This is a genomic window from Streptomyces sp. NPDC002467 (genome assembly GCF_042889825.1).
Taxonomy (GTDB): domain Bacteria; phylum Actinomycetota; class Actinomycetes; order Streptomycetales; family Streptomycetaceae; genus Streptomyces.
On sequence record NZ_JBIARJ010000024.1, the window covers coordinates 83,318 to 132,754 of the forward strand.

Annotated in this window: 46 protein-coding genes; 28 read left to right on the top strand and 18 right to left on the bottom strand. The window is 72.5% G+C overall.

The window, feature by feature from the left end; translation table 11 throughout:
* Both ACFYYJ_RS35770 and ACFYYJ_RS35775 read right to left on the bottom strand, forming a co-directional pair.
* Nucleotides 1–309 (bottom strand): DUF397 domain-containing protein (locus ACFYYJ_RS35770; RefSeq protein ID WP_389138497.1); only part of this gene is annotated, 309 nt, incomplete at its 3' end.
* Entirely contained in the window at nucleotides 306–1,190 is an 885-nt protein-coding gene (locus ACFYYJ_RS35775) for a helix-turn-helix domain-containing protein (RefSeq protein ID WP_389138395.1), read from the bottom strand. The genes ACFYYJ_RS35770 and ACFYYJ_RS35775, both read right to left, overlap by 4 nt.
* Before the next feature lie 81 nt (nucleotides 1,191–1,271).
* Between ACFYYJ_RS35775 and ACFYYJ_RS35780 the strand changes: the two genes are divergently transcribed.
* Complete coding sequence (locus ACFYYJ_RS35780; RefSeq protein ID WP_389138398.1) at nucleotides 1,272–1,742, top strand: ATP-binding protein; 471 nt, start codon at nucleotides 1,272–1,274, stop codon at nucleotides 1,740–1,742.
* Nucleotides 1,743–1,936: 194 nt separating this feature from the next.
* On the top strand, nucleotides 1,937–2,821 hold the full coding sequence (locus ACFYYJ_RS35785; RefSeq protein WP_389138401.1) for a helix-turn-helix domain-containing protein: 885 nt from the start codon (nucleotides 1,937–1,939) through the stop codon (nucleotides 2,819–2,821).
* Here the strand turns inward: ACFYYJ_RS35785 and ACFYYJ_RS35790 are convergent.
* Nucleotides 2,720–3,523 carry a hypothetical protein gene (locus tag ACFYYJ_RS35790; RefSeq protein WP_389138404.1) on the bottom strand — a complete coding sequence of 268 codons (804 nt, stop codon included), beginning with the start codon at nucleotides 3,521–3,523 and terminating at the stop codon, nucleotides 2,720–2,722. The two genes, ACFYYJ_RS35785 and ACFYYJ_RS35790, sit on opposite strands and share 102 nt — an antisense overlap.
* A 219-nt stretch (nucleotides 3,524–3,742) precedes the next feature.
* Between ACFYYJ_RS35790 and ACFYYJ_RS35795 the strand changes: the two genes are divergently transcribed.
* Both ACFYYJ_RS35795 and ACFYYJ_RS35800 read left to right on the top strand, forming a co-directional pair.
* Nucleotides 3,743–4,408, top strand: a complete 666-nt coding sequence (locus tag ACFYYJ_RS35795; RefSeq protein ID WP_389138407.1) for a DUF998 domain-containing protein — start codon at nucleotides 3,743–3,745, stop codon at nucleotides 4,406–4,408.
* A 68-nt stretch (nucleotides 4,409–4,476) separates the two neighbouring features.
* On the top strand, nucleotides 4,477–4,686 hold the full coding sequence (locus tag ACFYYJ_RS35800) for a DUF4287 domain-containing protein (RefSeq protein WP_384581146.1): 210 nt from the start codon (nucleotides 4,477–4,479) through the stop codon (nucleotides 4,684–4,686).
* A gap of 28 nt (nucleotides 4,687–4,714) precedes the next feature.
* Here the strand turns inward: ACFYYJ_RS35800 and ACFYYJ_RS35805 are convergent, their stop codons facing one another.
* Nucleotides 4,715–5,458 carry a MarR family transcriptional regulator gene (locus ACFYYJ_RS35805; protein WP_389138410.1) on the bottom strand — a complete coding sequence of 248 codons (744 nt, stop codon included), beginning with the start codon at nucleotides 5,456–5,458 and terminating at the stop codon, nucleotides 4,715–4,717.
* 239 nt (nucleotides 5,459–5,697) lie between these two features.
* Between ACFYYJ_RS35805 and ACFYYJ_RS35810 the strand changes: the two genes are divergently transcribed.
* From ACFYYJ_RS35810 to ACFYYJ_RS35820, 3 genes are all read left to right on the top strand, one after another.
* On the top strand, nucleotides 5,698–6,294 hold the full coding sequence (locus ACFYYJ_RS35810; RefSeq protein WP_389138413.1) for a dihydrofolate reductase family protein: 597 nt from the start codon (nucleotides 5,698–5,700) through the stop codon (nucleotides 6,292–6,294).
* Between the two features lie 82 nt (nucleotides 6,295–6,376).
* Nucleotides 6,377–6,967: a SigE family RNA polymerase sigma factor gene (locus ACFYYJ_RS35815; protein ID WP_389138416.1), complete on the top strand. Its 591-nt coding sequence runs from the start codon at nucleotides 6,377–6,379 to the stop codon at nucleotides 6,965–6,967.
* The gene (locus ACFYYJ_RS35820) at nucleotides 6,940–7,854 is read left to right on the top strand and encodes a hypothetical protein (RefSeq protein ID WP_389138419.1); all 915 of its coding nucleotides are present in this window, start codon (nucleotides 6,940–6,942) and stop codon (nucleotides 7,852–7,854) included. The genes ACFYYJ_RS35815 and ACFYYJ_RS35820 overlap by 28 nt, the downstream gene beginning before the upstream one ends.
* A gap of 101 nt (nucleotides 7,855–7,955) precedes the next feature.
* Here ACFYYJ_RS35820 and ACFYYJ_RS35825 read toward each other — a convergent pair whose 3' ends face one another.
* A complete protein-coding gene (locus ACFYYJ_RS35825; protein ID WP_389138422.1) occupies nucleotides 7,956–9,356 on the bottom strand; it encodes an acyltransferase family protein in 1,401 nt (466 codons plus the stop codon).
* A 57-nt stretch (nucleotides 9,357–9,413) separates the two neighbouring features.
* Nucleotides 9,414–12,401, bottom strand: coding sequence for a bifunctional [glutamine synthetase] adenylyltransferase/[glutamine synthetase]-adenylyl-L-tyrosine phosphorylase (locus ACFYYJ_RS35830; RefSeq protein ID WP_385357926.1), 2,988 nt, complete (start codon nucleotides 12,399–12,401; stop codon nucleotides 9,414–9,416).
* A 171-nt stretch (nucleotides 12,402–12,572) separates the two neighbouring features.
* Between ACFYYJ_RS35830 and ACFYYJ_RS35835 the strand changes: the two genes are divergently transcribed.
* Nucleotides 12,573–15,011, top strand: coding sequence for a PIG-L family deacetylase (locus ACFYYJ_RS35835; protein WP_389138426.1), 2,439 nt, complete (start codon nucleotides 12,573–12,575; stop codon nucleotides 15,009–15,011).
* 248 nt (nucleotides 15,012–15,259) lie between these two features.
* Nucleotides 15,260–17,314, top strand: a complete 2,055-nt coding sequence (locus ACFYYJ_RS35840) for a PIG-L family deacetylase (protein WP_385357920.1) — start codon at nucleotides 15,260–15,262, stop codon at nucleotides 17,312–17,314.
* Between the two features lie 69 nt (nucleotides 17,315–17,383).
* On the opposite strand, the gene ACFYYJ_RS35845 is transcribed toward ACFYYJ_RS35840, so the two are convergent.
* A complete protein-coding gene (locus ACFYYJ_RS35845) occupies nucleotides 17,384–18,745 on the bottom strand; it encodes a glutamine synthetase family protein (protein ID WP_365167959.1) in 1,362 nt (453 codons plus the stop codon).
* Nucleotides 18,746–19,013: 268 nt separating this feature from the next.
* Between ACFYYJ_RS35845 and ACFYYJ_RS35850 the strand changes: the two genes are divergently transcribed.
* The 4 genes from ACFYYJ_RS35850 to ACFYYJ_RS35865 all read left to right on the top strand — a co-directional run bounded on the left by ACFYYJ_RS35850 (nucleotide 19,014) and on the right by ACFYYJ_RS35865 (nucleotide 21,385).
* A complete protein-coding gene (locus ACFYYJ_RS35850) occupies nucleotides 19,014–19,343 on the top strand; it encodes a hypothetical protein (RefSeq protein ID WP_385357909.1) in 330 nt (109 codons plus the stop codon).
* A gap of 54 nt (nucleotides 19,344–19,397) precedes the next feature.
* Nucleotides 19,398–20,087 (top strand): DUF3105 domain-containing protein, encoded by a 690-nt coding sequence (locus ACFYYJ_RS35855; protein ID WP_389138431.1) that lies wholly within the window; start codon nucleotides 19,398–19,400, stop codon nucleotides 20,085–20,087.
* On the top strand, nucleotides 20,084–20,839 hold the full coding sequence (locus ACFYYJ_RS35860; RefSeq protein ID WP_389138434.1) for a DUF305 domain-containing protein: 756 nt from the start codon (nucleotides 20,084–20,086) through the stop codon (nucleotides 20,837–20,839). The genes ACFYYJ_RS35855 and ACFYYJ_RS35860 overlap by 4 nt, the downstream gene beginning before the upstream one ends.
* A gap of 126 nt (nucleotides 20,840–20,965) precedes the next feature.
* Nucleotides 20,966–21,385, top strand: a complete 420-nt coding sequence (locus ACFYYJ_RS35865) for a CBS domain-containing protein (RefSeq protein WP_385128109.1) — start codon at nucleotides 20,966–20,968, stop codon at nucleotides 21,383–21,385.
* On the opposite strand, the gene ACFYYJ_RS35870 is transcribed toward ACFYYJ_RS35865, so the two are convergent.
* Nucleotides 21,306–22,256 (bottom strand): alpha/beta fold hydrolase, encoded by a 951-nt coding sequence (locus ACFYYJ_RS35870; RefSeq protein WP_389138438.1) that lies wholly within the window; start codon nucleotides 22,254–22,256, stop codon nucleotides 21,306–21,308. The two genes, ACFYYJ_RS35865 and ACFYYJ_RS35870, sit on opposite strands and share 80 nt — an antisense overlap.
* Nucleotides 22,253–22,906 carry a DUF998 domain-containing protein gene (locus ACFYYJ_RS35875; RefSeq protein WP_385128132.1) on the bottom strand — a complete coding sequence of 218 codons (654 nt, stop codon included), beginning with the start codon at nucleotides 22,904–22,906 and terminating at the stop codon, nucleotides 22,253–22,255. Before ACFYYJ_RS35875 ends, ACFYYJ_RS35870 begins: the two co-directional genes overlap by 4 nt.
* Before the next feature lie 253 nt (nucleotides 22,907–23,159).
* Between ACFYYJ_RS35875 and ACFYYJ_RS35880 the strand changes: the two genes are divergently transcribed.
* From ACFYYJ_RS35880 to ACFYYJ_RS35895, 4 genes are all read left to right on the top strand, one after another.
* Nucleotides 23,160–23,657 (top strand): hypothetical protein, encoded by a 498-nt coding sequence (locus ACFYYJ_RS35880; RefSeq protein ID WP_389138441.1) that lies wholly within the window; start codon nucleotides 23,160–23,162, stop codon nucleotides 23,655–23,657.
* Between the two features lie 36 nt (nucleotides 23,658–23,693).
* A complete protein-coding gene (locus ACFYYJ_RS35885) occupies nucleotides 23,694–25,373 on the top strand; it encodes a multicopper oxidase family protein (RefSeq protein WP_389138444.1) in 1,680 nt (559 codons plus the stop codon).
* Nucleotides 25,374–25,454: 81 nt separating this feature from the next.
* Entirely contained in the window at nucleotides 25,455–26,696 is a 1,242-nt protein-coding gene (locus ACFYYJ_RS35890; RefSeq protein WP_389138447.1) for a hypothetical protein, read from the top strand.
* Nucleotides 26,697–26,755: 59 nt separating this feature from the next.
* Nucleotides 26,756–28,510: an NAD+ synthase gene (locus ACFYYJ_RS35895; protein WP_389138450.1), complete on the top strand. Its 1,755-nt coding sequence runs from the start codon at nucleotides 26,756–26,758 to the stop codon at nucleotides 28,508–28,510.
* An 86-nt stretch (nucleotides 28,511–28,596) separates the two neighbouring features.
* Here the strand turns inward: ACFYYJ_RS35895 and ACFYYJ_RS35900 are convergent, their stop codons facing one another.
* Nucleotides 28,597–29,622, bottom strand: a complete 1,026-nt coding sequence (locus tag ACFYYJ_RS35900; protein WP_389138454.1) for an endonuclease/exonuclease/phosphatase family protein — start codon at nucleotides 29,620–29,622, stop codon at nucleotides 28,597–28,599.
* A 298-nt stretch (nucleotides 29,623–29,920) separates the two neighbouring features.
* Between ACFYYJ_RS35900 and panB the strand changes: the two genes are divergently transcribed.
* The 3 genes from panB to ACFYYJ_RS35915 all read left to right on the top strand — a co-directional run bounded on the left by panB (nucleotide 29,921) and on the right by ACFYYJ_RS35915 (nucleotide 32,787).
* Nucleotides 29,921–30,790 carry a 3-methyl-2-oxobutanoate hydroxymethyltransferase gene (gene panB, locus ACFYYJ_RS35905; protein ID WP_385128103.1) on the top strand — a complete coding sequence of 290 codons (870 nt, stop codon included), beginning with the start codon at nucleotides 29,921–29,923 and terminating at the stop codon, nucleotides 30,788–30,790.
* A 144-nt stretch (nucleotides 30,791–30,934) separates the two neighbouring features.
* Complete coding sequence (locus ACFYYJ_RS35910; protein ID WP_385128102.1) at nucleotides 30,935–31,936, top strand: ATP-binding cassette domain-containing protein; 1,002 nt, start codon at nucleotides 30,935–30,937, stop codon at nucleotides 31,934–31,936.
* Nucleotides 31,933–32,787, top strand: a complete 855-nt coding sequence (locus tag ACFYYJ_RS35915) for an ABC transporter permease (protein WP_389138459.1) — start codon at nucleotides 31,933–31,935, stop codon at nucleotides 32,785–32,787. The genes ACFYYJ_RS35910 and ACFYYJ_RS35915 overlap by 4 nt, the downstream gene beginning before the upstream one ends.
* Nucleotides 32,788–32,846: 59 nt before the next feature.
* Here the strand turns inward: ACFYYJ_RS35915 and ACFYYJ_RS35920 are convergent, their stop codons facing one another.
* Nucleotides 32,847–36,431, bottom strand: a complete 3,585-nt coding sequence (locus tag ACFYYJ_RS35920; protein ID WP_389138462.1) for a BTAD domain-containing putative transcriptional regulator — start codon at nucleotides 36,429–36,431, stop codon at nucleotides 32,847–32,849.
* 73 nt (nucleotides 36,432–36,504) lie between these two features.
* Here ACFYYJ_RS35920 and ACFYYJ_RS35925 point away from each other — a divergent pair, with 73 nt between their 5' ends.
* Nucleotides 36,505–37,302 carry a site-2 protease family protein gene (locus ACFYYJ_RS35925; protein ID WP_385128099.1) on the top strand — a complete coding sequence of 266 codons (798 nt, stop codon included), beginning with the start codon at nucleotides 36,505–36,507 and terminating at the stop codon, nucleotides 37,300–37,302.
* A 3-nt stretch (nucleotides 37,303–37,305) separates the two neighbouring features.
* On the opposite strand, the gene ACFYYJ_RS35930 is transcribed toward ACFYYJ_RS35925, so the two are convergent.
* Entirely contained in the window at nucleotides 37,306–37,488 is a 183-nt protein-coding gene (locus ACFYYJ_RS35930) for a hypothetical protein (protein ID WP_384581195.1), read from the bottom strand.
* A 100-nt stretch (nucleotides 37,489–37,588) separates the two neighbouring features.
* Nucleotides 37,589–38,311: an NADPH-dependent F420 reductase gene (gene npdG / locus ACFYYJ_RS35935; protein ID WP_389138467.1), complete on the bottom strand. Its 723-nt coding sequence runs from the start codon at nucleotides 38,309–38,311 to the stop codon at nucleotides 37,589–37,591.
* 106 nt (nucleotides 38,312–38,417) lie between these two features.
* On the opposite strand from npdG, the gene ACFYYJ_RS35940 reads away from it, so the two are divergent.
* Nucleotides 38,418–39,023 carry a hypothetical protein gene (locus ACFYYJ_RS35940; RefSeq protein ID WP_385357871.1) on the top strand — a complete coding sequence of 202 codons (606 nt, stop codon included), beginning with the start codon at nucleotides 38,418–38,420 and terminating at the stop codon, nucleotides 39,021–39,023.
* Between the two features lie 7 nt (nucleotides 39,024–39,030).
* Here the strand turns inward: ACFYYJ_RS35940 and ACFYYJ_RS35945 are convergent, their stop codons facing one another.
* Nucleotides 39,031–39,267, bottom strand: a complete 237-nt coding sequence (locus ACFYYJ_RS35945) for a hypothetical protein (RefSeq protein WP_384758321.1) — start codon at nucleotides 39,265–39,267, stop codon at nucleotides 39,031–39,033.
* A gap of 94 nt (nucleotides 39,268–39,361) precedes the next feature.
* Here ACFYYJ_RS35945 and map point away from each other — a divergent pair, with 94 nt between their 5' ends.
* Together map and ACFYYJ_RS35955 are read left to right on the top strand one after the other, a co-directional pair.
* Nucleotides 39,362–40,219: a type I methionyl aminopeptidase gene (map, locus tag ACFYYJ_RS35950; protein ID WP_385128096.1), complete on the top strand. Its 858-nt coding sequence runs from the start codon at nucleotides 39,362–39,364 to the stop codon at nucleotides 40,217–40,219.
* A gap of 131 nt (nucleotides 40,220–40,350) precedes the next feature.
* Complete coding sequence (locus ACFYYJ_RS35955; protein WP_385128095.1) at nucleotides 40,351–40,998, top strand: heme oxygenase (biliverdin-producing); 648 nt, start codon at nucleotides 40,351–40,353, stop codon at nucleotides 40,996–40,998.
* A 21-nt stretch (nucleotides 40,999–41,019) separates the two neighbouring features.
* Here the strand turns inward: ACFYYJ_RS35955 and ACFYYJ_RS35960 are convergent, their stop codons facing one another.
* Nucleotides 41,020–41,697, bottom strand: a complete 678-nt coding sequence (locus ACFYYJ_RS35960; protein ID WP_385128094.1) for a PhzF family phenazine biosynthesis protein — start codon at nucleotides 41,695–41,697, stop codon at nucleotides 41,020–41,022.
* Between the two features lie 345 nt (nucleotides 41,698–42,042).
* Between ACFYYJ_RS35960 and efeO the strand changes: the two genes are divergently transcribed.
* Genes efeO through efeU form a run of 3 tightly spaced genes read left to right on the top strand, consistent with a single transcriptional unit; the run spans nucleotide 42,043 to nucleotide 45,452 of the window.
* Nucleotides 42,043–43,197 (top strand): iron uptake system protein EfeO, encoded by a 1,155-nt coding sequence (efeO, locus tag ACFYYJ_RS35965; protein WP_385357867.1) that lies wholly within the window; start codon nucleotides 42,043–42,045, stop codon nucleotides 43,195–43,197.
* 34 nt (nucleotides 43,198–43,231) lie between these two features.
* Nucleotides 43,232–44,539, top strand: a complete 1,308-nt coding sequence (efeB, locus tag ACFYYJ_RS35970; protein ID WP_389138474.1) for an iron uptake transporter deferrochelatase/peroxidase subunit — start codon at nucleotides 43,232–43,234, stop codon at nucleotides 44,537–44,539.
* Between the two features lie 55 nt (nucleotides 44,540–44,594).
* Complete coding sequence (gene efeU / locus ACFYYJ_RS35975; protein ID WP_385128091.1) at nucleotides 44,595–45,452, top strand: iron uptake transporter permease EfeU; 858 nt, start codon at nucleotides 44,595–44,597, stop codon at nucleotides 45,450–45,452.
* Between the two features lie 73 nt (nucleotides 45,453–45,525).
* Here the strand turns inward: efeU and ACFYYJ_RS35980 are convergent, their stop codons facing one another.
* Genes ACFYYJ_RS35980 through ACFYYJ_RS35990 form a run of 3 tightly spaced genes read right to left on the bottom strand, consistent with a single transcriptional unit; the run spans nucleotide 45,526 to nucleotide 47,759 of the window.
* Nucleotides 45,526–46,089 carry a GNAT family N-acetyltransferase gene (locus ACFYYJ_RS35980; protein ID WP_385128090.1) on the bottom strand — a complete coding sequence of 188 codons (564 nt, stop codon included), beginning with the start codon at nucleotides 46,087–46,089 and terminating at the stop codon, nucleotides 45,526–45,528.
* On the bottom strand, nucleotides 46,086–46,952 hold the full coding sequence (locus ACFYYJ_RS35985; RefSeq protein ID WP_389138479.1) for a PhzF family phenazine biosynthesis protein: 867 nt from the start codon (nucleotides 46,950–46,952) through the stop codon (nucleotides 46,086–46,088). Before ACFYYJ_RS35985 ends, ACFYYJ_RS35980 begins: the two co-directional genes overlap by 4 nt.
* Nucleotides 46,953–46,997: 45 nt before the next feature.
* Complete coding sequence (locus tag ACFYYJ_RS35990) at nucleotides 46,998–47,759, bottom strand: SDR family oxidoreductase (RefSeq protein WP_385357857.1); 762 nt, start codon at nucleotides 47,757–47,759, stop codon at nucleotides 46,998–47,000.
* A 109-nt stretch (nucleotides 47,760–47,868) separates the two neighbouring features.
* On the opposite strand from ACFYYJ_RS35990, the gene ACFYYJ_RS35995 reads away from it, so the two are divergent.
* The gene (locus ACFYYJ_RS35995) at nucleotides 47,869–49,143 is read left to right on the top strand and encodes a Bcr/CflA family multidrug efflux MFS transporter (protein WP_385357854.1); all 1,275 of its coding nucleotides are present in this window, start codon (nucleotides 47,869–47,871) and stop codon (nucleotides 49,141–49,143) included.
* The last annotated feature ends 294 nt before the right edge of the window (nucleotides 49,144–49,437 follow it).

Sequence of the window (49,437 nt, forward strand, 5' to 3'; positions counted from 1 at the left end):
GCGCGCCCCCCCCCGGCGCCGGGCGGGCCCGCACCCCACCGGCCCGTCCCCCCCCCCCGCGCCGCCCCCCCCGAGGCCGGGCCGGGGGGGGGGGCCCCCCCCCCGGGCCCCCCCGTCCACGTCCTTGGAGTCCCGGATGAGGACTGCTTCCGGCACCACCGCGACCTCGACGCAGTCGTTGCTGTTGCTGGCGCTGTAACTGCTCTTCGTCCAGGCGACTTCGACGCACTCATTGCTGTCGCTGGCGCTGTAACTGCTCTTCACCCACTCCAGTGCGGAAAGGTCGCCGACCGAGGGCTTGATGCTCATGTCTCTCCCAGCACTTTCTCGATGAAGGCCCTCGACTGCCGTGGGTTGAGTGCCTGTGAACGGATGATCCCATACCGGAGTTCGAGGAGTTGGGTGTCCTTGGCGTCGGTGATCAGGCGGGTCGGCAGCTGCGCCTCGACGTATCCGACCGTGGAACCATCCCTCAACTTGAGCACTTGGAGATGGCCACCCATCCCGGCATGGTCCTCGGAGTCTGTCGGCATCACCTGGATCTCGACGTTGCGCAGCTGACTGATGTCGAGCAGATGCTCCAACTGCCTGCGGAGTATGTCCCGCCCACCGATGGTCCGCTCCAGCGTGACCTGCTCCAGCACGAAGGTCAGCACCGGCGACGGCCTCCGATGGAACACCTCCTGCCGCGCCACGCGGGCGGCGACGTACCGCTCCACTTCGTCGGACGAGAACGCCGGCCTCCGCATCTCGTACAGTGCCCGCGCGTACTCCTCGGTCTGGAGCAGACCGTGCAGGTTGTGGTTCCCGTACGCGCCCAGCTCCACCGCGTCGGACTCCAGCTTGGCCAGGTCCCGGACCTTCTTGGGGTACCGAGCCCTTTCCACATCGGCCTTCATCGCGGCAAGCTTTCCGCCCCCGCCCAGAATCTCATCCGCCTTCTCCAGGTATTCCGGGCGAGGAATTCTCGCTCCCCGCTCGATTTTATAGATGAGGTTCGGCCCGTATCCCATTCGCGCACCGAACTGCGCACGGTCAAGCCCGGCCGCCTCGCGCCACATCTTCAACTGTCGTCCCACGGTGGCGATGACCGCCCCCGATTCCTCCTCGGGATCAAGTTCCCAGCTCGATTCGGCAGACTCGTCATTGGCGTCTGTGTTCACTCCACCCCCAAGGGACAGGCGGGACATGGCTGGACAGCCCGGGACAGCCGCCGTACACAGCGACCTCTTCCCTATTCAGGTTACGCACGCCTCGACACGCTGAGTCACGTGAACCAGGCAATCGCCTTCGTCGCCACCCTCCCCGCCGGCCCGCACGGCGCCCGCGCCGCCCGGCAGCTCGCCGCCGCCCAACTGGCGGAGTGGGGAATCCCCTTCGACGACGCGGCCCAGGTCGTCGCCGAGCTCGCGAGCAACGCCGTCACGCACGGCCGCGTCCCGGGGCGGAGGTTCCGGCTGCGGCTCACCGCCGCCGGCGCCACGCTCCGTATCGAGGTGAGCGACACCCGCAGTGAATGCGAACCCCCATCCACCAGCGAACTCCCGCCCCCCGACGCCGAATCCGGACGGGGCCTCGTCATCGTCGCGGCACTCGCCGACAAGTGGGGCACAACCCCCGGCCCCGTACCACTGAAAACGGTCTGGGCGGAAATCGCTCTACCGGAACCCGAATCACCGGGTCTGGGTTTCCACGATCCGGTTGCCCGCGCGACGGTAAGGCGCGACGTAAACCACTTCTAAGACCCAGGGAAATGACCCTTCCAAACCAAACCCCACCTGCTCACTCGGTCGGGTGAATACGGCCAACCCGGCTGGCGCATTGGGCATTTCGCAGGGCAGGCTCGGCCTCGACAACCCCCAAACATGCGAACGGCCCCCGACGGGACTGCCATCCCGGCCGAGGGCCTCACCGCTCAGGAAGAAGAGACCTTCCCATGGCTGAACAGCAGCCTAGCGCGCCCTCACGCCCTCCGTACGACATTCGCAGGCCGGGTGTCGGACACGAGAACCAACGTGAGCGCGAGCGCTACGTGAAGCTCGGCAACCACCTCGTCCAGCACCGCGAGTTGAGCCTGACGGCGATCGGCCTGTCCGCGCACATCCAGTCCCTGCCCACCGGTGCCGACGTGTCGATCAAGGCCCTGGCCCAGCGGTTCACCGAGGGCGAGACCCGCATCGCCTCGGCCCTGCGGGAACTGGAAGCCCACGGCTACCTGTCCCGCACACGGGAGCGACTCCCGTCGGGGCAGGTCGTCACCCGTACGGTGTCGTACAACGTCCCGCTCGCCATGCGCCCGGACGCAACGGCTCCAGCCGACCGGGCCCCAGCTCCTGCACCGCGCCCGGTTCCGGCAGCCCCGGCCCCGGAGCCGACGTACGAACCGGCTCCCGCACCGACCACCTACGCCAAGGCTGCTCCGCCGCCGCCCGCCCCCACCAGCCCTGGGCAACACCAGGAGGCCGCCGACCTGCTGGCCCGCCTCCGCCTGCGCGACCCCCGCCTGCTGCTCTCGGAGCGAGACGTCGCCCGCCTCGCGCCCGGCGTCACGACCTGGCTGGAGCGCGGCATCACCCCCGCCGCCGTGAGCGGCAGTCTGGCCGGGTGCCTCCCGCTGGAGCCGATCCGGTCCCCCGCCGCCCTCCTGGCCCACCGCCTCAAGGTGCTGCGCCCGCCCGTCCTCCGGGCTCAACCGGTCGGCGGCCCCAGGACGGCGGACCTACAGGTCCATCCCCTCCAGACCTGCGACGGCTGCGACCTCGCCTTCCGATCCCCCACTCCCGGCAACTGCGCCAACTGCCGTACTGCGAAAGCCGCGTGAGCCACCTTCCGCGAGGAGGGCCCGCAGGGTCGGATCCGCGTCGTCGTCGAGGGTCGTGGCGATGTGGGCCAGTTCCTCGCCGCGTTGCGCGTCGGCCCGCGCGATCAGGTGCCCGGCCCAGAGTCTCCGCTGCTCGTCACCGACCCCGGCCGTCTCGTTGAACAGCGCGTACGCGGCGTACCAGCGCACATCCTCGTTCTCGTCCTCGGCCAGCCTCAGGAGGGTCTCCACGACCCGACGCTCCGTGTGGTCGGGATCGGCGAGGGCGGGCAGGGCGGCGGCGACCGCGAAACGTACCGGCTGGGCCGGGTGGCCCCGGTGGTCGAGTACCAGGTCGAGGGCCTGGTGGGCGCAGTGGTAGCCGAGTACGGAGATCATCCAACCGAGGACCCACGGGTCGGGCTCGTCCCCCATCTCGGCGATGACGACGGCGATGGTCTCCGTGGTGAACGGCCGGCGCCCTTCGTCGTCGTACGGGCCCAGCTCGCGCAGCACCCGCGCGCCCAACTCCCGCTCCACCGGGTCCTCGCGGGCCAGCAGCCGCGCCGCGCGGTCGAAGACCTCCCGGGTCGGACGGCCGTGCAGGGCGACGAGCAAGGGGACGGCGCCCTCGTCGTCGTCCGTGGCGACCTCGACCAGCGCCCCGGCGAACAGTTCGTCCGTCGTCGCGCCGTCTCCGCTCGACTCCTCAAGACCCTTCACAGGGACATCGTGCCGAGTTCGCGGGCGATGCGCACGAAGGACCGGACCATCGGGCCGTTGGTGCAGACAGGTGGTGTCCGAACCTCCCCCGGAGATGTGACCCGGGTCACTCCCCGGACGCCGATGAGTTCGGCGGGGACCCCCGGTCATACATGCGACGAGATTCCAACGCCGCCGGCCCGGCCCCCGGGTGGGAGCGGCGAACGAGGAAGGCATGCCATGACCCACACAATCAGCCCCTCCGCCGCCCCGGCCACGGCCGCCACCACCGCTTCCGCGGCCTCGGCTCACGGGCTGCTGAAGTGCGCGGTCGTGGCGGGTCCGCTGTTCCTGGCCGTGGGGATCGCCCAGGGCCTCACCCGTGAGGGCTTCGACTTCACCCGCAACGCCATCAGCCAGCTGAGCCTCGGCGACCCGGGCTGGATCCAGAGGGCCAACTTCCTCGTCGCGGGCGCCCTGTTGATCGCCGGCGCGGTCGGCATGCGCCGCGCGCTGACCCAGGGCCCCGGCCATCGCGCCGCGCCCTGGCTGGTCGGGGTGTTCGGCGCGTCGTTCCTGGTCAGCGCGGTCTTCTCGGCCGACCCCGGGGCCGGTTTCCCGGTCGGCACCCCCGACTCCGCGGCCCCTGTGCTGAGCGCGCACGGCACGGTCCACATGCTCGGCGGCATGATCGGCTACCTTGCGCTGTGCGCCGCCTTCCTCGTCCTGGCCCGTCGCTTCGGCGCCGAGGGGCGGCGGGGTTGGGCGATCGCCTGTCGCGTGCTTCCGGTGGCCGTCCTCGCCGGCTTCGCCGGATCGGCCGTCTCCGTACTGTCCTTCACGGCAGGGGCCTCGCTCGGTCTCATCGGACTGGCCGCCGTGACGGCGCGGCGAGTCCGCCGCTAGCGGCCCCGCCGCCCACGTACTCCCGCACTCATTCCCGAAACCCGAACCGCACGAAAGGCACGGACGACATGTCGGACTCACTGCAGGGCGCCGCGTACTTCCCCTCGATCGAGAAGAAGTACGGCCGTCCGATCTCGGAATGGAAGGAGCTCATCCGCTCCTCCCCCCTGACCAAGCACATGGAGCTGGTCAACTGGCTCAAGTCCGAGCACGGCCTGGGCCACGGCCACGCCAACGCCCTGGTCGCCCACACCCGGGCCGAGGACAACGCCAAGTAGGGCGCCGGGCGGGGGGCGGTCCACGGACTCACGCCGGGTCCGTGGACGTGGCCCGTCGTGCGGCGAACACCTGCCGCCAGTGCCGCGCCGCCCGCGTCAGGTCCTCCCCGACATGGCCGAGGAACCGGCCCATGCAGTCGAGCCGGCCGCCGGCCGGAGTGTCGGCTCCGAGGAGGCCCGCGCCCTCCCGGGCCACGTCGGCGAGCGCGGAGTTCAGGCGGGAACTCTCCTCCAGCGAGTGGAACCAGATGTCCTCGTCGATGGCGTACCGGTCGCGGCGCCGTCCGGCATCGCGTTCGCGCCGGATCAGACCCTGGGTCGTGAGGTAGCCGACGGCCTTGGAGACGGACGCCGGGCTCACGCGCAGCCGCTCGGCGAGCTCGCCGGCCGTGAGGCTGCCACTGTCGGTGGTGTAGAGGCAGCCGAGGACGCCGGCCACCATGCGCGGGAGCCCGGTGTCGACCAGCACTTCCGTGAACCGCTGCTCGAAGCCGCGCAGGGTTTGCGGGTCGCGCCCGTACGGGTCGGGCGGCGCGACGGGCCTCGTCGCCGGCGAGCCCGTGATCCGCTTGCGCCGGCGGGCCCGCCGCGCGGTCGCGTGCTGCGCCCGGTCTGCCTGGTAGTCGTTGGGGCCGCCGTTGCGCATCACCTCGCGGGTGACCGTCGACGCCGGCCGGTCCAGCCGCTTGGCGATCTCGTTGTACGAGAGGTCGTCCGCCAGTCCGGCGGCGATCCGCCGCCGGTCCTCCTGGGTCAGCCTGCCTCCGGGCACGGGGGTGCACCTCCTGCGACGCTCTGGGCTCCGGCTGACAGCATGCGTTCACATCGAGGTCATTGCAATGCCCCAGGTCCCGACTTTGCATTCAGCGGCAAGCTCATTGCAACAATCCCAATCAACCTACCTGCATTGATGCCAGTGTTGGCTGGCGCTGCAATTGCCTCGAATCTGAACGCAACATAGCTTTTCCCGTGTCGCGAACGAACTCGACAGGTCAGGAAGCGAGACGTCCCATGCGTATGGCGATCGGTCAATTCATCAGCCTGGACGGTGTGGTCCAGGCCCCCGGCCACCCGGACGAGGACCGTGACGGCGGGTTCGCCCACGGTGGCTGGTCCCACCCGTTCTTCGACCCGGAGGTGATGGGCGGCACCCTGGCCGAGTGGTCGGCCGAGACCGACGCCCTGCTGTTCGGCCGCCGCACCTGGCAGACCATGGCGGCGGCGTGGCCGGACCGGGCCGGCGACCCGTTCGCCGACCACATGAACGGCGTCGCCAAGTACGTCGTGTCCGGCACCCTCGGCGAGGACGAGCTGACGTGGAACAACACCACGCTCATCCCCGGCGACCAGGCCCTCGACCGGATCGGGAAGCTCCGCGCGTCCGACGGCCGCGACCTGGTGGTCATGGGAAGCGCGTCCCTCACCCGGGCGCTCCTGGCGGAGGGGCTCGTCGACGAGCTCCGGCTGATGATCCTGCCGGTGCTCCTCGGCGGCGGCAAGACGATCTACCCGGCCGACGGGGTGCTCCGTACGTTCGATCTCGTCTCGACCGTCGTCAGCGGAACGGGAGTGCACGTGTGCACGTACCGCCCGAAGTCCGGGGCGTAGTCGTCACCGGTTCCACAAGACTCCCCGCCCCCGGGCAACCGAATCCGAACAGGAGGTGGTCAAGAGGGCGAAGGGGGTGGCGATGCACGCCGAGCAAGAAGCTCATTTCCAAACATTCGTGGCAGCGCGCTGGACTCACCTGGTGCGCACCGCGTACCTGCTGACGGGCGATCCGCACGACGCGGAGGACGTGACCCAGAGCGCGCTCGCGAAGGCGTACCGCTCGTGGCGGCGGGTGTCGCGCATGGACAGTCCGGAGGCGTACGTGCGCCGGATGCTGGTGACCTGCAACAGCGACCGGTTCCGCAAGCGCCGGGTGAGGGAGCGGCTGACGGACGCCGTCCCGGACACGTCGGTGCGCGACAACGCCGTGGCATGGGCCGACGAGCGCAGCGTCCTGATGGACGCGCTGGCGGGGCTCCCCGCCCGGCAGCGGGCGGTGGTGGTGATGCGGTACTGGGAGGACCTCTCGGAGGCCGAGACCGCCGACGTCCTCGGCTGCTCCCCCGGAACCGTCAAGAGCCAGGCCTCCAAGGCCCTGGCGAAACTGCGCGCGTGGCCCGGCATGGACCAGTTCGCCACGACCACGGCGCGCACCACGACGACACGTACGACACGTACGACAACAGAAGAGAGGGCGGCCCTGTGGACGGCAACGGCGACTTCGAAGTGAACCTGCGGGACCGGCTGACCCTCGGCGCGGCGACCGTGCGCCCCTCTTCCGCGCCCCTCCCGGAGATCCTCCGGCAGGGACGTGCGGAGCAGCGGCGGCGCAGGCTGACCGTCGCCGGCGCGGCGCTGGCCGTCCTCGCACTCGTACCGGCGACGGCCATCGCCCTCAACGGCGGCGGGCCGTCGTCCCGCGTCTCCGCGGCGGGCGGCACCACGCCCCCCACCACCGCACCGCAGACCCCGCCCCCGTCCACCGGACCGGCCGCCCCCGCGACCCCCGGCCAGCTCGCCGACGGCATCGACCTCCAGGCGGCGGCCGCGGGGCTGGAGCAGTGCCTCGCCATGGACGCGGAGCACGCCGCCGTGGCGGGGGCCCCGCCGCGGCAGGACCTGGGCAAGGCCGCCGACTACCGGATCCTGCTGGCGCAGCGCAGCACCGGCAACGACAACAGCCCCGGCGCCGGCCGCTTCATCGTCGCGGTCAAGGACACTCCGCTGCCCATCCGCCTCATCTGCAACGTCAAGAGCGACAAGGCGAGCAACCTGAACACCTCCGTCGGCAAGGACGACGCCCCCGGCGACCGGGCCGTCGTCCCGGACATGAACGGCGGCAAGCTCTACCTCCAGCGCCTGAGCACGGAGGGCCCCTGGAAGCTCCCCTACCGCTGGGGCAGCATCGGCACGGTGGACACCTCCCGCGTAGCCCGCGTCACGGTGACGTACGGCAGCGTCACCGCGGAGGCCGCCCTGGACCACGGCTGGTTCGCCGCCACGGGAACCCTGGAACAGCGCGTCACGCAGGCTCCCCGCATCAAGGGCTACGACGCCCAGGGCAAGGAGATCTACGACTCGAACGCCGACAAGTTCTACGACAAGCCCATCCCGTAGCCCGACCGGACCTCCGGGACTCGGGCCCTCGCCGCCGCACAGGGGTCGGCGGCGGGGGCCCGGGGCGGCTTCCGCCCGCTCAGGGCATCACCCGGAGCGGGTCACCGACGGTGGGACAGGACCGGTTCGTGCTCCGTCGCCGACGGCGCGGGGGCGGTCGTCTCGGCCGGCGCCGTCACGGTCCGGTCCTGGGCCGGCGCGGGTGACTCCAGGGGGATCCGTCGCGCCACGGACTTCAGCACTCGCCGGCCCAGGTTCTGGAAGGGCAGCTCCACCAGGCGGTAGCTGAGCCAGCTCACGACCGTCAGTGCGGCCATGAAGCCGGTGAACAGCAGGGCCCGGCCCGTCCAGCTGTGGATGGGGGCACGGCCCTCCAGCATCCAGTTCATCCCGTGGATCAGCGGGTTGTGCAGGAGGTAGAGGGAGTAGCTGATCGCGCCGAGCCAGCTGAGCCAGCGCGGGAATCGGCGCTTGCGGAGCAGCATGCCCGCGGCGAAGACCGCCCACGCGGCGAGGTAGGCGAACGACCACGCCATCCATGAGCCGCTGTAGGTCTGCGAGAGGGCCTGCCCGTGGTTGTACAGGTACCCGGTGAGGAAACCGCAGACGACGACGAAGCCGCAGGTCAGAAGGGCCTGGGCACGTTCGATCTGGCCGTGCTCCAGCCGGTACAGCACGGTGCCGGAGAACATCGTCGCGAAGATCATCATGGTCTCGAACGCCGCGGCGCGGCTGTTGAGGGCGATCAGCACCAGTCCGAGGGCGCCGAGGAGCAGCCCGCCGCCCCTGATCAGGGCCTGCTTGCCGGTCATGATGCAGGCCATCGCCATCACCACGACGGTGGCGCAGGCGAGGACCAGGTGCCGGGTGCTCGACGGGTTGACGGAGAGCGTGCCGAGGGCGATCCAGCCGCCCAGCACCAGCGCCACGGCCGCGAAACCGGCTGCTATGGGCGCGCTCTTGCGGTGCCACCCGAGCGCGAACAGCGCCGTGACGAAGTAGTAGAAGACCATCTCGTAGGTGAGGGTCCACATCACGCCGATGACGTTGGGGACTCCCGTCACGTCCTGGAGCATGAGCCCGTTGCCGGCGAACGCGAGCAGCGGGTGGTCGAACGCTCCGTCCGCCACCACCGTGTGCTTGCGGGGCAGGAGCAGCAGCGCCGCGACCACGGTGACGATGACGACCGGATAGATCCGGAAGGCCCGGCCCACCCAGAACGCCCGCACGTCACCGCGCCGCTCCAGCGAGGCGGGGATGATGTAGCCGCTGACCAGGAAGAACAGCAGGACGCCGAAGATCCCGGGGTCCAGGTAGTACGGCACCCTGGTCCCGTGGGGCACCCAGTAGAACGGCAGCGCCAGGTGGTACACCGCGACCGACAGGGCCGCGATGCCGCGCAGGGCGTCCAGCCAGCCGAGCCGCGACGCGGCCGTGGCGGGGCCGCTCTTCGCAGCGGCCGACGCACGACGCCGTTCTGCTATTCGTTCGATCGAATTCACCCGTGGAGGCTACACGCGGCGGCACGCACCCCGAGGCTCACCGGTGCGTGACCTCGGCTACGCCCCGTAGAACAGCTCGTCCACCACCGCGCGGGCCCGGCGGGTGATGCGGCGGTAGTCGTCCAGCATCTCGCCGACCGTGCCCTCCGCGTAGCCGAGGTAGCGGCCGACCGCCGACAGTTCGCGGGCTTCCGAGGGGAAGGTGTCGCCGGCGCGGCCGCGGACCAGCATGACCGCGTTGCGGACCCGGGTGGCGAGGACCCAGGCCTCGTCGAGGATCTGGGCCTCCTCGGTCGGGATCAGGTCGGCCGCGTGGGCGGCGGCCAGGGCCTGGCGGGTGCGGGTGGTGCGCAGGCCCGGTTCGGACCAGGCGTGCCGCATCTGGATGAGCTGGACGGTCCACTCGACGTCGCTGAGGCCGCCGCGGCCGAGTTTGGTGTGGAGGGTGGGGTCGGCTCCGCGGGGCAGGCGTTCGGATTCCATGCGGGCCTTGAGGCGGCGGATCTCGCGGACCGCGTCCTCGCCCAGGCCTTCCATGGGATAGCGCAGGGGGTCGATGAGGTCGATGAAGCGGGCGCCGAGGTCGGCGTCGCCCGCGACCGGTTCGGCCCGGAGCAGGGCCTGGCTCTCCCAGGTCAGGGACCAGCGGCGGTAGTAGGCGGCGTACGAGGACAGGGTGCGGACCAGGGGGCCGGAGCGGCCCTCCGGGCGCAGGTCGGCGTCGATGAGCAGCGGCGGGTCGGCGGTGGGGAGCTGGAGCAGGCGGCGCATTTCGGCGATGACGGTCTGGGCGGCCTTGGCCGCTTCCTGCTCGTCGACGCCTTCGCGCGGTTCGTGGACGAAGAGGACGTCGGCGTCGGAGCCGTAGCCCAGTTCGTGCCCGCCGAAGCGGCCGACGCCGATGACGGCGAAGCGGGTGGGCAGGGTGTCGCCCCATTCGGACTGGACGGCGGCGCGCAGGGCTCCGGCGATGGTGGCGGCGGTGAGGTCGGAGACGGCTCCGCCGACCCGGTCGACGAGGGCTCCGTGGTCCTCCTCGGCCGGGCTGTCCTCCGTACCGTACGAGCCGATGATGTCGGCGGCGGCGGTCCGGAAGAGCTCGCGGCGGCGGACCCCGCGCACGGCGGTGACGGCGGCCTCGGCGCTGTCGGCGCGGCCGACGGCGGCCATGACCTCCTGCTCCAGGGCCTCGCCGGTACGGGGCTGCAGCCCTTCGGGGTCGCCGAGCAGGGCGACGGCCTCGGGGGCGCGCATCAGCAGGTCGGGGGCGAGGCGTCCGGCGGACAGGACGCGGGCGAGGTTCTCGGCGGCGGCGCCCTCGTCGCGCAGGAGGCGCAGGTACCAGGGGGTCTTGCCGAGGGCGTCGGAGACCTTGCGGAAGCCGAGCAGGCCGGCGTCCGGGTCGGCGGAGTCGGCGAACCAGCCCAGCAGCACCGGCAGGAGGGTGCGCTGGATGGCGGCCTTGCGGGTGACGCCGGAGGCGAGGGCTTCGAGGTGGCGCAGGGCGGCGGCCGGATCCGCGTACCCGAGGGCTTCGAGGCGCTGGCCGGCGGCGAGCGGGGAGAGCCTGGTCTCGCCGGGGGTGAGCTGGGCGACGGCGTCGAGCAGCGGCCGGTAGAAGAGCTTCTCGTGCAGGCGGCGGACCACGGAGGCGTGCCGGCGCCAGGCCTTGTTGAGTTCGGCGACGGGTTCGGTGCGCAGGCCGAGCGAGCGGCCGAGGCGGCGCAGGTCGTTCTCGTCCTCGGGGACGAGGTGGGTGCGGCGCAGCCGGTAGAGCTGGATGCGGTGTTCCATGGCGCGCAGGAAGCGGTACGCGTCGTGGAGTTGGGCGGCGTCGGCGCGGCCGACGTAGCCGCCGGCGGCGAGGGCGTGGAGGGCGTCGAGGGTGGTGCCGGAGTGGAGGGTGGCGTCGTGGCGGCCGTGGACGAGCTGGAGGAGCTGGACGGCGAACTCGACGTCGCGCAGGCCGCCGGGGCCGAGTTTGAGTTCGCGGTCGACCTGGGCGGCGGGGATGTTGTCGACGACGCGGCGGCGCATCTTCTGGACGTCGGCGACGAAGTTCTCGCGTTCGGCGGCCTGCCAGACCAGGGGGCTTATGGCGTCGACGTACTCGGCGCCGAGGTCGGGGTCGCCGGCGACGGCGCGGGCCTTGAGGAGGGCCTGGAACTCCCATGTCTTGGCCCAGCGTTGGTAGTAGGCCAGGTGGGAGGAGAGGGTGCGGACGAGGGGGCCGTTGCGGCCCTCGGGGCGGAGGTTGGCGTCGACGGGCCAGATGGTGCCCTCGACGGTGGTCTCGGAGCAGATCCGCATGAGGTGGGAGGCGAGGCGGGTGGCGGCCTGGAGGGCCTTGTGCTCCTCGGTGCCGTTGGCGGCCTCGCCGACGAAGATCACGTCGACGTCGGAGACGTAGTTGAGTTCGTTGCCGCCGCACTTGCCCATCGCGATGACGGCCAGGCGGCACTGGGCGGCGTCCTCGGGGGCGGCGGCGCTCGCGATGCGCAGGGCCGCGCGGAGGGTGGCGGTGGCGAGGTCGGCGAGTTCGGCGGCGGTCTCGGCGACGTCGATGGTGCCGCAGACGTCGCGGGCGGCGATGGAGAGCAGGCAGCGGCGGTAGGCCACGCGCAGGCCGACCGGGTCGTGGGCGTCGGCCAGTCCGCGCTCGAAGTCGGCGAGGCCGGGGTGCAGGTCGGCGGCCTCGTAGGTGACCAGGGCCTGCCAGTCCCGGGGGTGGCGGGTGAGGTGGTCGCCGAGCGCCTCGGAGGCGCCGAGCACGCCGAGGAGCCGGTCGCGCAGGGGTTTGGCGGCGACGAGGGTGTCGAGGAGGAGGGGCCGCTCTTCCGAGGTCTGGGCCTCGGCGAGCCGTACGAGCCCGAGGAGCGCGAGGTCGGGGTCGGCGGTCGCGCCCAGGGCGTCGAGGAGTACCGGATCGGTGCGTACGGATGCCAGCGCTTCGTTCTCCAGCAGCCGGGCGGCGGTCTGCGGGTCGGTGAATCCGCTGCGGAGCAGCTGGATGAAGGTGCTGTTCCTGCGTCCCGGGACTGTCATCCCGCCGCCTCCTGGGTCGTCGCTGCCGCCGTCTGCCTGGGGCGAGCCTAGCCGGAGCGGCGTTCGAGGCACGGGATGATCAGCGACGTATCATGAGGCGACTTATCTGACTATCTGAATGTTTAGTTCAACTTGGGGCCCGCTCCCCGCCACCAGGCCAGGAGGAGCCCCGTGCAAGAGCGTTCGGCCGCCGGCCCCCACCCCGAATACGACACCGGGGCGGTGAACGGTTCCCGATCCCGGGAGGACGCGCCCGGCCGCGGGGCCCGCCGCCGGTCCCGCCGCGCGGGAGCGGAGGCCGACCGGGGCCGCGGGCGCCGGGCCCGGCGCAGGGACACCACACCGACCGAACCGGCCCCCCTCCGGGCCCGCCGGGGCCAGGACGAGCCCCCGTACGACAGCGACCGGGCGCACGCCGAAGTCCGCGGTGGCGGGCGGGCGACCGGCGGCGGGGCCGGGCACGTCCCCGAGGGCCGGCGCCGCGGCCGCGGCGGACCCGGACCCGGACCCTCCGCGGCGCGGGACCGGCACCACCGGGCCGCCCTCGTCAAGGTCGTCGCGTTCGTCGCCGCGACCCTCGCCGGCAGCATGCTCGTGCTCCGCGGCGCCGACGCCCTCGACCGGCTCGACCACCCGGCCCCGTCCGACGGCAGGGCCGTCGCCCCCGCCGCGGTCGCCGACGCGCCCGATCCCGGGCGGGTGCTCCAGATCGTCGCGCACCCCGACGACGACCTCTACTTCATGAACCCGGACCTGCGTTACTCCATAACCGCCGGCCACCCCGTGACCTCGGTCTACCTCACCTCCGGCGAAGCCGACGGCATAAACGCCGGCGCCGCCAAGGAGAAGAGCACCCGCCCCGACAAGCCCGCCTACGCCGAGGCCCGCCAGAACGGAATCCGCGCAGCCTACGCCCAGATGGCCACCGGCGACCGCACCAGTGCCTGGAAGCGCACCGTCGTCCCGACCAAGGGCGGCGCCCAGGCCGAGGTGGACGTCCTCGTCGCCAAACCCCACGTCAACCTCGTCTGGTTGCAGCTGCACGAGGCGGGCAACGTCTACGAGCCCGTCACCGACAGCCTCCACGGCCTGTGGGACGGCAAGATCCCCCGCCTGGAGTCGATGCTCGCCTCCGGCACCCCCGTCAAGCAGCGGTTCTCGTACACGAAGGAGCAGGTCGTCCAGACCCTCGTCGGCGTACTGGAGCAGTACAAGCCGACGACCATCCGCGCCCAGGACCCCACCCCCGGCCGGTTCCCCGACACCAAGCGGTACACCGACCACCAGGACCACTTCTACGGCGCCCGCTTCGTGCAGCTGGCCACCGCCGCGTACGCGAAGGACGTCAAGGACCGCCCGCACTTCGCGCTCCAGAACTACATCGGCTACTTCAACGGCTCCCTCCCCAGCACCCTGGACCCGGGCGAGGCCAAGGAGAAACTGGACAGCCTGGACACGTACTCCTGGCTCGACCGGCAGAACCACTGCGGCAGCGCCGCCGGTTGCGGCGACCTCAAGGTCGCCGACCACCCGGCGGGCAACCGGTGGACCGACACCGTCAACTACGCCCGGGGCAACAGCACTTCCTGGCTGACCTCCGACGCGGACCACGGTCTGTGGGCCTTCAAGGTGCTCGACGGACAGGTCGCCGTCTGGCACCGCGCCGGCCTCGTCGGCCCCTGGACCGGCCCCACCCTGCTGCCCGGCACCGGCATGGACCCGGGCATGTCCACCCTCACCTTCAAGGACGGCCGGACAGCCGCCTTCGGCACCCGCACCTCCTTCGGCGCGAAGCCCGCCGACTACAGGCGCGAGGTCGTGTACGCCGTCCAGCAGGCACCCGGTTCGAAGGAGTTCGGGGAATGGCGGTCGCTGGGCACGCCCGAGGTCGCCGACGAGGCGTGGACCTCCGACATCAGCGCCCCCGCCGTCTCCCTCGACGGCACCGGGCAACCGGCGGCGTACGTCCGCGACGGCGCGGGCACCCTGCGCGGCACGGTGCAGCGAGCGGACGGCAGTTGGGGCCCGTGGGAGCGCTACGGCGGCGCCGACCTGCACGGCACCCCGGCCACCGCGACCGACGGCGCCGGGCGGCGCATGGTCTTCTCCACGACCTCCAAGACGGTGCTGGGCTGGGTACAGTCCAAGCCGGGCGCCCCGCTGGGCCCGGCCACGGCCACCGGCCTGCCCGACACCACGCTCCCGCTGACGGCGGCGGGCCGCGAGGGCGGGGTGCGACTGTGGTTCCGCAAGCCCGGATCGGGCAATGTCCGCACCGCACTCGTCACCGGGGACGGCGGACTGAAGGTGAACAACCTGACCGACCTCGGCGGGCTCCAGGGCTTCGGCGCGGTGACGGCGAGCGGGCACGTACTGGCGGGCCGCACGGCGGGCGGGCAGTTGGGCTCGGAACTCGGGCGGGACCGGCCGTGGGAGCGGTCGCCGCTGATGTTCGTGGGCGCGCCCTCCTCCACGACGACCGGCAGGAACATGGTGAGCCTGGCCGTGGTCGGGCTCGACGCGCGGCTGTACGTGACCTCGTCGGCGGACGCCCCGGACGCGCGGCTGGCGCCCTGGCAACCGGTGGGCCCGCGCAACACGGCCCCGTAGGAAGCGGCCGCCAGGATCGCGCACCACCGCTCACGCGGCACGAGGTCGACCCCAGGAGCGGAGCAACAGCCTCCACATTCCGGCCACATATCGGGACCAAAACCTCCACGGGGCACCATCACGTCCGGTCGATTTCGAAATGCGGCGGTCATCGACGAAATCGGTGAACCAAGTCCGCCGATTTCGCCTCTCTCTGACTGATCAGCGGTTTTTCCCGCCCCGGACCTGACCCCCCAAGGCGTGACCCAATGCCACTCACCCGTCGCCGTTTCGCGGCCCTGCTCACGGTGCTCACCGCGGGCACCACAGGCGTGTTCGCCGTGGCCGCAGCCCAGCAGACGTCGGCCGAGGCCACCCAGGACAAGGGTCCTGCCGCCGCGCTGCCCGCCAGCGTGACCGCCGGATCGGTCGTGCAGGTCGTCGCCCACCCCGACGACGACCTGTTCTTCATGAACCCCGACCTCGTCCGCTCCCTGCTCGCCGGCACCCCGGTCACCACCGCCTACCTGACCTCCGGCGAGGCCGACGGCGTCAACCGGGCCAACGGAGGCGCCGCCAAGGACCCGGACCAGCCCGCCGACCGCGCCCACTACGCGGAGGCCCGGCAGAACGGCATACGCTCCGCCTACGCGCAGATGGCCACCGGGGACCGCACCAGCGCGTGGCGCCGTACGGTCATACCCACGGCCGGAGGCGGACAGGCTGAGCTCGACGTGCTCATAGCGAAGCCGCAGGTCAACCTGGTGTGGCTGCAGCTGCGCGAGGCCCGCAGCACCGGCGGCGACAACCCGGACAGCCTGCGCGGCCTGTGGAACGGGCGGATACCGGCACTGGCGTCCCAGCTGACCTCCGGCACCCCGGTCAAGCAGCAGTTCACGTACGGCAAGGCCCAGCTCATACGGACGATATCCGGGGTCCTGGAGCGGTACCGGCCGACGACGATACGGATGCAGGACCCGACGCCGGGACGGTACGGGGATCCCGGCAAGTACACCGACCACCAGGACCACATGTACGGCGCCCGCTTCGTGCAGGCCGCCGCGGCGGACTACGCCGAGCGGGTCCAGGACCGTCCGCGCTTCTCCGTGCAGAACTACCTCGGCTACCACAACGGCACCCTGCCGCACGCGCTGGACCCGCAGACCGCAGACGTGAAGACCGGCTTCCTGAAGACCTACGCCTGGCAGGACGGCGAGAACTACTGCGGCAGCCCCTCCGGCTGCGGCGACCGCAAGGTCGCGGGCAATCCGACCGGCAAGAACTGGGCGCAGTCGCTGCGCTACAGCCGCGGCGACCTCACCTCCTGGATGACGGAGGGCACGCCCGGCCGGCTCTGGGCCTTCGCCACCCTCGACGGGCAGACCGCGTACTGGACCCGGACCCCGGCCGGGGCCTGGACGGGCCCCGCGCTCCTCCCCGGCACGGGCATCGACCCGGGCGCCGGCGCCGTCCGACTCCCCGACGGCCGCGTCGGGGTACTGGCCACCCGCACGACGCTGGGATCCGTACCGGTCGAGTACCGGCGCGAGGTCGTGTACTCCGTCCAGTCCGCGCCCGACGGCCCGTTCGGGCCGTGGCAGTCGCTGGGCACCCCCGAGCGGACCGACGAGGAGGGCACCTCCGCGATCAGCTCCCCCTCGGCCGCCGTCGACGCGAACGGCCGCGTCACGGTCTACCTGCGCGACTCCCGCCGCACCCTGCGCGCCTCGACCCAGCAGGCGGACGGCGGCTTCTCCGAGTGGCACCGCGTGGGCGGCGAGGACCTGCAGAGCGATCCGGTGACGGCGGTCGACTCCGCCGGGCGGCGCCACGTGTACGCCACCACCACGAAGTCGGTCCTGGCCTGGATCCAGCCCACCCCGACCGCCCCCCTGGTCGGCCCCTTCGAGACGGGCCTGCCCGCCACGACGGTCCCGCTGACGGCGGTCCCGGACGGCGCGGGCGTCCGCCTGTACTTCCGCCGCCCGGACTCGGGGGTCGTCCGCACGGCCCTGGTCACGGCCACCTCCGGCAAGCCCCAGGTCTCCAGCGTCGCGGAGGCCGGCGGCCGGGCCGGCTACGGCGCGGTCGGCGTCGCGGGCCGCCTCGTCTCGGGCCGCGCGGACACCGGGACGATCAGCACGACGGGCCTCGGCGGCCCCCCGGCGTGGACGGAGTCCGCGATGCTCTACGCGGGCGCCCCGGGCGCGGTCCTGGAACTCTCCGGCACGACGACGGCGGTCCTGGGCCTGGACGCGAACCTCCACATCACCACCACCCCCAGGACTCCGACGACCCCCACCTGGCACCGCGCGGTCCGCTGAGGCCCGCACGACGCACGACGGGGCCGACGGTCGAGATGACCGTCGGCCCCGTCGCACCGCGCACGCGGGCTACAACACCGGCAGGTTCTTGCGCAGCTCGAAGGCCGTGACCTCGCTGCGGTACTCCTCCCACTCCTGCTTCTTGTTGCGCAGGAAGAAGTCGAAGACGTGCTCGCCGAGGGTTTCGGCGACCAGTTCGCTGCGCTCCATCAGGGCGATGGCCTCGCCGAGGTTCTGCGGGAGGGGCTCGATGCCCATCGCGCGGCGTTCCGCGTCGGAGAGGGCCCAGACGTCGTCGTCGGCGCCCGCCGGGAGTTCGTAGCCCTCCTCGATGCCCTTGAGGCCCGCCGCGAGGAGCACTGCGTAGGTGAGGTACGGGTTGGCGCCCGAGTCGATCGAGCGGACCTCGACGCGCGAGGAGCCCGTCTTGCCCGGCTTGTACATCGGGACGCGGATCAGGGCCGAGCGGTTGTTGTGGCCCCAGCAGATGTACGAAGGGGCCTCGCCGCCGGAGCCGGCGGTGCGCGAGGAGCCGCCCCAGATGCGCTTGTAGGAGTTGACCCACTGGTTGGTGACGGCGGCCGTCTCGGCGGCGTGCTTCAGCAGACCCGCGATGAAGGAGCGGCCGACCTTCGAGAGCTGGTACTCGGCGCCCGACTCGTAGAAGGCGTTACGGTCGCCCTCGAAGAGGGACAGGTGGGTGTGCATGCCCGAGCCCGGGTACTCCGAGAACGGCTTCGGCATGAAGGTGGCCTGGACGCCCTGTTCGAGGGCGACCTGCTTCATGACCAGGCGGAAGGTCATGATGTTGTCGGCCGTCGAGAGCGCGTCGGCGTAGCGGAGGTCGATCTCCTGCTGGCCGGGGGCGCCCTCGTGGTGGCTGAACTCCACCGAGATGCCCATGGATTCGAGCATCGTGATCGCCTGGCGGCGGAAGTCCATGCCGACGTTCTGCGGAGTGTGGTCGAAATAGCCGGAGTTGTCCGCCGGCACCGGGCGGGTGCCGTCCAGGGGCTTGTCCTTCAGCAGGAAGAACTCGATCTCCGGGTGGGTGTAGAAGGTGAAGCCCAGGTCGGAGGTCTTCGCCAGGATGCGCTTGAGCACGAAGCGCGGGTCCGCGAAGGACGGGGAGCCGTCCGGCATCAGGATGTCGCAGAACATCCGGGCGGTCCCGGGGGCCTCGGCGCGCCACGGCAGTATCTGGAACGTGCTCGGGTCCGGCTTGGCGATCATGTCGGACTCGTAGACCCGCGCGAAGCCCTCGATGGCGGAGCCGTCGAAGCCGATTCCCTCGTCGAAGGCCTGCTCCAGCTCGGCCGGGGCGACCGCGACGGACTTGAGGAAGCCCAGTACGTCGGTGAACCACAGGCGCACGAAGCGGATGTCGCGCTCCTCAAGCGTCCGGAGGACGAATTCCTGCTGCTTGTCCATGCCTTCATCCTCGCAGTTCAGACGGCCTGTGCACCACCTCCCCGAGGAGCGGGCCACAGTCGGGCCGGCCCAGTATCGCCGGCGGTGGTTTCCGCCACATTACGCACCCCCGAAAGGTCGTGACACCCCCGCACTGACCTCCGGCCCGACATGAGCATTACCATCTGCGCCCATGGGGGGCCGGCAGTACACGCGGCGCGGGCGTCGTGGACGTCCGCCGCTTCGGCGTGCCGCGCTTCCGCCGGGGCCATCGGCGGCGTTCCGGGCGATGTCCGGGGCGCTGGTCGCGATGCTGGTCGGAGTGGTGGTCGCCGTGCTGGTGGGGGGCCTCTTCCTCTGCTCGCGGCCCGGTGGGGCCGAGCGCGTGGCCGACGAGGCGCGGGCGCACGCCGTCTGCGTCTCCCCGTACGACCTGCCCGGCTGCTCGCCCCTCGCGCACGCGGTGCCGGCCGTGCTGCCCGCGCCGCAGCCCGCCGCGGTGCCGGCCGGCGGCGGGCCGCAGACCCCCGTCCGGGGCGTCGGGGCGGGGTGGACGCGGCCGCCCGAGCCGCTCGCGCGCGCCCCCGACCTGCATGTGCTCCAGGTGCTGCGGACCTGACGGGTCCCGTATTCCGCGCTCATCCACCCCCCTCAGCCAAAGGAACCAGGGCACATGGCCAGCAGGACCACCAACCACACCGACCCGAACTCCCGCCAGGCGCGGATAGCCGAGATGCGCCGCGTCGAGCAGGCGCGCGAACGGCGCAACAAGGCCATCGCGATCACCGTCTCCACCGTCATCGTCGCCGGACTCGTCGGCTTCGGCGCCTGGGTGCTGATCGACCAGAAGCAGACCGAGAAGCGCAAGGCGCAGGCCGCGGAGAAGCTCCTCAAGGAGCAGCAGGAGATCCGCAAGAAGCCCGTCGAGGGCGAGCAGGTCTGGGACGCGAAGAAGCTGGGCCGCACCCACGTCGAGACCCCGGTGAAGTACGAGATGAACCCGCCGGTCGGCGGCGACCACCACCCCCGCTGGATGAACTGCAACGGCGACGTCTACAAGGCCGCCGTCCCCGACGTGAACGCCGTGCACTCGATGGAGCACGGCGCGGTCTGGGTGACGTACAACGACAAGGCCCCCCAGGCCGAGCTCGACAAGCTCACGGCGCGGGTGGAGAAGACCCCGTACTCGCTGATGAGCCCGGTCAAGGAGCAGGCCGGGGCGATCATGCTCAGCGCGTGGGGCAAGCAGCTGACGGTGGAGAGCGCGGACGACCCCCGGGTGGCGCAGTTCTTCACCAAGTACGTGCAGGGCGAGCAGACCCCCGAGCCGGGCGCCGCCTGCACGAACGGCCTGACCAAGTGACCGGTCCGGACACCGGTACGGACACCGGTACGACGACCCGCCCGGCCCGCGTCCCCCGTACGTACTGGGTTTCGGGCACGGCGGTGCTGCTGGCGCTGCTGTTCGCGGCCGTGGCCACGATGGCCGCCGCCGCGAACGGCGACGGCGACGACCGACCGGCCGCGCGGGCCGCCGCCACTCCCGGGCTGCGCTCTCCCGACGCGGGCTTCGCCCGGGACATGGCGGTACACCACCAGCAGGCGGTGGAGATGTCCTTCGTCGTGCGCGACCGGACCCAGGACGAGCCGGTGCGCACCCTCGCGTACGACATCGCCAACACCCAGGCCAACCAGCGGGGCATGCTCCTGGGCTGGCTGGACCTGTGGGGGCTGCCGAAGGTGCTCGCCGACGAGCCCGCGATGTCCTGGATGGGTGACGGCGGCGACGGGCAAGGCGGGCACGGCGGGCACGGCGACGGGCACTCCGGGCACGGGACGGCCGTACAGCCCGGCGGGGCGCTCATGCCCGGGATGGCCACCAAGGATGAGCTCGCGCGGCTGGGCGCCGCCCAGGGCCGGGACGCCGAGGTGCTCTACCTCCAGCTGATGACCGACCACCACAAGGGCGGCGTCGCGATGGCCCAGGGCTGCGCGAAGCTCTGCACCACCCCGGTCGAGCGCGAGCTGGCCCAGGGCATGGTCGACGCACAGCAGGCGGAGCTCACCCTCATGGCGGACATGCTGGCGAAGCGCGGGGCCGCGCCGCGCGGGTGACGGGGCACGCTCGTACGGTGGTGGGAGGCGTCCCATCACCCGTACGGGCGTGTGCTCCCCGTGCCGGGACGCCGCGGCGGGGGCACCCGCGCTCCCGCCCCACACGGCGCTTTGGAGGTTTACGCGATGACGACCGCCGGAGAGATCATGCACGCCGGGGCCCAGTGGATCCCCGCCACCGAGACCCTCGACCGGGCCGCCCAGCTGATGGCCCGCCTGGGCGTGGGCGCACTACCCATCAGCGATACGTCGGAACGGCTCTGCGGCATCCTGACCGACCGCGACATCGTGGTCGGCTGCGTGGCCAAGGGGCACGATCCCTCGAAGATCACCGCAGGTGAGATGGCGCAGGGCACACCGCGCTGGATCGACGCGAACGCGGACGTCTCCGAGGTGCTGGAGGAGATGCAGAGCCACCAGATCCGCCGGCTCCCCGTGATCGAGAACAAGAAGCTGGTCGGCATGATCAGCGAGGCGGACCTGGCCAAGCACCTCTCGGAGGAGCAGATAGCCGGCTGGGCGGAGAAGGTCTACGCCCGCGGCTGATCCCGGCCGCCGCGCCGAGCACCGCCCGGGCCACCTGGTCCGGGCGGTCCAGCATGACCAGGTGTCCGGCGGGCTCGGCGACCTCGAAGCGCGCGCCGAGCCGGTCGGCGAGCTCCGCTTGGCGGGCGAGCCAGCGCAGGGCTCCGCGGCCCGTGCCGCCGCCGTGGCCCACGAGGACGGTGGCGGGCGCGGTCAGCGGATGCGTGGCGCGCAGGGCCAGGAGCTCGGCGGCGGCGTCGAGGTAGCGGGAGTTCTCCAACAGCGCCCCCTGCCAGACGCGGCCGGTGCGGTAGCAGCGCCGTACGAGGTCACGCGCGGCCGGATCGGCCCCGCCGGTCCGCGATGCCCGCACGACGGCCCGCCGGGCGGCCGGACCGAGCGCGGCGGGCACTCCGGCGGCGGTCACCACCCGGCCGAGGACCCGGGCGGCGCCGGTGCGCAGCGCCGCGGGCAGCAGGGCGCGCGGAGCCTCCTCGACGCTTGAGTCGAGGAGCACCAGGGCGGCGGTCCGCCCGGGGTACAGCCGCGCGAAGGCCTCGGCGTGGAACCCGGCGATGGAATGCCCGACCACGGTGACACCGGCGGCGCCGCCCAGGCCCGAGGCGTCCAGGAGGCCCGCGATGCGGTGGGCCTCGCCCGCGGCGGTGGGCGGCTCGGCGGCCGGGGCGCTGAGGCCGTGGCCGGGGCGGTCGAAGCGGACGACGGTGCGGCCCGCGGCGACGAGCAGCGCGGCGACCTCGTCCCAGTCGAACCAGGCCATGGCCAGCCCGGCGCTGAGCACGCACACCGGCCCCCGGCCCTCGAGCACCACGTGCAGCGGGACCCCGTCCACCCGCACGAAGCGTCCCGGGGCTCTCCGCACGCCGCTCACGTGCGCCGCTCCTCGTACACGGAGCGGGCGAGCAGGCCCAGCCACAGCGCCACGAACAGCACCTGGAGCCGCTGCCCGGCGCCCAGGGCCCAAGTGCCGCGCCCGGCCGTGAACAGGGCGATGGCGGTCAGGGTCCACGCGGTGGCGAGCAGTTCGAGGACGACGAGCACCGGGCCGTGGCGGGCCAGCGGCGCGAGCCGCCCGTAGCGCCGGGCGGCGACGGTGAGGGCGACTATCCCGACGAGGGCGCCGGTCATCGCGAGGCTGCTGCTGACGGCGTGGGCCTGATGGGTGGCGGGGACGAGCCCGGCGGTCTCCCGGGCCGCGCACACCGGGTCGACGGTGGGCGTGCAGCTCAGCGGCAGCCAGGCGTCGGCGGCGGTGGCCGCCCCGAAGAGGGTGACTCCGGCCCAGCCGGCGACGGCCCAGGGACGTCGGGACTCGATGCCGCGCAGCAGCCGCAGGAGCGCCAGCAGCCCGCCGGCGAAGGCGAGCAGGCCGGCGCAGAAGTCGGTGGCCCGGAAGAGGCCGCCGAGGGGCTGGTCCTGGGCGGCGAGCTCGCTCACGTACGTCTCGATGGGGTTGAGGCCGGTGGAGAGGACGACCTCCAGGACCCACGCGGTGTAGGCGGCGGCGCCGAGCCCGACCAGCACCGCCACCAGCGGGGCCGACGGCCAGGTCCGTCGCCCGGCCGTACGGAGCGCAGGGCCGGGCGTGGAGCCCGGCGTGGAGCCCGGCGTGGAGCCGGGCGTGGAGCCCGGCGTGGAGCCCGGCGTGGAGCCGGGCGTTGATCCGGCCCGGGGGCGCGGAGGGGGGCCATTGGTGGACATGGTGTGACTAATCCTATGCAGATCCGGGGTTTGATCCAGGGATCGGATACCCACCCGGGGTAGGGTTCCCGGCATGACGAGCAGAAGCCGGCGAGCCGCACCGTGGCCCCGGCCGCTGCTGCTCGCCGCTCTGCTGCTGGGCTTCGTGACCATGAACGCCCTGGGCCATCCGACTGAGTCCCATGCCTCGGAGGACGCACACGCGGCCCACTCCGTTGCCTCGGCGGGCCCGCCGGGCCCGCCGGGCCCGCCGGGCCCGCCGGGACCACCCGGCCCGCCCACGGACGACGAGCCCACGGACTGTGAGCCCACCGACGACGGGTCCACGGACGGTGAGCCCGACGGCACGCGGACCGACCCCGGGTCCGACTGCCCCGCCGTGCTCACCGGGCCCGCCGCGCCTTCCCCCGGGGAAGGACCGGCCGGCTCCCGCGATACCGCGCCGCTCGGGGGTGCGGCCCGCGTGCCGGTCCGGTCCGACGCGGGACCCGACCCGCCGCCGCCCGGCGGGCCCCGCGGGCCCCGTGCGCCCCACGAACTCCCCGACCGGCCGGCCGTCCCGCGCGCATAGGCGCGTACGGGACCGGGCCCGCGCCGTCGCCCCGGCATGCCCGCACCTCCCCCCACACCACACCCACGAGGTACTTCCGTGCGCCCTCTCCCCTCCCGTCGCGCCGTTCTCGGCGCCTCCGCCGCCTCCGCCGCCGCCCTCACCGGGTCCGGGCTGCTCTCCGCCTGCGCCCGCACCGCCACGGGCCGTGGCGCCACGGACCACGGCACCGGGGCCGACGGCGCGAACCGCGCCGCCGCCGGGGCCGCCGCCCCCGCCGACTACGTCGACCCGGCCGGGCCCGAGGTGCAGGCCGTCGAGGCCGCCCGCAAGGCCACGGGACCGCTCACCGAGGTCAGGATCACCGCCACCGCCGGCTCCGTGGACCTGGGCGGCGGACACGTCTTCCGCTCCTGGGCTTACGGCGACAAGGTCCCGGGCCCGGAGGTGCGGGCCACCGCGGGCGGCACGCTCTCCCTGACCCTCGCCAACAACCTCCCCGAGGCCACCTCCCTGCACTGCCACGGCCTGGCGATGCGCAACGACATGGACGGGGTCCCCGGGGTGACCCAGCGGGACATCGCCCCGGGCGGCTCCTTCACGTACAAGTTCGCCGTGCCGACCCCGGGGACGTACCTGTTCCACCCGCACACCGGGGTCCAGCAGGACCGCGGGCTGTACGCGCCGCTGATCGTCGAGGACCCGGACGAGCCCCTCTCCTACGACAAGGAGTGGGTGGTGGTCCTGGACGACTGGCTCGACGGGGTGGACGGCTCCACCCCGGACGCCGTGCTCGCCGAACTGCGCGGCGCGAACGGCCGGTCCGCGGGCGGCCACTCGGGGCACGGCACGACGCCCGCGCCCTCGCCCTCCGGGAGCAAGAGCAGCGCCGCCACCGGCCCCTCGCGCGTGCGCCTGCTCGGGGAGAGCGACGTACTCGGCAAGGACGTGGGCAATGTCGAATACCCGTACTACCTGATCAACGGCCGGGCGGCGGACGACCCTTCGGTCTTCACCGCACGGCCCGGGGACCGGATCCGGCTGCGCATCGTCAACGCGGGCGGCGACACCCCGTTCCGGATCGCCCTCGGCGGGCATGAACTGACGGTCACCCACACCGACGGCTACCCGGTGGAGCCCGCGAAGACCGGCTGCCTGCTGCTCGGCATGGGCGAGCGGTACGACGTCCTCGTCACCGCGCAGGACGGGGTGTTCCCGCTCACCGCGCTGGCCGAGGGCAAGGGCGCGTCGGCCTCCGCGCTCGCCGTGCTGCGCACGGGGACGGGGACGGCGCCCACCGCCGCGACGAGGCCGGCCGAGCTGACCACCGCCCCGCTGATGGCGGACCGGCTCAAGGCCGCGGAGTCGGTGGCGCTGCCCGCGCGCACCCCGGACCGTACGCTCTCGCTCCGGCTGACCGGCACGATGACCCGCTTCAACTGGGCCTTCGACGGCGCCCCGTTCACCACCGACCAGCGGCATCCGGTGAAGGCGGGAGAGCGGGTACGGCTGGAGTTCAGGAACCAGACGCCGATGTGGCACCCGGTCCACCTGCACGGGCACACCTTCGCCCTGGGCGGCGGCGCGGGCGCCCGCAAGGACACCACCGTCATCCTGTCGGGCGGGAGGCTGACGGTGGACTTCGACGCCGACAATCCCGGGCTGTGGATGCTGCACTGCCACAACGTGTACCACTCGGAGTCCGGAATGATGACGATCCTCGGTTACGAGCGCTGAGTTCCGCCCGCCGGGAAACGACGACGGGGTGCCGCGGGGCCGTGGCAGGGTTGTCCCGATCACGGCACGACACGAGACGCGATGACCGAGAAGGACGCCTCCGCCCGTATGAGCACCCCGCCGAACCCGTCAACCACCCCGGCCGAACCGGCGGAACCCTCCATACCCGAAGCGGCCCCACAGCCGTCACCGTCACCGTCACCGGAGGAGCCCGCCGCCACGCCGCCGCCCGGGAACGCCCCGGCCAAGGGCCCTTCCCCGGAGAAGGGCCCTTCCCTGGAAAAGGGTTCGGCCGGAGCGCCCTCGCCGGGGCGGGCGCCGACCGCGGCCCCCTCCCCCGCCGCCCCGACGGCACCGGCACCCGCCCCGGCACCCGCCGCCTCGTCGTTCGCCCCGCTCGTGCCCGCGCCCCCGACTCCCCCGGCCGGCCCCGGCTTCGGCGGCCCCGGCTTCGGCGGCCCCGCTGCCCCCGGTGGGCCCGCCCCCGCCAACCCGTGGGGCCGGCCCGGCCCCGGCCCCGGCGGTGCCGGATACGGCGGGCCCGGCTACCCGACGTACGCGCAGCCCGTCGCCGCCGGCGGCAACGGGTTGGCCCTCGCCGCGACGATCGTCGGCGGCTTCGGCATCCTCATCGGCCTCGTCCCCCTCCTCTTCTGGGCCGGCTTCCTCCTCGGCCTGGTCGCCATCGGCCTCGGCATCGGCGCCATCGTCCGCTCCTCCAAGGGCGCCCCGCAGAAGACGCTGTCCATCGTCGGCACCGTCCTCGGCGTGCTCGCCCTCTTCGCCTCGGTCGGCGGTCTCGTCCTCACCGCCCTCGTCTTCGGGAAGGCCGCCGACCGCCGGACGGAACAGCACGTGCAGTTCCCCGGCCGACCGCCGTCGACGTCCCCGCAGCCGCCGAAGCCCTCCGAGGTCCCCGGCATGACCAGCGCGCTGCCCTTCGGCGAGACCTTCACCTACGACAGCGGCGTGAAGGTGAGCCTCTCGAAGCCGACGGAGTACGAGCCGAACGGCATCGGCGACCTGAAGGACCTCAAGGGCGCGGTCCAGATCACGGTGACCGTCACCAACGGCTCGACGGAGCCGTACGAGGTCGAGTTCGGCGCCATCCCCAAGGTCCGTGACGACAAGGGCCTGGCCGCCGAAATGGCCATCGACGTCGCCGGCACCGCGCCGAAGTACATCAAGGGCGCCATCATGCCGGGCCAGTCCGCCAAGGGCGTCTTCGCGTTCACGCTGCCCGAGGGCACCGGGAACATCACCGCCGAGATCTCCCCGGGCGCCGACCTCGACTACGTGAAGTACGCCGGCCCGGTCGACTGAGGCGCGGAAACACACGGGACCCAGGACATCGCGTCAGAAAGACGATTAGACTGGGCCCCGTGCCTCAACTTCGTCTCGCTCTGAATCAGATCGACTCGCACGTCGGCAACATCACCGCCAACGCCGACTCGGTCGTCCACTGGACCCGGCACTCCGCCGAGCAGGGCGCCCATCTGGTGGCGTTCCCGGAGATGGTGCTGACCGGGTACCCCGTCGAGGACCTCGCCCTGCGCGAGTCCTTCGTCGAGGCCTCCCGCACCGCCCTGCGCGATCTGGCCCGGCGGCTCGCGGACGAGGGCTTCGGCGAGCTCCCGGTCGTCGTCGGCTACCTCGACCGCACCGAGAAGGCCGCGCCCCGGCTCGGCCGCCCGGCCGGTTCCCCGGAGAACGCGGCGGCGGTCCTGCACCGCGGCGAGGTCGTCCTGCGCTTCGCCAAGCACCACCTCCCCAACTACGGCGTGTTCGACGAGTTCCGGTACTTCGTGCCGGGCGACACCCAGCCGGTGATCCGCGTGCACGGCGTCGACGTGGCCCTGGCCATCTGCGAGGACCTCTGGCAGGAGGGCGGCCGGGTCCCCGCCACCCGCTCCGCCGGGGCCGGGCTGCTGATCTCGATCAACGCCTCTCCGTACGAGCGCAACAAGGACGACGCCCGCCTCGAACTGGTGCAGAAGCGCGCCCAGGAGGCCGGCTGCACCCTCGCCTACCTGGCCATGATCGGCGGCCAGGACGAGCTGGTCTTCGACGGCGACTCGATCGTGGTCGGGGCCGACGGCGAGGTCATCGCCCGCGCCCCGCAGTTCTCCGAGGGCTGCGTCCTGCTCGACCTCGACCTGCCCGCGGCGCTCGCCGACGCCCCCGAGGGCGTGGTCGACGACGGGCTGCGCATCGACCGGGTGATCCTCTCCGAGGAGCCCGCGGAAGCGCCCGAGGCGGTCGTCACCGGCGGGTACGCCGATCGGCTCGACGACGACGAGGAGATCTACGACGCGCTGGTCGTGGGCCTGCGCGCGTACGTCAGGAAGAACGGCTTCCGATCCGTCCTGATCGGGCTCTCCGGAGGCATCGACTCGGCGCTGGTCGCCGCCATCGCCTGCGACGCGATCGGCGCGCAGAACGTGTACGGCGTCTCGATGCCCTCGAAGTACTCCTCGGAGCACTCCAAGGGCGACGCGGCCGATCTGGCGACACGGACCGGCCTGAACTTCCGGACCGTGTCGATCGAGCCGATGTTCGACGCGTACATGGGATCGCTGGGCCTGACCGGTCTGGCGGAGGAGAACCTCCAGTCCCGGCTGCGCGGCACGATGCTGATGGCGGTCTCCAACCAGGAGGGCCACATCGTGCTGGCCCCGGGCAACAAGTCGGAGCTGGCCGTCGGCTACTCCACCCTGTACGGGGACTCGGTGGGCGCGTACGGCCCGATCAAGGACGTGTACAAGACGGACGTGTTCCGCCTGGCGCAGTACCGCAACCGGGCCGCCGTCGAGCGCGGGGAGACCCCTCCGATCCCGGAGAACTCGATCGTGAAGCCGCCGAGCGCGGAACTGCGCCCGGGCCAGGTGGACACGGACTCGCTGCCGGACTACCCGGTGCTCGACGCGATCCTGGCTCTGTACGTGGACCGCGACCAGGGCATGGAGGCGATCGTGGCGGCCGGCTTCGACCGGGAGTTGGTCGCCAGGACCCTGCGGATGGTGGACACGGCGGAGTACAAGCGCCGCCAGTACCCGCCGGGCACGAAGATCTCCGCGAAGGGTTTCGGCAAGGACCGCCGGCTGCCCATCACGAACGGCTGGCGCGAGCGGGCCTGACCGCCGCACCCGGCCCGTACGGGACGGGAAAGGGCCCCGCCGCCGTTCGCGGCGGGGGCCCTTTCCCCGTACTCGTCGTCCCTCGCCTACGGGACCGTCACGCGCGCCGCGACCGGCAGGTGGTCGCTGCCCGTGCGCGGCAGGGTCCAGGACGCCTCCGGTTCGATCCCGCGGACCATGATCTGGTCGATCCGGGCCATCGGGAACTGGGCCGGCCAACTGAAGCCGAAGCCGTCGCCCGCCGCGCCCTGCGTGGAGCGCATCTGCGAGGTGACCTCGGACAGCGAGCGGTCGTTCATGGTGCCGTTGAGGTCGCCGAGCAGGATGGCCTTCTTCAGCGGGTCCGCGGCGAGTGCGGCGCCCAGCGCGTCGGCGCTGTTGTCGCGCTGGTTGGCGGTGAAGCCCGCGTTCAGCTTGACCCGTACGGAAGGCAGGTGGGCGACGAAGACGGCCACCTGCCCCTGGGCGGTGTCGACGGTGACGCGCATGGCGCGCGTCCAGCCCAGCTTGATGTCCACCGGCCGGCTCGCGGACAGCGGGTACTTGCTCCACACCCCGACGGTGCCCTCGACCGAGTGGTACTTGTACGTGCCCGCCAGGGCCTTCTCGTAGACGGGGACGACGCTGCCCTTGAGCTCGGTCAGGGCCAGCACGTCGGCCCCGGACTTCGCGATGGACGCGGCGGTGCCGCGCGGGTCGGGGTTGTCGGCGTCGACGTTGTGGGTGGCGACGACGAGGTTGCCGCCGGGGCCGGACTTGTCGGTGACCAGGCCGCCGAAGATGTTCACCCATACCGCGGCCGTCAGCAGTATCGCGATCAGCGCCGTCGCGGACTTCCGCACGACCGCCCCGACCAGCAGCAGCGGGACGGCCACTCCGAGCCAGGGCAGGAAGGTCTCGGTGAGGCTGCCGAGGTTGCCCACGTCGTTGGGCAGTTGCGCGTGGAAGACCATGACCAGGCAGATCAGCACCGAGATCGCGGCCAGCACCAGGCCGCGGCGCCAGATTCCGGGGTCCCTGCGCAGTTCGGCCAGCCGGCGCCGGAAGCGGGACCCGGAGGGCTCGGGCTCCGAGCCGCCGTTCCCCGACTCCGTCATGTACGCCTGTGCCATGCCACTGCCCTCACTGCCGTGCTCGCGCTCCGTCCCCGCCCCTTGACCCTAGGCGATGACCGGAGCCTTCCGTGTCCCACGTCACGCCCGCTCGAAGCGGCCGTACGCCCCGGAGGACGAACAGCCGTGCGGCACGGGTTCCGCTTGCTTCCTCTTGTCACGAAACGCGCACATTGCATCCTCCGCGTCCGGCGCGCTCCGCGCAGCACTTCCGCCTTTGGGCACGCGGATGCCACCATGGTGGGTGAGTCCGGGGACGCCGTAAGGGCGCCTCGAGATGACACAAGGAGCAGTTGCAATGACGCACGCCGTTTCGCCTGCCCGCGAACCCGCATCCGCCGCCTCCCCCACCCTGTACGGAGGCACGGGCACGCGGCGCATCACCGTCCGCGACCTGACCCTCGCCAAGGAACGCGGCGAGAAGTGGCCCATGCTCACCGCCTACGACGCGATGACCGCTTCCGTCTTCGACGAGGCCGGGATCCCGGTGATCCTCGTCGGCGACTCCATGGGCAACTGCCACCTGGGCTACGACACCACCGTCCCGGTGACGATGGACCAGATGACCATGCTGTCGGCCGCGGTCGTCCGCGGCACGAGCCGGTCGCTGGTCGTCGGCGACATGCCGTTCGGTTCGTACCAGGAGGGTCCCGTCCAAGCGCTGCGCAGCGCCACCCGCCTCGTGAAGGAGGCCGGAGTCGGAGCGGTGAAGCTGGAGGGCGGCGAGCGCTCGCTGGCCCAGACCGAGCTGATCGTGCAGTCCGGCATCCCCGTCATGTCCCACCTGGGGCTGACGCCGCAGTCCGTCAACGCCATGGGCTACCGGGTCCAGGGCCGCGGCGACGAGGCCGCGCACCAGCTGCTGCGCGACGCGAAGGCCGCGCAGGACGCGGGCGCGTTCGCGGTGGTGCTGGAGCTGGTCCCGGCCGAGCTGGCCGCCGAGGTCACCCGGTCCCTGCACATCCCGACGGTCGGCATCGGCGCGGGCGCCGAGTGCGACGCGCAGGTGCTGGTGTGGACCGACATGATGGGCCTGACCGGCGGGAAGATGCCGAAGTTCGTCAAGCAGTACGCGAACCTCCGGCAGACCATGAACGACGCGGCGAAGGCCTTCGCCGAGGACGTGGTCGGCGGAACGTTCCCGCAGGCGGAGCACGCCTTCCACTGACGGCCGCGCCCGTGTTCCACCGACGGCCGTGCCCGTCGTGAAGTGAGTACCGACAGCCCGCCGACGTCGCGTCGGCGGGCTGTCGTCTTCGTGTCGGCCGGCTGTCGGTCGGCTGTCGGTGCTTTGTCAGTGGCGGCTGGTCCCATGGTGGACATGACGCGAAACGACAAGAACACCAACGCCGTCGAAGTGCGGGGGCTGGTGAAGCACTACGGCGACACCAAGGCGCTCGACGGGGTCGACCTGGACGTCCGCGAGGGCACCGTCCTCGGGGTCCTCGGACCGAACGGCGCCGGCAAGACCACCCTGGTCCGCTGCCTGTCCACCCTGATCACCCCGGACTCCGGCACGGCGACGGTCGCGGGCTACGACGTGGTCCGCCAGCCGCGGCAGCTGCGCCGCACCATCGGCCTCACCGGCCAGTACGCCTCGGTCGACGAGAAGCTCTCCGGCTGGGAGAACCTCTACATGATCGGCCGGCTGCTGGACCTGTCCCGCAAGGACGCCCGGTCGCGCGCCGACGAGCTGCTGGAGCGCTTCTCGCTCACCGAGGCCTCCAAGAAGGCCGCGATGCACTACTCCGGCGGCATGCGCCGCCGGCTCGACCTGGCCGCCTCCATGATCGGCCGCCCGGCCGTGCTGTACCTGGACGAGCCGACCACCGGTCTGGACCCCCGCACCCGCAACGAGGTGTGGGACGAGGTGCAGCGGATGGTCGCCGAGGGGGCCACCGTCCTGCTCACCACCCAGTACATGGAGGAGGCCGAGCAGCTCGCGAGCGAGCTGACGGTCATCGACCGCGGCAAGGTCATCGCCAACGGCAAGGTCGACGAGCTGAAGGCCCGGGTCGGCGGCCGCACCCTGAAGATCCGTCCCGTGGACTCCTCCGACCTGCCGGGCATGGCCCGCTCGCTGGCCGAGGCCGGTCTCGACGGGGTGGCGGGCACGCAGGCCGTCCCGGACGAGGGCGTGCTGCTGGTCCCGATCCTGAGCGACGAGCAGCTGACCGCCGTCGTCGGCCTGCTGGCCGCCCGGGGGTACGCGATCGCCGACCTCGGCACGTACCTGCCCAGCCTGGACGAGGTGTTCCTGTCGATCACCGGCCAGAAGCCCACCATCGAGACCCCCGAGGAGGTCGCGGCATGAGCACCGTAACCACGACGAAGCCCGCCGACGCCGCGGCCGCCCCTGCGGCCGGCGCGGCCGCCCTGCCCGGCGAGGGCCGGATCGGCCTGCGGGCCAACCTGCGCCACATCGGCGCGCTCGTGCGCCGCAACGCGCTCCAGATCAAGCAGGACCCGGAGTCGATGTTCGACGCCGTGCTCATGCCGATCATCTTCACCCTGCTCTTCGTGTTCGTCTTCGGCGGTGCGATCTCCGGCAAGGGCAACCAGGAGGCGTACGTCAACTACGTCATCCCGGGCCTGATGGCCATGATGGGCATGAACATCTCGATGGCGGTGGGCACCGGCGTCAACGACGACTTCAAGAAGGGCGTCATGGACCGCTTCCGGTCCATGCCGATCGCCCGGTCCTCCGTGCTCCTCGCGAAGATCGTCGTCGAGGTCGGCCGCATGCTGGTCGCCATCGCGATCCTGCTGACCGTCGGCTTCATCCTGGGCCTGTCGATCAAGGGCTCGGTGCTGGACCTCTTCTACTCCATCGGCCTGTCCGCCGTCTTCGGCGCCTCGCTGATGTGGATCTTCATCCTGCTCGGTCTGACCATGAAGACGGCGCAGGCCGTCCAGGGCATGGCGATGCTGGTCCTGATGCCGCTGCAGTTCGGCAGCTCGATCTTCGCCCCGCCGACCACCATGCCGGACTGGCTGCAGTCCTTCACCGACTACAACCCGCTGTCCAACCTCGCGGACGCGGCGCGCGCCCTGATCAACGGCACTCCCGTGGGCAACTCCGTGTGGATGACGCTGGGCTGGTCGATCGCCATCACGGCGGTCACCATGCCCCTCGCGGTCCGCAAGTTCCGCCAGAAGACCTGATCCGGGTCGGCCGGTCCGTTCGGATCGCGTCCCGGACGGGCCCCTGACCGGGGGCCGGGTCAGACCAGGGCGGCGGCTTCCTCCAGGGTGAGGCCGCCGCCCTCGGCGTACGCGGCCTCGTACGCGGCATCGCCCAGCGCCGCCCGTGCCAGCTCCTCGGCACGGGCGGCGTCCGCGCGTTCCGTGGTGACGGGGACGTGCGCGGGCGGCAGGTGCGTGCGGTACGCGCCGAGCAGCCGGGCCGCGTCGCGGGTGCGCTCCGGGCCGCCGAGGGAGGCCAGTGAGAGGCCCGCGGTCATCAGGTAGACGGCCTCCATCTGCGGGGCGACCATGGCGGCGAGCGGGTCCTGGACCGCGGCCAGGGCCTGCCGCAGCCGGCCGAGCGCCTCCTCGTGGCGGCCGTCCTCGTTGTCCAGCCAGGCCATCGTGCCGAGCAGGAAGCCGTCGAAGAGGGCGTACGCGCCGAAGGCGAAGTCGTCGCGCAGCGTCTGGAGCTGGACGCGGGCCTCGTCCCTGCGGCCGGTGCGGCCGAGGACGTAGGCGAGGAACATCCGGGCGGCGGGCATGGCCTCGTTGCCGTAGTCCTGCGGGGCGGCGACGATCCCGGAGAGGATGGCCCCGGCCTCCTCCAGCCGGCCCATCTCGGCGAGGTTCCCGGCCATCCGCACCCGCAGCACCGTCACCTGCGCCTTGGCGCCGAGCCGCTGGGCGTGCTCGATCGCCGCCCGGTAGTCCTGGGTGGCGAGGTCGTACTGGCCTCGTTTCTCGCGGGCCTCCGCCCGGGCGGAGAGTGCCTCGGCGCAGCCCCAATCGTCGCCGAGCTGCTGGAAGACGGCCAGGCTCTCCTCGGCGTCGCGGGAGGCGTCGCCGGCCCAGTCGGCGCGGTTGGCGAGGATGTTGGCGCGCAGCTGGAGGGCGGAGCCGAGCTCCCAGCCGTATCCGAGCCCGCGCGCGGCGTCGACGGTCTCGTCGATGACCCGCTTGAGCAGCCCCGGATCCCCCACGATCATGACCGCGTAGATCCAGAGGGAGGCGGGGGTCCGGCAGGTCTGCGGGAGCCCGGGCCGGTAGACGGCGATCACCCCTTCGACCAGGGCCCGCACCTCCGGGGTGTTCCAGTTCTCGTTGGTCTGGTCGCGGGCGGCCAGCCGTACCAGGTGGACCGCGCGCCACGCCTCTGCGAGCAGTTCGCCGCTGTACGGGGGCGGGCTGTCCACGAGCCGCTCGTACACGGGCTCGGCGGGCACGAAGGGCGGCCTGAACGGGTCGGGCCCGAGGGCCGCGGCGGCCTCGGCCCAGTGCCGGGACTCGGCGCGCAGGTCGTGCATGTGCCAGTACCAGCCGAGGGAGTGGATCAGGCACAGCACCTCGTCGGCGTCGCGGGCGGCGACGGCGCGGCGCAGGGCGGTGCGCAGGTTCTCGTACTCGGAGGCGAGCCGGTCGGCGGCCGCGCGCTGGCCGCGGCCGCGCAGCAGCGGCTCGGAGGTGCGGGCGAGTTCGCGGTAGTGGACGAGGTGGCGGCGTTCGGTGTCGGCGCGGTCGGTGCCGGCCGCGGTGAGCTGCTCGGCGGCGTACTCGCCGACGGTCTCCAGCAGCCGGTAGCGCATGGCGGAGCCGTCCGCTCCGGGGGCGGCGACGACGAGGGACTTGTCGACGAGGGAGCCGAGCACGTCCGCGACCTCGTACGAGGCGTCCGCGCAGACGTCCTCGGCGGCGGCGAGGTCGCAGCCTCCGGCGAAGACGGAGAGCCGGCGCAGCACCGTGCGCTCGGGCTCGTCCAGCAGCTCCCAGGACCAGTCGACGACGGCCCGCAGGGTCTGCTGGCGGGGCAGCACGGTACGGGCGCCGCTGGTCAGCAGCCGGAAACGGTCGTCGAGCCGGTCTGCGATCTGCCGGGGTGTCAACAGGCGCAGGCGGGCGGCGGCGAGCTCGATGGCGAGCGGCAGACCGTCGAGGCGGCGGCAGATCTCCGCGGCGGCGGCCGGGTCGTCGTCGGCACGGAACCCGGGCCGGGCGGCGGCGCCGCGGTCGCCGAGGAGCCGCAGCGCGACCGGGTCGGGCAGCGGCTCGACGGGTCGCAGGGTCTCCCCCGGCACGCCGAGGGGTTCGCGGCTGGTGGCGAGGATCTGCACGCCGGGGCAGCGGGCCAGGAGCTCCTCGGCGAGCCGGGCGGCCGCGTCGACGACGTGCTCGCAGTTGTCGAGGAGCAGCAGGAGCCGGCGGCGCGCGCAGTGCTCGGCGAGCCGGTCGAGGGGGTCGTCGCCGTGCCGGTCGGTCAGCACCCGCAGTTCCTCGGTGGCGGCGCCGCGCAGCTTGGTCTCGCGGGCTCCGAGCGCGGCGAGCGCGGCTTCGGCGACGTCCTCCGGATCGTCCACCGGGGCGAGCTCCACGAGCCACACCCCGTCGGGCCAGTGCCCGCGGACGACGTGCGCCTCGGCGGCCTCCTGCGACAGCCGCGTCTTCCCGGCCCCGCCGGGCCCGAGCAGGGTGACGAGCCGGGCCCGCCCGAGGTCGTCCCCGATGACCCCGATGTCGTCCTCACGGCCCACGAAGGTGGTCAGCCTGGCCCGCAGGTTCCCCTGGTGGGGGGCGGGGTACGAGCCGCCGCCGGGCCCGGCGGCCGCGCCGTGACCGGGGTACGGGTCACCGCCCTGCCCGGCGGCCGCGTCGGCCTGGCGCGGGTGTCCGGGCCCCGCCGCGGCGGAGGTGTGCGAGCCGTGCCCCGGCCTGCCCTCGCCCGGGGGCTGCGCCCCGGACCGGACGAGGTCCCGCTGCCCGGCCGCGCCGGGAGCGGGGTACGGGGCGTGCGGCCCGGGCCCGGCGTGGGCACCGGGGTACGGGGTCTGGGCTCCGGCGCCGCCCGGGGTCAGGGGCTGCGCCCCGGACCAGCCGGAGTCGGTGCCACGGGCTCCCGGCCAGGACTGCGGCGGGGACAGGAGTTCGGCGTGCAGGGCCCGGAGCGCCGGGCCGGGGTCCGCGCCCAGGCGGTCGGCGAGCTCCCTGCGCACGGCTTCGTACGCGGCCAGTGCCTCCGCCGGGCGGCCCGCGTCGCGCAGGGCGCGGATCCGCAGGGCCTGGAGCGGTTCGTCCAGCGGCTGCTGCGCGCACAGGGCGGTCAGCTCGGGCAGGGCCTGCTCGGCCCGGCCCAGGGCGAGGGCCGCGGCGAGTCGCCCCCGGCGCGCGTCGGACCGTACGGCCTCCCAGCGCGCGGCCTCGGCGGCCGGGTCGGGCAGGTCGGTGAGCGCGGGTCCGCGCCACAGGGCGAGGGCCTCGTCGTACGCCGCGGCGGCCTTGGCGGCGTCCCCCGCGGTCAGCGCCGCCTCCCCGTCCCGGGCGAGCCGCTCGAAGCGGTACAGGTCGACGTCCTCCCGCTCGGCGGCCAGCTGGTAGCCGCCGTCCGCGGAGCGCACCGCCCCGTGCCCGAGTGCCCGCCGCAGCCGCGCGACCAGCGCCTGGAGGGCGGCCACGGCGTCGGCCGGCGGGTCGCCGTCCCACACCTGGTCGACCAGGAGGTGCGCCCGCACCACCCGCCCCGGCCGCAGCGCGAGCGCGGTCAGCAACGCCCGCAGGCGTGCGCCGCCGACGGCGACGGGGGTCCCGTCGTCGCGGATGGCCTGGGTGGTGCCGAGGATCGCGTAATGCACCGGCCCATTGTCCCCGTAGCGGCCCCCGGCCCCGACTCCATTTCCGTCCCGCTCCCGGGATAGGTTTCGCCGCATGGGTCATCAGGGCAGCCGCGACGAGCGGCGCATCAGTTCCGTGTTCCTCGGCATCGTCGCCGTCATGGCGGTCACCGGCTGGGCGGTGTGGACCCAGTACGCGACGAGCACCGGCCTCGCCGTCTTCCTGTTCGTGACCTCGGCGTGGATCGTCTCCCTCTGCCTGCACGAGTACGCGCACGCCCGCACCGCCCTGCACGGCGGCGACCTGACGGTCGGGGCCAAGGGCTACCTGACGCTGAACCCGCTCAAGTACACGCACGCGCTGCTCAGCATCATCCTGCCGGTGCTGTTCGTGATCATGGGCGGCCTGGGCCTGCCCGGCGGCGCCGTGTACATCGAACGCGGTCGGATCCAGGGCCGCTGGAAGCACAGCCTCATCTCGGCGGCGGGCCCGCTGACCAACGTGGCCTTCGCCGTCGTCTGCACGGCGCCGTTCTGGCTGGACGCCCTCGAAGGCGTCCCGTGGTCCTTCCGCTTCGCGCTCGCCTTCCTCGCCCTGCTCCAGGTCTCGGCGGCGATCCTGAACTTCCTGCCGGTACCGGGCCTGGACGGATACGGGATCATCGAGCCGTGGCTCTCGTACGGCGTCCGCCGCCAGGTGGAGCCGCTGGCGCCGTTCGGCCTGATCGCCGTGTTCGCCCTCCTGTGGATCCCGGAGGTCAACGCCCTCTTCTTCAACTCGGTGAGCGGCGTGCTGTCCGGCCTCGGCGTCTCGGACCTGGAGACGTACTGCGGCCGCGACCTCTACCGCTTCTGGCAGGAGACCAACGGCCTGTGCACCGTCGCGCGCTAGCGCCTACGAACTGCGCGCGGCCTTCTCGGCCTTCGCCTTGCGCTGGTAGTACCAGGCCATGTTGGACGTGAGGCCCGCGAGCAGCACCCACACGATCCCGATGTAGTTCCCCTGGACGAAGGCGACGACGGCCGCGGCGGTCGCGAGGACGCAGACGACGACGGCGAAGACGGCAAGGCGGGGCATGGGGAGAACTCCTCGGAAACACTGAAGGCGGTCGAGCCCTCCCAGTGTCCCCCATGCCCCGCAGTGCTCCTGTAAAGACGGGGCGGCGGGCCCCCGGCGGTCAGACGTCCGTGATGCGGAGGCCCGCGTGGGCCTTGTAGCGGCGGTTCGTCGAGATCAGGTTCGCGACCAGGGACTCGACCTGGTGGGCGTTGCGCAGGCGGCCCGCGAAGACTCCGCGCATGCCCGGGATGCGGGCGGCGAGTGCCTGGACGAGGTCCGTGTCGGCGCGGGATTCGCCGAGGACCATCACGTCGGTGTCGATCTCGTCGATGGTCTCGTCCTGGAGGAGGACCGCCGAGAGGTGGTGGAAGGCGGCGGTGACCCGGGAGTCCGGGAGCAGGGCTGCGGCCTGCTGGGCGGCGCTGCCCTCCTCGACCCGGAGGGCGTACGCGCCCTGCTTGTCGAAGCCGAGCGGGTTGACGCAGTCCACGACGAGCTTGCCCGCGAGGTCCTCGCGCAGGGCTTCGAGGGTCTTGGCGTGGCCCTCCCACGGCACGGCGATGATGACGATGTCGCTGCGGCGCGCGCATTCGGCGTTGTCGGCTCCCTCGACGCCGAGGCCGAGTTCCTCGGCGGCGGTCCGGGCGCGGTCGGCGGCGCGGGAGCCGATGATCACCTTCTGACCGGCCCGGGCGAGCCGATAGGCGAGGCCGCGGCCCTGGTCGCCGGTGCCGCCGAGGACGCCGACGACGAGGCCGGAGACGTCCGGGAGCTCCCAGGGGTCCTTGGCCGGCGGCTTCTGCGTGTTGTCTGAGGGGGTCGAGGAAGTCGAGGAAGTCATGGGGGCGAGGGTACTGCCGAGTAGGCGACAGTCGAAGGGCCGGGAAGGGGGAGGAAGCGGTGGGAAGCGGTCACATTCGCGCCGTCCGTACGGCAGGATGCCGCCTATGGATGCCGTGAGAGTCGCGCTGCTGCGGGAGGTGCTCGCCGGAACGCAGTGGCCGGGGGCGGCGCGGCGCTTCGCCGGGGTGCTGCGGCGTTCCGTGGTCCCCTCCGGCGGGAACCTGCTGCTGGTGGGGACCGAAAGCTACGAGCCCTGGCACCTGGCGGCGCACCTGGTGGACGAGGCGGCCTGGTCGGGCCTGCCGGAGCTGGCGCCCACGCTCGTACGCCACCGGGTCCTGCCCGGGGAGCCGCCGCACCTGTCGGTCGGGCTGAGCCGGCTGGAGGCGGCCCGGCGCGGGCACACGCTGCTGGTGGTGGCCCCGCGGGAGCCGGGTGAGGGGTTGCTGGAGCGGGTGCACGACGCCCGGCGCGCGGGGGCGACCGTTCTGTCCCTGGACGGCGGGGACCCGGATCTGGGCACGCTGGCGCACGACGCGCTGTCGGTGCCGGACGGGGCCGCCGAGCTGGATCTGGACACCGTGCAGCACCTGGTCAGCGCGGCGGCCGGGGAGAACGGCCTGCCGGTGCAGCGCGGACCGCGCCGCTTCCGGGACCGGCTGGCACGGCTGGCCGATCAGCTGACCGCGCCGCCGCCCAGCCGCTGGTGATCGGACGTCAGGTCGTCGTGCCCTCGTCCTCCTCGCGGGACTTGTCGTTCCACTTGGGATCGTTCTGCCATTCGAGGTTGCGCTCCTGCGCCGACTCCATGGCGTGGGCGGCCTCCTCGGGGCTCCCGTACGGACCGAAGCGGTCCTTGGCGGGGCATTCGGGGCCTTCCTCGACCTTCTTGTGGACCAGGCAGTAGTACCACTCGCCCGGTTTGCCCACCTGGCGTTTCTTGAACAGGGCCATCGCTCTCGGGCTCCTCTCGATACCGCTCTCGATACCGCTGTTGAACGATCTCTGCCGCCATGCTGCCCCATCCCCGCTGGATACACTCGCATGCATGTCTGGCCAGTCGCTGCTCGTACCAGGCGAGCTCTCTCCCGCCCGTTCCGTTCCCGGAAACATCCGCCGGCCCGAGTACGTGGGCAAGCCCATGCCCACGCCGTACACCGGACCGGAGGTGCAGTCGGCCGAGACCATCGAGGCCATGCGCATCGCCGGCCGGATCGCCGCCCAGGCGATGGAGGAGGCCGCCAAGCTGATCGCCCCGGGGGTGACCACCGACGAGCTGGACCGGGTCGCGCACGAGTACATGTGCGACCACGGCGCCTACCCGTCGACCCTCGGCTACCGGGGCTTCCCGAAGTCCCTGTGCTCCTCGGTCAACGAGGTCATCTGCCACGGCATCCCCGACTCCACCGTCCTGCGGGACGGCGACATCGTGAACCTGGACGTGACCGCGTACATCGGCGGGGTCCACGGCGACAACAACGCCACCTACCTGTGCGGGGAGGTGGACGAGGAGTCGCGGCTGCTGGTGGAGCGGACCCGCGAGTCGTTGAACCGGGCCATCAAGGCCGTCAAGCCGGGCCGCCAGATCAACATCATCGGCCGGGTCATCGAGTCGTACGCGAAGCGCTTCGGCTACGGCGTGGTCCGGGACTTCACCGGCCACGGCATCAACTCGTCCTTCCACTCCGGCCTGATCATCCCGCACTACGACAGCCCGCACGCCACCACCGTCATCGAGCCCGGGATGACCTTCACCATCGAGCCGATGCTGACCCTGGGCACCCACGAGTACGACATGTGGGCGGACGGCTGGACCGTCGTCACGAAGGACCGCAAGCGGACCGCGCAGTTCGAGCACACCCTGGTGGTGACGGACACCGGGGCGGAGATCCTGACCCTGCCCTAGTGGTCCGCCGCGGCGGCTCCCTTTTTTACCGACAAGGCGTCGGGAACCCGTTGACTTAGGCGAACCTAAGCAGGAGGATCAGGCGTGGCGGCCTCGCCGTCACGCCTGTTTCCGCTTCCTGGAGGTCGGTCTTGGACGCTTTCTCTACGGTCATCCGCGTCGCCTCGCACCAGCAGCACACCGAAGCGGAGACCTCGACCTTCATGAGCGACCTGCTGGGCGGACGGCTCGGGGTCGACGCCTACACCCGCTACACCGAACAGCTGTGGTTCGTGTACCGGGCACTGGAGGACGCCGCCGAGTCCCTCGGGGACGACCCGGTCGCCGGCCCGTTCATCCGGCCCGAGCTGATGCGCGTCGCCGAGATCGAGCGCGACCTCGCCCACCTGCTGGGCCCCGACTGGCGCTCCTCGGTCTCGGCCCTGCCCGCGACCGAGGCGTACGCCGCCCGGGTGGCCGAGTGCGCGGCCGAATGGCCGGGCGGGTACGTCGCCCACCACTACACGCGCTACCTGGGCGACCTCTCCGGCGGCCAGATCATCCGCGACAAGGCGGAGCGCACCTGGGGCTTCGAGCGCAAGGGCGACGGCGTCCGCTTCTACGTCTTCGCGGACATCTCCAACCCGGCCGCCTTCAAGCGCGTCTACCGCGAACTGCTGGACGCGATCGCCGCGGACGACCTGGAGAAGCAGCGCATCATCGACGAGTGCAAGCGCGCCTTCGACTTCAACGGCGCCGTCTTCCGCGAGCTGGGCGAACAGTTCCCGCTCAGCGCGTGATCCCTCCGGGGACCCCGCACCTCAGAGGCCGGTCGGGCCCCCGCCCGGGTGCGCCGCGAAGCGGACGCGGCCGCCGATCTCGACCGTGCCGTCCGGGCCGGGCGCCGTGAGGATCTGGGAGCCCGCGCCCTGGGTGATGTTCAGGGCGCGGTTCAGCTCGGCGGTCAGCAGGATCGCGGCCGAGCCTGTGGCCTCGTCCTCGGTGATGACCCCGTCGGGGCGGCGCGGGAAGCCGCGGGCCCGTACCCGGCCCGCGGTCTCGTCCTCCCAGGCCCACGCGTACAGCCAGCCCTCGCCCGGCGGCGGGGCGGGCAGCGCCTCCACTTCGGCGACGGACGCGAACTGCTCGGTGCGCTTGCCCTCGACCCACTCGGGGCGGGCCGTGATCCAGGTGAACTCCCCGTCGTCACGGGCCCACACGGAGCCGACCGGCGGCTGGAGCTCCTCGATGTCCAGCAGCCAGGCGAGGCCCACCAGCGGGTGCCCGGCGAAGGACATCCGCGTGCCGGGGGTGCGGATGTCGACGATCCCGCGCTCGGGGTCGTCCACGAAGACCGTCTCGCTGTAGCCGAGTTCGGCGGCGAGGGCCTGCCGTGACGCGTCGTCGGGGCAGCTCCGGCCGTCGCGTACGACACCGAGCAGGTTGCCGAAACGGCCGTCGCCCGCACAGAAGACCTTCAACACGTCGAGATCGTTCACGCGGGCATTCAAGCACGGCCGTCACCCGCCCCGCGGGGCCGAGCGGCGGCGCACCGCGACGAACCTCCGCCGCCCCACCCGTCACACCGGCCCCACCCCCGGTTCCCGTACGGAGGAACGGCGGATTCCGCAGTACGGAACGGTCACCACGACTTGACCTTCACTTGACCTTTCCATGGGGCCGCCATGGAGTGGCCGTAATGGCGTCGTGTCCGTGGCCGAAAGGTGAGAGCTGAATCACTGGACGAGTGGGTATTGGTCAGGTAAGCCTCGGTTAAGTTAGGTCCGCCTCACCGGCCTCTCCCCCTTGGGACGGCCCGATTCGTCCGACGCCCAGGAGCCCGCATGCGCCCCGCCCGCCTCACCGTCATCGCCGCCGCCTCCGTGGCGGCCGCCCTGACCGCCGTCACCGGCTGCTCCCAGAAGAGCGACGCGGGCGGCAACGGCGCGATCAAGGTGGCGGCCTCCGACAGCGCCTGCGACGTGTCGAAGAAGGAGTTCCCGGCGGGCAAGGTCACGATCGACGTCGAGAACAAGGGCTCCAAGGTCACCGAGGTCTACGTCCTGTTCCCGGACGCCCGCATCGTGACCGAGCGCGAGAACATCGGCCCCGGCACCAAGGCCTCCATCACCGCCGAGATCAAGGCGGGCGACTACGAGATCGTCTGCAAGCCCGGCATGAAGGGCGACGGCATCACCCAGAAGGTCAAGGCCACCGGCAAGGGCGCCGCCGCCGAGAAGCGCAGCCCCGAGGCCGACGCCGCCGTCGCCGCGTACCGCGCGTACGTGGTCAAGCAGGCCGAGGAGACCCTCCCCAAGGCGCAGGCCTTCGCCGACGCCGTCAAGGCCGGCGACATCGAGACCGCGAAGAAGCTGTACGCCGCCTCCCGCATCGGCTGGGAGCGCACCGAGCCGGTCGCCGAGTCCTTCGGTGACATCGACCCCAAGGTCGATGTCCGCGAGGACGGCCTGGAGGCCGGCCAGGACCCGGCGAAGGACTGGACGGGCTGGCACCGCCTGGAGAAGTCCCTGTGGGCCGACAACAAGATCGACGACAACGACAAGAAGCTCGCCGACACCCTGATCACGGACCTGACCGACTGGCAGAAGAAGGTCGGCTCGGCGGAGATCACCCCCAGCTCCATCGCGAACGGCGCCAAGGAGCTCCTCGACGAGGTCGCCAGCGGCAAGGTCACGGGTGAGGAGGAGCGCTACTCCCACACCGACCTCGTCGACTTCAAGGCGAACGTCGAGGGCGCCCAGGAGGCCTTCGAGGTCCTGAAGCCGATCGTCTCGAAGTCCGACGCGGAGCTCACCAAGCAGCTGGAGACCCAGTTCGCGGCAATGTCGGTCCTGCTCGACAAGTACCGCGCCGACAAGGCGTCCTACGACTTCACCTCCTACGACAAGGTCGGCGACGCGGAGCGCAAGGAGCTCTCCGACGCCGTCTCCGCCCTCGGTGAGCCGCTGTCCAAGCTCGCCGCCGCGGTCACGAAGTAAGTCACGGCAGAGTCGAAGGAGGCGGGAGACCACCATGAGCGAGTCCGAGTCGGCGGCGCAGCCGCAGCAGCCGCAGCAGCCGGAGCAGCAGGAGACCGACGGGTCCACGGCCGCGACCACGCCCTCGCGGCGTGCCGTCCTGGGCTGGGGCGGGGCCGGGCTCGCGCTCGGCGCGGCCGCGGCGGGCGGTGCGGCGGCCGCGTTCGGCGGCGGTTCGGACATGGTCTCGGCGGCCGCGGCCGGTGCGGCCGTGCCGTTCCACGGTGATCACCAGGCCGGCATCGCGAGCGCCGTGCAGGACCGTCTGCACTTCGCGGCCTTCGACGTGAAGACGAAGAGCCGTGACGAGCTGATCAAGCTCCTGAAGGACTGGACCGAGGCGGCCCGCCGCATGACGGCCGGCCTGCCGGTCGGCGAGGGCGGCTTCGGCGGTCTCCCGGAGGCCCCGCCGGACGACACCGGCGAGGCCCTGGGCCTGAAGGCCTCCCGCCTCACCCTGACCATCGGTTTCGGGCCGGGCCTGTTCGCCAAGGACCGGTTCGGGCTGGAGGGCAAGCGCCCCGACGCGCTGGTCGACCTGGAGCTGTTCCCCGGCGACAACCTCGACGCGGCCCGCTCCGGCGGCGACATCTGCGTCCAGGCCTGCGCCGACGACCCGCAGGTCGCCGTGCACGCGATCCGCCAGCTGGCCCGCATCGGCTTCGGCAAGGTCGCGGTGCGCTGGTCGCAGCTCGGCTTCGGCAAGACCTCGTCGACCACGCCGGACGCGCAGACCCCGCGCAACATGATGGGCTTCAAGGACGGCACCCGGAACATCTCGGGCACCGACAACGCGGCCCTGGACAAGCACGTGTGGGTCGGCGCCGGCGACGGCAGCGACTGGATGACCGGCGGCTCGTACCTGGTCTCCCGGCGCATCCGGATGCACATCGAGACGTGGGACCGCACCCCGCTGCAGGAGCAGGAGGACATCTTCGGCCGCGACAAGGGCGAGGGCGCCCCGGTCGGCAAGTCGAAGGAGCGTGACGAGCCGTTCCTGAAGGCGATGAAGCCCGACTCGCACGTCCGCCTCGCGCACCCCGACAGCAACGACGGCGCGACCATCCTGCGCCGCGGCTACTCCTTCACCGACGGCACGGACGGGCTGGGCCGCCTCGACGCGGGCCTGTTCTTCATCGCCTACCAGCGGGACGTCCGCAAGGGCTTCATCCCCCTCCAGCGCCGGCTGTCGAAGAACGACGCACTGAACGAGTACATCCAGCACGTGAGCTCGGCGATCTTCGCCGTCCCGCCGGGCGTCCGCGACAAGGACGACTGGTGGGGCCGGACGCTGTTCGCGTAGTCCCCGTCGTCGTACCGCCCGTAGGTCCCGGAGCTCCCGGAGAGGAACCACCGCCGTGTTCGGCAACTATCTGATCGGCCTGCGCGAGGGGCTGGAGGCCAGCCTGGTCGTCTGCATCCTCGTCGCGTACCTGGTGAAGACCGAGCGCCGGGACGCCCTGCGTCCCGTGTGGCTCGGCATCGGGATCGCCTGCGCGCTCTCGCTCACCTTCGGCGCGATGCTCGAATTCGGCACCCAGGAGCTGACCTTCGAGGCGCAGGAGCTGCTCGGCGGCAGCCTCTCCATCATCTCGGTGGGCCTGGTGACGTGGATGGTCTTCTGGATGAAGCGCACCGCGCGGCACCTGAAGGCCGAGCTGCACGGCAAGCTGGACACGGCGCTCGCCATGGGCACCGGCGCGCTGGTCGCCACGGCCTTCCTGGCCGTGGGCCGCGAGGGCCTGGAGACCGCGCTGTTCGTGTGGGCGTCCGTACGGGCGAGCGGCGAGGGCTCCTCGGCCCCGCTGATCGGGGTGCTGCTCGGCATCGCGACGGCGATCGTGCTGGGCTGGCTCTTCTACCGGGGCGCCCTGAAGATCAACCTGGCGAAGTTCTTCAAGTGGACGGGCGCCATGCTGGTCGTCGTGGCCGCGGGCGTGCTCGCGTACGGGGTCCACGACCTCCAGGAGGCCCGCTTCCTGGGCGGCCTGGGCGACAAGGCCTTCGACATCAGCTCCGCCATCCCGCCGGACAGCTGGTACGGGACCCTGCTCAAGGGCGTCTTCAACTTCCAGCCGGACCCCACGGTCATCCAGCTGTCGGTGTGGGCGCTGTACCTGGTGCCGGTGCTGGCGCTGTTCTTCTACGACGCGAAGCGCCCGGCCGCCCCGAAGCCGCAGCCCGCGGCCGCGGGGGCCGAGCAGCAGGCCGGCTGACGGACGGGAACGACCGAACGGGCCGTGGAGGCCGCCTTTCCGGCGGCGACCACGGCCCGTTCGCGTCCCCCGGTCACCACAACCGGTCGATCAGCCCCGGGTACAGCGGGACGCGGACCCCGGTGAAGGCCGCCCGGTCCCGGTCCTGGGTGTCCGTGAAGAAGGCGGCCAGGACCTCCTTGCCGAAGCCCGGCCCGTCCGTGCCGAGCGGCTCCTGCGGGGTGCCTCCGACCAGCACGGTGCCGGGCAGCACCTCGAAGCCGGCCGCCTCGTAGAAGGGGGTCAGCGGGCGGTCGCAGCTGAACAGCGCCAGGTCCACGGCCGGGTCCGCCGCCAGTTCGGCGCGGGCCGCCCGGACCAGCCGGCCGCCCAGCCCCCGGCCGCGCGCCTCCGGCCGGGTGACCACGGCGCTCAGCCCGGCCGCCCCGTACGTCCGCCCGGCGAGCGGGACCTCCTTGAACAGCAGCGCCAGCGAGGCGGCCACCACCCCGTCGTCGCCCACGAGCAGCAGGGCGCGCGGCGCCAGCGCCGGATCGTGCCCGGGAGAGGAACCCGGCCAGGCCGCCTGCTCCAACTCGCCCACCTGCCGGGCCAGGCCGGCGGGCACCTCGGCCTCGGCGAACCGCAGTACCCTCACGCGATCCGGACGCCCTCGCCGGCGACCCTCACCCGGGGGTCGCCCGCGCGCAGTTCCACGGTGAGCACTCCGGGGCGGCCCATGTCCTCGCCCTGGTGCAAGGTGAGGACGGCCTCCTCGGGGACCAGCCCGAGCTCGCGCGCGTACGCCCCGAAGGCGGCCGCGGCGGCGCCCGTGGCCGGGTCCTCGACGACTCCGCCGACCGGGAAGGGGTCCCGTACGTGGAACTCCGCCGGGCCCGCGCGGTGCACCAGCTGGACCGTGACGAGGTCGAGGCGCCGCATCAGGGCCTCCAGCCGGGCGAAGTCGTAGTCGAGGTCCGCGAGCCGGGCCCGGGTGGCCGCACCGAGCACGAGGTGCCGCGCGCCCGCGTAGGCGATCCTGGCCGGGAACGCCGGATCCAGGTCCGCCGCCGGCCACCCCAGGGCGGCCAGCGCCTCGTCGAGGTCCTCGGCGCCGATCCCCTCGACCCGGGGTTCGACACTCGTCAGCGTGGCCCGCAGCCCGCCGTCGGGTGACTCGGTCACGGACACCGGGACGGTTCCCGCCCGGGTGGCGAACACCAGCTCACCCGGGCCGATCCGCTCCCCGAGCGCCACGGCGGTGGCCACCGTGGCGTGCCCGCAGAACGGGACCTCCACCTTCGGGCTGAAGTAGCGCACGGTGAAGGCGCGGCCGGGTTCACCGCCGAGCCCCTCGGGCGGGTCGGTGAGGAAGGCCGTCTCGCTGTAGCCCAGCCCGGCGGCGATCTCCAGCATCGCGCCCGCGTCGAGCCCGGCGGCGTCGAGGACGACTCCGGCGGGGTTGCCGCCCTCCGGGTCCCGGGAGAAGGCGGTGTAGCGCAGTACTTCGGTATCCGTCATCCGGTCATGATCGACCGCGGTCCGACGGCCGCGCAACGGGGTTGCTCAGCCCCGCCCGATGTACGGCATCGTCGTCGCCATCACCGTCGCGAACTGGACGTTCGCCTCCAGCGGCAGCTCCGCCATGTGCAGGACGGTGCGCGCCACGTCGGCCGCGTCCATCACCGGCTCGACGGCCAGTTGCCCGTTGGCCTGGAGGATGCCGGTCTGCATCCGCTCGGTCATCTCCGTCGCGGCGTTGCCGATGTCGATCTGGCCGCAGGCGATCCGGTACGGACGCCCGTCCAGCGACAGGGCCTTCGTCAGGCCGGTCATCGCGTGCTTGGTCGCCGTGTAGGCGATGGAGTGGGGGCGCGGCACGTGTGCGGAGATGGAGCCGTTGTTGATGATCCGTCCCCCCTGGGGGGACTGTTCCTTCATCTGGCGGAAGGCGGCCTGCGCGCACAGGAAGGATCCGGTCAGGTTGACATCGACGACCGAGCGCCACGCGTCATAGGAGATGTCTTCGAGCGGGACCCCGCCCGGGCCGAAGGTTCCGGCGTTGTTGAAGAGCAGGTCGAGGCGCCCGTACCGGCCCCGCACCGACTCGAACAGAGCATTCACGCCGTCCGGGTCGCTCACGTCGGTCGGCACGCACAGCACGTCGGCGTCCTCGCCGGCCGCCTTCGCGGTCTCCTCCAGCGGCTCGATCCGGCGGCCCGCCACGGCCACGGCCCAGCCGGCGGCGGCCAGGGTCAGGGCCACGGAACGGCCGATTCCGGAGCCGGCGCCGGTCACCACTGCGATCTTCTTGGCACTTGCGTTCATGGGGCCGCAGGTTACGTCACACCGGGCTCCGGCCCCGGGACGTTCCGATAGCTGAGAGCATGGGTCGGTCAGGGGTGCGAAAAACAGACAAGAGGACTGGAGTTCCCGTATGTCGGAGAGAGGCCCCTCGACGGCCCCCTCGGGCGCCGCGTCGCCCGAATCGCCCTCCGTCCCCCTGACGACGGCACGCCGCACCGGCCTGCTGGTCACGTTCATACTCGGCGGGCTCACCGCCCTCCCGCCGCTGTCCATGGACATGTACCTCCCGGCCCTGCCGGAGGTCACCACCGCCCTGCGCAGCCCCGCCGCGACCATCCAGCTCACCCTGACCGCCTGCCTCGCCGGCATGGCCCTGGGACAGCTCGTCATCGGCCCGATGAGCGACAAGTGGGGCCGGCGCCGCCCGCTGCTCACCGGCATGGTCGTCTACGTCCTCGCCACCGCCATCTGTGCCCTCGCGCCCTCCGCCGAACTCCTGATCGCCTTCCGGCTGCTCCAGGGACTGGCCGGCGCGGCCGCGATCGTCATCGCCCGGGCCGTCGTGCGCGACCTGTACGACGGCGTCGAGATGGCCCGCTTCTTCTCCACCCTGATGCTGATATCCGGCGTGGCCCCGATCGTCGCCCCGCTCATCGGCGGCCAGGTGCTCCGCTTCTCCGACTGGCGCGGGGTGTTCGTCGTCCTCACCGCCATCGGCATCGCGCTCACCCTGACGGTGTGGCGCAGCCTCGGCGAAACCCTCCCCGCCGAACGCCGGCAGACGGGCGGCGTCGGCGCCGCCCTGCGCACCATGCGGGGCCTGCTGTCCGACCGCGTCTTCACCGGCTACACCCTGACCGGCGGCTTCTCCTTCGCCGTCCTCTTCTCGTACATCTCCGCGTCCCCCTTCGTGGTGCAGGAGATCTACGGGGCTTCCCCCCAGGCCTTCAGCCTCCTCTTCGGCGTCAACTCCGTCGGGCTGATCGCCGTCGGCCAGATCAACGGCAAGCTGCTGGTGGGCCGGGTCAGCCTGGACAAGGTGCTGGCCGTCGGCCTGACCATCGTCACCGCCGCAGCGCTGTCCCTCCTCCTGATGTCGACGGGCGTCTTCGGCACGGTGGGCCTCACCCCGATCGCGGTCGCCCTCTTCGTCCTCATGTCGGCGATGGGCGTGCTCCTGCCGAACACCAACGCCCAGGCCCTCATGCGCACCCCGCACGCGGCGGGCTCGGCCTCTGCCCTCATCGGCACCTGCTCCTTCCTCGTCGGCGCGATCGCCTCGCCCCTGGTCGGCATCGCGGGCGAGGACACGGCCGTCCCGATGGCCGTGGTCCAACTGACCTGCGTCCTCCTGGCGACAACCTGCTTCCTCACCCTCTGCCGCCCCTGGCGCCCCCGGCCCTGACCCCACGGGGCGGCCCCCTGTGACACCCCCGCGCCGTCGGGGTCGGGTGCGTGGCCGGGCGCCTCCGCGAGCGTCGAACGCCGGTGCCCAGCGGGGCCGACCCCCGCCCGTACTCCCGCGACGCCGTCGGGGTCGGGTGTGCGGCGGGGCGCCCCCGCAGAACGTCCAACGCCGGTGCTCAGCGGGGTCGGCCCCCTGTCACCCCCGCGCCGTCGGGGTCGGGTGTGCGGCGGGGCGCCCCCGCAGGGCGTCGAACGCAACCACGTTCTGCATGTCCGCTGCCGCTCCCCGTTC

Excerpts from the sequence above, each read along its gene's own strand:
- panB (WP_385128103.1), top strand. The coding sequence starts at position 29,921 with ATGACGCACGCCGTTTCGCCTGCCCGCGAACCCGCATCCGCCGCCTCC.
- ACFYYJ_RS35910 (WP_385128102.1), top strand. The coding sequence starts at position 30,935 with ATGGTGGACATGACGCGAAACGACAAGAACACCAACGCCGTCGAAGTG.
- ACFYYJ_RS35785 (WP_389138401.1), top strand. The coding sequence starts at position 1,937 with ATGGCTGAACAGCAGCCTAGCGCGCCCTCACGCCCTCCGTACGACATT.
- ACFYYJ_RS35840 (WP_385357920.1), top strand. The coding sequence starts at position 15,260 with ATGCCACTCACCCGTCGCCGTTTCGCGGCCCTGCTCACGGTGCTCACC.
- ACFYYJ_RS35850 (WP_385357909.1), top strand. The coding sequence starts at position 19,014 with ATGTCCGGGGCGCTGGTCGCGATGCTGGTCGGAGTGGTGGTCGCCGTG.
- ACFYYJ_RS35885 (WP_389138444.1), top strand. The coding sequence starts at position 23,694 with ATGCCCGCACCTCCCCCCACACCACACCCACGAGGTACTTCCGTGCGC.
- ACFYYJ_RS35900 (WP_389138454.1), bottom strand. The coding sequence starts at position 29,622 with ATGGCACAGGCGTACATGACGGAGTCGGGGAACGGCGGCTCGGAGCCC.
- ACFYYJ_RS35995 (WP_385357854.1), top strand. The coding sequence starts at position 47,869 with ATGTCGGAGAGAGGCCCCTCGACGGCCCCCTCGGGCGCCGCGTCGCCC.
- ACFYYJ_RS35915 (WP_389138459.1), top strand. The coding sequence starts at position 31,933 with ATGAGCACCGTAACCACGACGAAGCCCGCCGACGCCGCGGCCGCCCCT.
- efeO (WP_385357867.1), top strand. The coding sequence starts at position 42,043 with ATGCGCCCCGCCCGCCTCACCGTCATCGCCGCCGCCTCCGTGGCGGCC.
- ACFYYJ_RS35800 (WP_384581146.1), top strand. The coding sequence starts at position 4,477 with ATGTCGGACTCACTGCAGGGCGCCGCGTACTTCCCCTCGATCGAGAAG.
- ACFYYJ_RS35880 (WP_389138441.1), top strand. The coding sequence starts at position 23,160 with ATGACGAGCAGAAGCCGGCGAGCCGCACCGTGGCCCCGGCCGCTGCTG.
- efeB (WP_389138474.1), top strand. The coding sequence starts at position 43,232 with ATGAGCGAGTCCGAGTCGGCGGCGCAGCCGCAGCAGCCGCAGCAGCCG.
- ACFYYJ_RS35890 (WP_389138447.1), top strand. The coding sequence starts at position 25,455 with ATGACCGAGAAGGACGCCTCCGCCCGTATGAGCACCCCGCCGAACCCG.
- ACFYYJ_RS35815 (WP_389138416.1), top strand. The coding sequence starts at position 6,377 with ATGCACGCCGAGCAAGAAGCTCATTTCCAAACATTCGTGGCAGCGCGC.
- ACFYYJ_RS35855 (WP_389138431.1), top strand. The coding sequence starts at position 19,398 with ATGGCCAGCAGGACCACCAACCACACCGACCCGAACTCCCGCCAGGCG.
- npdG (WP_389138467.1), bottom strand. The coding sequence starts at position 38,311 with ATGACTTCCTCGACTTCCTCGACCCCCTCAGACAACACGCAGAAGCCG.
- ACFYYJ_RS35845 (WP_365167959.1), bottom strand. The coding sequence starts at position 18,745 with ATGGACAAGCAGCAGGAATTCGTCCTCCGGACGCTTGAGGAGCGCGAC.
- ACFYYJ_RS35775 (WP_389138395.1), bottom strand. The coding sequence starts at position 1,190 with ATGTCCCGCCTGTCCCTTGGGGGTGGAGTGAACACAGACGCCAATGAC.
- ACFYYJ_RS35990 (WP_385357857.1), bottom strand. The coding sequence starts at position 47,759 with ATGAACGCAAGTGCCAAGAAGATCGCAGTGGTGACCGGCGCCGGCTCC.
- map (WP_385128096.1), top strand. The coding sequence starts at position 39,362 with ATGTCTGGCCAGTCGCTGCTCGTACCAGGCGAGCTCTCTCCCGCCCGT.
- ACFYYJ_RS35930 (WP_384581195.1), bottom strand. The coding sequence starts at position 37,488 with ATGCCCCGCCTTGCCGTCTTCGCCGTCGTCGTCTGCGTCCTCGCGACC.
- ACFYYJ_RS35865 (WP_385128109.1), top strand. The coding sequence starts at position 20,966 with ATGACGACCGCCGGAGAGATCATGCACGCCGGGGCCCAGTGGATCCCC.
- ACFYYJ_RS35830 (WP_385357926.1), bottom strand. The coding sequence starts at position 12,401 with ATGACAGTCCCGGGACGCAGGAACAGCACCTTCATCCAGCTGCTCCGC.
- ACFYYJ_RS35940 (WP_385357871.1), top strand. The coding sequence starts at position 38,418 with ATGGATGCCGTGAGAGTCGCGCTGCTGCGGGAGGTGCTCGCCGGAACG.
- ACFYYJ_RS35985 (WP_389138479.1), bottom strand. The coding sequence starts at position 46,952 with ATGACGGATACCGAAGTACTGCGCTACACCGCCTTCTCCCGGGACCCG.
- ACFYYJ_RS35945 (WP_384758321.1), bottom strand. The coding sequence starts at position 39,267 with ATGGCCCTGTTCAAGAAACGCCAGGTGGGCAAACCGGGCGAGTGGTAC.
- ACFYYJ_RS35925 (WP_385128099.1), top strand. The coding sequence starts at position 36,505 with ATGGGTCATCAGGGCAGCCGCGACGAGCGGCGCATCAGTTCCGTGTTC.
- ACFYYJ_RS35795 (WP_389138407.1), top strand. The coding sequence starts at position 3,743 with ATGACCCACACAATCAGCCCCTCCGCCGCCCCGGCCACGGCCGCCACC.
- ACFYYJ_RS35810 (WP_389138413.1), top strand. The coding sequence starts at position 5,698 with ATGCGTATGGCGATCGGTCAATTCATCAGCCTGGACGGTGTGGTCCAG.